This window comes from Kitasatospora sp. NPDC002965, assembly GCF_040611255.1.
GTDB lineage: Bacteria > Actinomycetota > Actinomycetes > Streptomycetales > Streptomycetaceae > Kitasatospora.
In genome coordinates this window covers 1-55,152 of sequence record NZ_JBEXNT010000047.1, presented here as the reverse complement: position 1 = coordinate 55,152, position 55,152 = coordinate 1, and the positions used below count along the sequence as shown (strand labels likewise).

At 74.8% G+C, this 55,152-nt stretch carries 51 protein-coding genes, 1 pseudogene and 1 riboswitch (1 of these 53 only partly in view); of the genes and pseudogenes, 30 read left to right on the top strand and 22 right to left on the bottom strand.

Going from position 1 to position 55,152, the window contains the following annotated elements; translation table 11 throughout:
- The 4 genes from ABZY91_RS19865 to ABZY91_RS19850 form a co-directional block, all read left to right on the top strand.
- Positions 1-316, top strand: the 3' end of a protein-coding gene (locus ABZY91_RS19865) for a histidine kinase (RefSeq protein WP_355403976.1). It extends 1,046 nt beyond the left edge of the window; 316 of the gene's 1,362 nt are visible here — the last part of the coding sequence; its start codon lies off the left edge, out of view; its stop codon occupies positions 314-316.
- On the top strand, positions 313-999 hold the full coding sequence (locus tag ABZY91_RS19860) for a response regulator transcription factor (RefSeq protein ID WP_355403974.1): 687 nt from the start codon (positions 313-315) through the stop codon (positions 997-999). Before ABZY91_RS19865 ends, ABZY91_RS19860 begins: the two co-directional genes overlap by 4 nt.
- Positions 1,000-1,120: 121 nt before the next feature.
- Entirely contained in the window at positions 1,121-1,807 is a 687-nt protein-coding gene (locus ABZY91_RS19855; protein ID WP_355403972.1) for a transcriptional regulator, read from the top strand.
- A gap of 328 nt (positions 1,808-2,135) precedes the next feature.
- Positions 2,136-2,909 carry a maleylpyruvate isomerase family mycothiol-dependent enzyme gene (locus ABZY91_RS19850; RefSeq protein WP_355403970.1) on the top strand — a complete coding sequence of 258 codons (774 nt, stop codon included), beginning with the start codon at positions 2,136-2,138 and terminating at the stop codon, positions 2,907-2,909.
- 252 nt (positions 2,910-3,161) lie between these two features.
- Here the strand turns inward: ABZY91_RS19850 and ABZY91_RS19845 are convergent, their stop codons facing one another.
- From ABZY91_RS19845 to ABZY91_RS19835, 3 genes are all read right to left on the bottom strand, one after another.
- Positions 3,162-3,779: a hypothetical protein gene (locus ABZY91_RS19845; protein WP_355403967.1), complete on the bottom strand. Its 618-nt coding sequence runs from the start codon at positions 3,777-3,779 to the stop codon at positions 3,162-3,164.
- A gap of 177 nt (positions 3,780-3,956) precedes the next feature.
- Positions 3,957-5,018, bottom strand: coding sequence for a sheath polysaccharide-degrading enzyme (locus ABZY91_RS19840; protein WP_355403965.1), 1,062 nt, complete (start codon positions 5,016-5,018; stop codon positions 3,957-3,959).
- A gap of 480 nt (positions 5,019-5,498) precedes the next feature.
- A complete protein-coding gene (locus ABZY91_RS19835; protein WP_355403963.1) occupies positions 5,499-6,350 on the bottom strand; it encodes a LysR substrate-binding domain-containing protein in 852 nt (283 codons plus the stop codon).
- 81 nt (positions 6,351-6,431) lie between these two features.
- Between ABZY91_RS19835 and ABZY91_RS19830 the strand changes: the two genes are divergently transcribed.
- From ABZY91_RS19830 to ABZY91_RS19820, 3 genes are all read left to right on the top strand, one after another.
- Positions 6,432-6,926: a cupin domain-containing protein gene (locus ABZY91_RS19830; RefSeq protein WP_355403961.1), complete on the top strand. Its 495-nt coding sequence runs from the start codon at positions 6,432-6,434 to the stop codon at positions 6,924-6,926.
- Between the two features lie 211 nt (positions 6,927-7,137).
- Positions 7,138-7,497 (top strand): DoxX family protein, encoded by a 360-nt coding sequence (locus ABZY91_RS19825; protein WP_355403959.1) that lies wholly within the window; start codon positions 7,138-7,140, stop codon positions 7,495-7,497.
- Between the two features lie 303 nt (positions 7,498-7,800).
- Positions 7,801-8,004, top strand: a complete 204-nt coding sequence (locus ABZY91_RS19820; protein WP_355403957.1) for a hypothetical protein — start codon at positions 7,801-7,803, stop codon at positions 8,002-8,004.
- A gap of 83 nt (positions 8,005-8,087) precedes the next feature.
- Here the strand turns inward: ABZY91_RS19820 and ABZY91_RS19815 are convergent, their stop codons facing one another.
- Together ABZY91_RS19815 and ABZY91_RS19810 are read right to left on the bottom strand one after the other, a co-directional pair.
- On the bottom strand, positions 8,088-9,305 hold the full coding sequence (locus ABZY91_RS19815) for an ROK family transcriptional regulator (protein WP_329952776.1): 1,218 nt from the start codon (positions 9,303-9,305) through the stop codon (positions 8,088-8,090).
- 174 nt (positions 9,306-9,479) lie between these two features.
- On the bottom strand, positions 9,480-10,385 hold the full coding sequence (locus ABZY91_RS19810) for an SDR family NAD(P)-dependent oxidoreductase (protein ID WP_355403955.1): 906 nt from the start codon (positions 10,383-10,385) through the stop codon (positions 9,480-9,482).
- Between the two features lie 83 nt (positions 10,386-10,468).
- Between ABZY91_RS19810 and ABZY91_RS19805 the strand changes: the two genes are divergently transcribed.
- Positions 10,469-10,930, top strand: coding sequence for a MarR family winged helix-turn-helix transcriptional regulator (locus ABZY91_RS19805; protein WP_329952778.1), 462 nt, complete (start codon positions 10,469-10,471; stop codon positions 10,928-10,930).
- A 132-nt stretch (positions 10,931-11,062) separates the two neighbouring features.
- On the top strand, positions 11,063-12,886 hold the full coding sequence (locus ABZY91_RS19800; protein ID WP_355403952.1) for a SpoIIE family protein phosphatase: 1,824 nt from the start codon (positions 11,063-11,065) through the stop codon (positions 12,884-12,886).
- A gap of 123 nt (positions 12,887-13,009) precedes the next feature.
- On the opposite strand, the gene ABZY91_RS19795 is transcribed toward ABZY91_RS19800, so the two are convergent.
- Together ABZY91_RS19795 and ABZY91_RS19790 are read right to left on the bottom strand one after the other, a co-directional pair.
- Positions 13,010-14,218, bottom strand: coding sequence for an aminotransferase class I/II-fold pyridoxal phosphate-dependent enzyme (locus ABZY91_RS19795; protein WP_355403950.1), 1,209 nt, complete (start codon positions 14,216-14,218; stop codon positions 13,010-13,012).
- Positions 14,219-14,411: 193 nt separating this feature from the next.
- The gene (locus ABZY91_RS19790) at positions 14,412-14,825 is read right to left on the bottom strand and encodes a hypothetical protein (protein ID WP_355403948.1); all 414 of its coding nucleotides are present in this window, start codon (positions 14,823-14,825) and stop codon (positions 14,412-14,414) included.
- A 327-nt stretch (positions 14,826-15,152) separates the two neighbouring features.
- On the opposite strand from ABZY91_RS19790, the gene ABZY91_RS19785 reads away from it, so the two are divergent.
- Together ABZY91_RS19785 and ABZY91_RS19780 are read left to right on the top strand one after the other, a co-directional pair.
- On the top strand, positions 15,153-16,466 hold the full coding sequence (locus tag ABZY91_RS19785) for a histidine kinase (protein ID WP_355403946.1): 1,314 nt from the start codon (positions 15,153-15,155) through the stop codon (positions 16,464-16,466).
- Positions 16,463-17,263, top strand: coding sequence for a response regulator transcription factor (locus ABZY91_RS19780; protein ID WP_355403944.1), 801 nt, complete (start codon positions 16,463-16,465; stop codon positions 17,261-17,263). Before ABZY91_RS19785 ends, ABZY91_RS19780 begins: the two co-directional genes overlap by 4 nt.
- A gap of 104 nt (positions 17,264-17,367) precedes the next feature.
- Here ABZY91_RS19780 and ABZY91_RS19775 read toward each other — a convergent pair whose 3' ends face one another.
- Complete coding sequence (locus ABZY91_RS19775; protein WP_329881097.1) at positions 17,368-17,952, bottom strand: NADPH-dependent FMN reductase; 585 nt, start codon at positions 17,950-17,952, stop codon at positions 17,368-17,370.
- Positions 17,953-18,297: 345 nt separating this feature from the next.
- Between ABZY91_RS19775 and ABZY91_RS19770 the strand changes: the two genes are divergently transcribed.
- Positions 18,298-18,975, top strand: a complete 678-nt coding sequence (locus ABZY91_RS19770; RefSeq protein WP_355403942.1) for a TetR/AcrR family transcriptional regulator — start codon at positions 18,298-18,300, stop codon at positions 18,973-18,975.
- Positions 18,976-19,012: 37 nt separating this feature from the next.
- Here ABZY91_RS19770 and lepB read toward each other — a convergent pair whose 3' ends face one another.
- Together lepB and ABZY91_RS19760 are read right to left on the bottom strand one after the other, a co-directional pair.
- Positions 19,013-20,002, bottom strand: coding sequence for a signal peptidase I (lepB, locus tag ABZY91_RS19765; protein ID WP_355403940.1), 990 nt, complete (start codon positions 20,000-20,002; stop codon positions 19,013-19,015).
- A 138-nt stretch (positions 20,003-20,140) separates the two neighbouring features.
- Complete coding sequence (locus ABZY91_RS19760; protein WP_355403938.1) at positions 20,141-21,238, bottom strand: helix-turn-helix transcriptional regulator; 1,098 nt, start codon at positions 21,236-21,238, stop codon at positions 20,141-20,143.
- A 104-nt stretch (positions 21,239-21,342) separates the two neighbouring features.
- Between ABZY91_RS19760 and ABZY91_RS19755 the strand changes: the two genes are divergently transcribed.
- Positions 21,343-21,714, top strand: a complete 372-nt coding sequence (locus ABZY91_RS19755; RefSeq protein WP_355403986.1) for a hypothetical protein — start codon at positions 21,343-21,345, stop codon at positions 21,712-21,714.
- A 7-nt stretch (positions 21,715-21,721) separates the two neighbouring features.
- Here the strand turns inward: ABZY91_RS19755 and ABZY91_RS19750 are convergent, their stop codons facing one another.
- Complete coding sequence (locus tag ABZY91_RS19750; protein WP_329952788.1) at positions 21,722-21,892, bottom strand: hypothetical protein; 171 nt, start codon at positions 21,890-21,892, stop codon at positions 21,722-21,724.
- Between the two features lie 325 nt (positions 21,893-22,217).
- Here ABZY91_RS19750 and ABZY91_RS19745 point away from each other — a divergent pair, with 325 nt between their 5' ends.
- Complete coding sequence (locus ABZY91_RS19745) at positions 22,218-23,606, top strand: MFS transporter (protein ID WP_355403936.1); 1,389 nt, start codon at positions 22,218-22,220, stop codon at positions 23,604-23,606.
- On the opposite strand, the gene ABZY91_RS19740 is transcribed toward ABZY91_RS19745, so the two are convergent.
- Both ABZY91_RS19740 and ABZY91_RS19735 read right to left on the bottom strand, forming a co-directional pair.
- Positions 23,573-24,742, bottom strand: coding sequence for a magnesium and cobalt transport protein CorA (locus ABZY91_RS19740; protein ID WP_329881105.1), 1,170 nt, complete (start codon positions 24,740-24,742; stop codon positions 23,573-23,575). The two genes, ABZY91_RS19745 and ABZY91_RS19740, sit on opposite strands and share 34 nt — an antisense overlap.
- Before the next feature lie 360 nt (positions 24,743-25,102).
- Positions 25,103-25,276: riboswitch (M-box (ykoK) riboswitch) on the bottom strand.
- 404 nt (positions 25,277-25,680) lie between these two features.
- Positions 25,681-26,613, bottom strand: coding sequence for an alpha-L-glutamate ligase (locus tag ABZY91_RS19735; protein ID WP_355403934.1), 933 nt, complete (start codon positions 26,611-26,613; stop codon positions 25,681-25,683).
- 208 nt (positions 26,614-26,821) lie between these two features.
- On the opposite strand from ABZY91_RS19735, the gene ABZY91_RS19730 reads away from it, so the two are divergent.
- A complete protein-coding gene (locus tag ABZY91_RS19730) occupies positions 26,822-28,483 on the top strand; it encodes an ABC-F family ATP-binding cassette domain-containing protein (protein ID WP_355403932.1) in 1,662 nt (553 codons plus the stop codon).
- Here ABZY91_RS19730 and ABZY91_RS19725 read toward each other — a convergent pair.
- Together ABZY91_RS19725 and ABZY91_RS19720 are read right to left on the bottom strand one after the other, a co-directional pair.
- Positions 28,470-29,285, bottom strand: coding sequence for a class I SAM-dependent methyltransferase (locus ABZY91_RS19725; protein WP_355403930.1), 816 nt, complete (start codon positions 29,283-29,285; stop codon positions 28,470-28,472). The two genes, ABZY91_RS19730 and ABZY91_RS19725, sit on opposite strands and share 14 nt — an antisense overlap.
- Before the next feature lie 728 nt (positions 29,286-30,013).
- Positions 30,014-30,661 carry a lysophospholipid acyltransferase family protein gene (locus ABZY91_RS19720; protein WP_355403928.1) on the bottom strand — a complete coding sequence of 216 codons (648 nt, stop codon included), beginning with the start codon at positions 30,659-30,661 and terminating at the stop codon, positions 30,014-30,016.
- A gap of 248 nt (positions 30,662-30,909) precedes the next feature.
- On the opposite strand from ABZY91_RS19720, the gene ABZY91_RS19715 reads away from it, so the two are divergent.
- The gene (locus tag ABZY91_RS19715; RefSeq protein WP_329952795.1) at positions 30,910-32,403 is read left to right on the top strand and encodes a phosphatase PAP2 family protein; all 1,494 of its coding nucleotides are present in this window, start codon (positions 30,910-30,912) and stop codon (positions 32,401-32,403) included.
- A 230-nt stretch (positions 32,404-32,633) separates the two neighbouring features.
- Complete coding sequence (locus ABZY91_RS19710) at positions 32,634-32,843, top strand: hypothetical protein (protein ID WP_355403926.1); 210 nt, start codon at positions 32,634-32,636, stop codon at positions 32,841-32,843.
- A gap of 165 nt (positions 32,844-33,008) precedes the next feature.
- Here ABZY91_RS19710 and ABZY91_RS19705 read toward each other — a convergent pair whose 3' ends face one another.
- Complete coding sequence (locus ABZY91_RS19705) at positions 33,009-34,196, bottom strand: DUF6745 domain-containing protein (RefSeq protein WP_355403924.1); 1,188 nt, start codon at positions 34,194-34,196, stop codon at positions 33,009-33,011.
- A 158-nt stretch (positions 34,197-34,354) separates the two neighbouring features.
- On the bottom strand, positions 34,355-34,681 hold the full coding sequence (locus ABZY91_RS19700) for a hypothetical protein (protein WP_329881116.1): 327 nt from the start codon (positions 34,679-34,681) through the stop codon (positions 34,355-34,357).
- A 214-nt stretch (positions 34,682-34,895) separates the two neighbouring features.
- On the opposite strand from ABZY91_RS19700, the gene ABZY91_RS19695 reads away from it, so the two are divergent.
- The 6 genes from ABZY91_RS19695 to ABZY91_RS19670 all read left to right on the top strand — a co-directional run bounded on the left by ABZY91_RS19695 (position 34,896) and on the right by ABZY91_RS19670 (position 41,466).
- Positions 34,896-35,849, top strand: a complete 954-nt coding sequence (locus ABZY91_RS19695) for an STM4015 family protein (RefSeq protein ID WP_355403922.1) — start codon at positions 34,896-34,898, stop codon at positions 35,847-35,849.
- A 60-nt stretch (positions 35,850-35,909) separates the two neighbouring features.
- Positions 35,910-36,839 carry an STM4015 family protein gene (locus ABZY91_RS19690; RefSeq protein ID WP_355403920.1) on the top strand — a complete coding sequence of 310 codons (930 nt, stop codon included), beginning with the start codon at positions 35,910-35,912 and terminating at the stop codon, positions 36,837-36,839.
- Positions 36,840-36,849: 10 nt separating this feature from the next.
- The gene (locus tag ABZY91_RS19685; protein WP_355403918.1) at positions 36,850-38,142 is read left to right on the top strand and encodes an STM4014 family protein; all 1,293 of its coding nucleotides are present in this window, start codon (positions 36,850-36,852) and stop codon (positions 38,140-38,142) included.
- Between the two features lie 89 nt (positions 38,143-38,231).
- Positions 38,232-39,125: an STM4013/SEN3800 family hydrolase gene (locus ABZY91_RS19680; protein WP_355403984.1), complete on the top strand. Its 894-nt coding sequence runs from the start codon at positions 38,232-38,234 to the stop codon at positions 39,123-39,125.
- Positions 39,122-40,516 carry an STM4012 family radical SAM protein gene (locus ABZY91_RS19675; protein WP_355403916.1) on the top strand — a complete coding sequence of 465 codons (1,395 nt, stop codon included), beginning with the start codon at positions 39,122-39,124 and terminating at the stop codon, positions 40,514-40,516. The genes ABZY91_RS19680 and ABZY91_RS19675 overlap by 4 nt, the downstream gene beginning before the upstream one ends.
- Before the next feature lie 11 nt (positions 40,517-40,527).
- Positions 40,528-41,466 (top strand): STM4011 family radical SAM protein, encoded by a 939-nt coding sequence (locus tag ABZY91_RS19670; protein WP_355403914.1) that lies wholly within the window; start codon positions 40,528-40,530, stop codon positions 41,464-41,466.
- Positions 41,467-41,489: 23 nt separating this feature from the next.
- Here ABZY91_RS19670 and ABZY91_RS19665 read toward each other — a convergent pair whose 3' ends face one another.
- Complete coding sequence (locus ABZY91_RS19665; protein WP_355403912.1) at positions 41,490-41,648, bottom strand: hypothetical protein; 159 nt, start codon at positions 41,646-41,648, stop codon at positions 41,490-41,492.
- Positions 41,649-41,728: 80 nt separating this feature from the next.
- The gene (locus ABZY91_RS19660) at positions 41,729-42,775 is read right to left on the bottom strand and encodes an alpha/beta hydrolase (protein WP_355403910.1); all 1,047 of its coding nucleotides are present in this window, start codon (positions 42,773-42,775) and stop codon (positions 41,729-41,731) included.
- Positions 42,776-43,080: 305 nt separating this feature from the next.
- Here ABZY91_RS19660 and ABZY91_RS19655 point away from each other — a divergent pair, with 305 nt between their 5' ends.
- Complete coding sequence (locus ABZY91_RS19655) at positions 43,081-43,863, top strand: hypothetical protein (RefSeq protein ID WP_355403908.1); 783 nt, start codon at positions 43,081-43,083, stop codon at positions 43,861-43,863.
- Between the two features lie 275 nt (positions 43,864-44,138).
- Positions 44,139-44,342 (top strand): hypothetical protein, encoded by a 204-nt coding sequence (locus tag ABZY91_RS19650; protein WP_355403906.1) that lies wholly within the window; start codon positions 44,139-44,141, stop codon positions 44,340-44,342.
- A gap of 160 nt (positions 44,343-44,502) precedes the next feature.
- Here the strand turns inward: ABZY91_RS19650 and ABZY91_RS19645 are convergent, their stop codons facing one another.
- Entirely contained in the window at positions 44,503-45,867 is a 1,365-nt protein-coding gene (locus ABZY91_RS19645; protein WP_355403904.1) for an LPXTG cell wall anchor domain-containing protein, read from the bottom strand.
- Positions 45,868-46,211: 344 nt separating this feature from the next.
- Here ABZY91_RS19645 and ligA point away from each other — a divergent pair, with 344 nt between their 5' ends.
- From ligA to ABZY91_RS19630, 3 genes are all read left to right on the top strand, one after another.
- Positions 46,212-48,284 (top strand): NAD-dependent DNA ligase LigA, encoded by a 2,073-nt coding sequence (gene ligA / locus ABZY91_RS19640; RefSeq protein ID WP_355403902.1) that lies wholly within the window; start codon positions 46,212-46,214, stop codon positions 48,282-48,284.
- Between the two features lie 422 nt (positions 48,285-48,706).
- A complete protein-coding gene (locus ABZY91_RS19635; RefSeq protein ID WP_355403982.1) occupies positions 48,707-49,921 on the top strand; it encodes a class I SAM-dependent methyltransferase in 1,215 nt (404 codons plus the stop codon).
- 167 nt (positions 49,922-50,088) lie between these two features.
- Positions 50,089-50,463 (top strand): VOC family protein, encoded by a 375-nt coding sequence (locus ABZY91_RS19630; RefSeq protein ID WP_355403900.1) that lies wholly within the window; start codon positions 50,089-50,091, stop codon positions 50,461-50,463.
- 126 nt (positions 50,464-50,589) lie between these two features.
- Here ABZY91_RS19630 and ABZY91_RS19625 read toward each other — a convergent pair whose 3' ends face one another.
- Positions 50,590-51,501 carry an SDR family oxidoreductase gene (locus ABZY91_RS19625; protein WP_329881128.1) on the bottom strand — a complete coding sequence of 304 codons (912 nt, stop codon included), beginning with the start codon at positions 51,499-51,501 and terminating at the stop codon, positions 50,590-50,592.
- On the bottom strand, positions 51,498-52,115 hold the full coding sequence (locus tag ABZY91_RS19620) for a TetR/AcrR family transcriptional regulator (RefSeq protein WP_355403897.1): 618 nt from the start codon (positions 52,113-52,115) through the stop codon (positions 51,498-51,500). The genes ABZY91_RS19625 and ABZY91_RS19620 overlap by 4 nt, the downstream gene beginning before the upstream one ends.
- Positions 52,116-52,504: 389 nt before the next feature.
- On the opposite strand from ABZY91_RS19620, the gene ABZY91_RS19615 reads away from it, so the two are divergent.
- Together ABZY91_RS19615 and ABZY91_RS19610 are read left to right on the top strand one after the other, a co-directional pair.
- Entirely contained in the window at positions 52,505-54,256 is a 1,752-nt protein-coding gene (locus tag ABZY91_RS19615; protein ID WP_355403895.1) for a molybdopterin-dependent oxidoreductase, read from the top strand.
- A gap of 140 nt (positions 54,257-54,396) precedes the next feature.
- Positions 54,397-55,053, top strand: a pseudogene (locus tag ABZY91_RS19610) (fasciclin domain-containing protein); the annotation flags it as partial.
- Positions 55,054-55,152: the final 99 nt, after the last annotated feature.

Sequence of the window (55,152 nt, the reverse complement as noted above, 5' to 3'; positions counted from 1 at the left end):
CGGCGAACGGCGCCCGCTCCCGCCGGAGGTCGACCTCGCCGCCTTCCGCATCATCCAGGAGTCGGTCACCAACGTGGTCCGCCACGCGGCCACCCCGTCCTGCCGGGTGTCCGTCGACTGCCGGAACGCGGACGAGGTGGCCGTCGAGATCACCGACGCCGGCCTCGGCCGCAGGAACACCACCGGCAGCGGCTACGGCCTCGCCGGTCTGCGCGAGCGGGTCGCCCTGCTGAACGGCGAGTTCCACGCCGCGCCCCGGACGGGTGGCGGCTTCCGGGTCGCGGCCCGGTTGCCCGTGCCGGGAGGGGTGCGATGACCGTCCGCGTGGTGCTGGCCGACGACCAGCCGCTGGTCCGGGCCGCGTTGGAGATGGTCATCTCGGAGACCACCGACCTGGAGGTCGTCGGCGAGGCCGGAACCGGCGCCGAGGCGGTCCGGTTGGCCGGGGAACTGCGCCCCGACGTCGTGGTGATGGACATCCGCATGCCCGGCATGGACGGCATCGAGGCCACCCGTCTGGTCACCGCCGGCCCGGAACCGGCGCGCGTCGTGGTGCTCACCACCTTCGACGAGGACGAGTACGTCTACGCCTCCCTGCGGGCGGGGGCGTCCGGATTCCTCGTCAAGGACATGGCGTTGGACGACATCCTCGCCGCCGTCCGGGTGGTCGCCGCCGGGGACGCCCTGATCGCGCCGAGCGTCACCCGGCGCCTGATCGCCGAGTTCGCCGGCCGGCCCGAACCCGCCCCGGCGCCGGCCTCCGCACCTGCGCCGGTGGCGGCGGCGCGACGGATCGGCGGCGTCACCGACCGGGAGCGGGAGATCCTCACCCTCGTCGGGCGCGGCCTGTCCAACGGCGAGATCGCCGGGGAGCTTGTCCTGTCGATGGCCACCGTCAAGACGTACGTGACACGGCTGCTCTCCAAGCTCGACGCACGTGACCGCGTCCACCTGGTGATCCTGGCGTACGAGGCGGGGCTGGTCACACTGCCCCGCTGAGCCGGCCGCTCCCCTTCGGGCTTCCTCCCCGCCCGCCTCCGCCGTGTCGACCGCACCTCCCGCGGCTCCCCAGGGTAGGAATGGCTCGCGGGGGCCGGAGCGGCGAGGCGGAGGACCACCGATGGCGACGGACGGGCAGATCGTACGGCAACTGCACGACCTCCGGACCGAGTTGGCTCCGGACGGTGAACCGCCCGCGCTGGTGGCGGCGTTCGCGACCGGCCGGGGCCGGCTGGGGGTGCTCGCCGAACTGGCCGCCCAGCAGCAGCGGATCATCACCTCCGACCGCCGCAGCCTGCTGCTGCTCGCCACCCGCTGCGCCGACGCGCCGCTCGGCGCCTGGTTCGCCGGACTGGCCGACGGCGAGAGCGCCGCGCTGGACACCCTGCCCGCCCTGGGTGCCGCCTGCGGGCTGTCCGCCGAGGCGGTGGCCCGCCCGCCGATGCCCGGCTGCCAGGCCTACCCGGCGTATCTCGCCTGGCTGGCACTGAACGGGCGGCCGGTCGCCGTCGCGGCTGCGCTCGTCGCCAACTTCGCGGCCTGGGGCCGGTACTGCGCAGCCCTCGCCGAGGCGCTCCGCCGCCACCACGGTTTCGAGGACGAGGCCTGCGCGTTCTTCGACTTCTTCGGCCGGCCGGCCACCGGGCTGGAACGGGCCGCCGCCGAGGCGATCGGAGCGGCAGGGCTGACGGCGCCGGAGACGGACGCCGCACGCGAGTACGGGCGGCTCCTGCAAGCGTACGAACAGCTCTTCTGGAACACGCTCGCCGAGCTGCCCGGCGGCTGGTTGGACGAGCGGAACGTTTGACAACGATTCCCTTCAGTCCCCCTCGGGCGTCTCCGTGTTCGGATCCGCCGACGTCTCCGCCGCGCCGGACCTGGCCCGGCTCAAGGCACGGATCCGCTCCACGGCCACGGCCACGGCCTGGCCTCGGCCTCGGCCTCGGAGGAGTAGATGCCGAGCGGCTGACGTCGTCGCCGTCCTGCTCGTCGAACGCAGTGGTCGAAGTCACCGTCGGCGAGCGGTGCGCGGCGTTTTCAGGACGGCTTCGGCCCCGGCGCTCCACCCGGCCGTCGACGCGTTCGTCCGACAAATTCGCTACCTGGCGGCCGGAGCGCCGTGATACACAACCGGGGTGCAAAACACTTTGGAGTTCCCCGAGGTCCTGCGGCTGATCGAAGACCGTTCGGCCGCGTTCCGCGCCGCGATCGCGTCCGCCCCCGACCTTGACGTCCAGGTCCCGGCCTGCCCGGACTGGACGCTGCGCGAACTGGCGCAGCACCTCGGCGACGGCCGCCGCCGCCAGGCCGCCATCGTCGCCGCGGGCCCGGGCGCCGCGCCCCCGGCGAAGACGGACCCGAAGGGCGCCCCGACCGCGCCCCGCGACCGCGAAGCCCTGGACGCCTGGCTCGCCGAGTCGACCGGGCTCATGCTCGACGCGATGCGCGAGGCCGGCCCGGACCGCGGCTGCTGGACCTGGTGGGGCCGCTCGCAGGCCCCGGAGACCAGCGGAGCCCTGGCCCGGCACCAGATCCAGGAGATCGCCGTCCACACCTACGACGTCCAGCTCACCCAGGGGGCCGCGCAGCCGCTGCCGACGGACGTCGCGGTCGAGGGCGTCGACGAGTTCCTGACGACCGTTTCGGCGACGACCGTCCCCTGGCCGTTCAAGCCGGCGACCATCGACCTGCACGCGACCGAGGGCCGCTCCTGGCGCCTGACCCTCAACGCCGACGGCGTCCACTGCGCCGACCTCGCCGCCGACGCGGAGCCGGGCGACCTGGCGATCCGGGGCGCAGCGAGCGAACTGGTCCTCTACTTCTACGCGCGCATCCCGCTCGACGGCCTGGAGATCACGGGCGACACCGAGCCGATGGACCAGCTCGCGGAGTGGGACCCGAACGCGTAGGACGCGCACTTGTGACGCCTCTGTCGGTCGTGCACGCGCTCCTGCGGGCGTCGCCGGAACGGAGTTGCGACCATCGTGCGGCTGCGGGCAGGCTGCGGGCCGCCGTGGAAGAAGGCCACGCCGCAGGTGCGCTGCAGGTCGTCGGGAGCCGGTCGGGCCGTCCCTGCTCGGCCCGGTTCCTGCGACGGTGGGCCGGACACCGCGCGGGCCGCACTCTGCGTTCGAGTGCGGCCCGCGCGGGGTGCCGTCCGGTCAGACCTGCCAGTGCGGCTTTCCGCTGACCATCCGGCAGGTGATCACCCGGCCACCGGCCTCGTGGGTGCTCTTGCCCAGGTCGTCGTTGCGGCAGAACTGGCCCGCCTTGTAGCAGTTGCCCGCGTTGGAGCGGATCTCGCAGTCCCCGGCCGCAGCCGCCTTGGTCTCGGGGGCCTTCGGCTCGGCGACCGGCGGCTCCGGGTCGGTGGGCGGCTGGGCCGTGGTCACCTTGGGCTGCGGCGCCGCCTTGGTGGGCGTCGGCTGCGCCTTGGGCGTCACCGGTGCGGCGGGCTGGACCGGCTTGGTGGGCTGGGTCTGCGGCGCGGGCGGCTGCGCGACCGCGGGGGGCGGCACCGCGACGTCCGTGGTCGGCGCGGCGGTCGGCGCCGGCGGGGTCGTCGGCTGGACCGGCGCGGCCGCGGGCGTGGTCGGCGGGACCACCGGTTCGGGCGCGGTCGCGGGGACGGTGGCAGCCGCGGTGGCGGACGTCGTGGCGGCCGAGGTGACGGTGTCCGCCGTCGTGGGGTCACAACCGGTCAGCGCGAGACCGACGGTGAAGACGAGTCCGGCGACGGCGGCCAGGCCGCGACGACCGCCGCGCATCCGTGAAGGCATGGACGTGAACGCTCCGTTCCACTTGAAAGAGGATCGTGAGTCAATCAGCTCTTCCACCGGACATGTCCATCGTTCAAGCACTTGTGAGCAGATCGAGATCTGGCGATCACGGAGAGTCGATCATCGGGCAGACTCGATCACATACAGCCCTACTTCTGTCACTCCCCGGCCCACCGATCAGGGCGTGACGGGGATGTTCGTCAAGCCGGCAGTCGCCCGCGTGACGGTGTTGGACGCGTACACCACGTTGGGGCGTCCGGAGCAGGCGGACACGGAGGTGATCCGGATCGCGTACGCGGCGACACCGCCGAGGTCCGAGGTGTTGCTGCGCCAGACGTTCCCGCAGCCGTTCGGGAAGGACGGCGTGGTGGCCGGATTGTGCGTCTCGTAACCGTTGGCGAAGGTCCCCGGCGAGGAGAACGTGCCCTTGTTGCCCTCGATCAGATAGCCGCTGCCCTTGACGTCGACCCACGAGTCGGCGGAGTTCTGGCCGCTGATGCCGCGTCCGTCGAACGTGTTGCCCCTGATCGTGCCGCCCGAGGTGCCCTCCTTCACGTCGACCCCCTCGGCCGTGACGTACGGCCCGATGCGGTTGCCCTCCACCAGCACCCGGTCCGAGCGGTCCGCGCCGTTGCTGTTGCCGTGGCAGCCCCAGTTGGAGTTCGCCGAACCGAGGTAGACGCCTTCGCCGTACTCGGGCTGGACCCGGCCGGTGTACTCGACGACCGCGTTGCGGAGCACCCCGTCGGCGGAGGAGCGGCGGAAGTGCACGCCCTCGTCGTCGACGTGGTGCACGTACAGGCCGTCGATCACCACGTGCGGCGAACCGTCCAGCACCACGCCCTTCTTGGAGTCCTTCACGGTGAAGCCGGTGAGGTTCCAGTACGACGCGCCGTACAGCCAGAGCCCGTAGCCGGAGTCCCAGCCGGAGGTGGGCGCCGGGCAGGAGGGAGCGGAGCCGGAGGGGCCGTCGTTGACCAGGACGGCGGTGCGCGGCCCGGTGAGCGTGACGGGCTTGTCGGCGGTGCCCGGCCGCTGGGCGACGAAGGCGCCCCGGTACTCACCGGGGGCGAGCCGGATCGTCTGCCCGGGCACGGCCTCCGCCAGCGCGGCCTTCAACTGGGCCGCGGTGGAGACGTCGACGGTCTGTGCGGCGGGGGCCACGAAGGCCGCCGCCGGAACGGCGGGCACGAGCAGGGTCGCCGCCGCGGCGGCGAGGAGAGCGAAGCGGGGGAACACGCGACCTCCGGTGGAGTCGTCGACGAAGGATCAAGTAAAGCTCCCTAACTTCCTTCCCCGCACTGCCCGCCCTCACGCCGCCCCCGCGCCCGCATCCCGCCGAGACACCCGGCCGAGCCCCTCGACCGACCCCGAACCAGAACTCGGCAAGTACGGTCTGGTGGCGGGCCCCGCGCACATGCGCACGCTCGGCAGGGCCGTGTCCGAGCTCTCCGAGAGGCACTACCGATGCACCCGAGTGTTGCCCGACTGTCCGGGATCCTGCCACCGCACGCCGGAGCCGGCGATCCCGTCGACCGGGACGAGGCGGCCCGCAGGTAGGGCACTCCCTTCCCGGCGGACCACCGGGACTTCGTCTCCGTCTACGGTGGTGGGTCGATCAACAACTCGCTCTCCGTCGGGCTGCCGCCGGAGGTTGTTCGCACGGCTGTCGGCACCCCCTGCCGGCTCCCCCGGCGAGGAACGAGGCACGGTCGGTGCTCAGTGGCGGAACGCTGCTGTGGCGATCTCGATGAATGATCGGATCAACGGGCTGGTTTCCCCTCTGTTGCACACCACCACCACCCGGCTCGGCGCCATGTCGATCAGCGGCACCACGGTCAACTCTGCGGGCAGGTCGTGTCCGAGCGGCGCCAGGCCGACAGTGCCGTTCCACAGCACAGCGTGCAGGCACTCCTGGACGGCGCGCACGACTGGTCCCTCACGCGGCCTGCCGCCGTTCCAGTACTCCTGCCAGACGTGGTCGGTGCCCTGCGGGAACTGGAACCAGCGGCGGTCGCGCAGCTCGGCCAGCCGCAGCCGGTCGCGGCGGGCCAGCGGGTCGTCGGCGCGCAGCACGACGCCGACCGGATCGGCCCGAAGCGTACGCACCGTCAGGGCGGTCTCGTCGAACGGCGCCCGGGTGAGGGCGACGTCGACCAGTCCGGCGCGCAGTCCGCACGTCGGGTCGGTCAGATCGGTGTCGCGGACGCGGATGTCCAGGCCGGGGTGGTTTCGGCGGTACGCCGCAGCCAGCCTGGCCACTCCCGGGTCCGTGCTGTCGCCCAGGATGCCGACGGTAATGGTCTCGGCGCCGGCTGCCGCGCTCACGCGTACCCGGACGCGGTCGGCGTGGTCGAGCAGGGCTCGCGCCTCGTCGAACAGCACCGCGCCCACCGGAGTGAGCGTGACACCGGTGGTCGAGCGGGCGAGGAGCAGAGCCCCGACCTCGGTCTCCAGTTGCTTGATCGCGCGGCTCAGCGGCGGCTGGCTCATGTGCAGCCGGGTGGCGGCCCGGCCGAAGTGAAGTTCCTCGGCGACCGCCACGAAGTAGCGCAAGGTCCGTAGCTCCACGCTGCAACGATACCCACCAGGTATCGGTGCCGCGGAACGGGTCTTGGACACCGGCGGGCTTCCGGCGGTGCACTCGTGAACATGACCGAAGAAGCGAAGGGCACCGAACCGCAGGCCGACCCCGCCATCTCGGTGGTGGGTCCCCTGGACGGCGAGACGATCGTTCTGGGTACCACCCGCATGCGCGTTCTGGAGGACGGCAGCCACACCGGCCACCGCCTCGCGATCGCCGAGTCCGTCCTCGCCCCGCACACGCAGGGCCCGCCGCAGCACCGCCACGGCCGACACGACGAGGGCTTCTACGTGCTGTCCGGCAACGTGCGGTTCACCGTCGGGGAGGAGGACTACGACGCCGCCGCGGGCACGCTCGTGATGGTTCCGCCCGGCACCCCGCACACCTTCGCCAACCTGACGGACCAACCCGCTGTCATGCTCAGCACCTTCACGCCTGACCTGTACGTGCAGTACTTCCGAGACCTTCAGGAGTCGCTCGCCGACGGCCGGCCGCTGACGCCGCAGGCCAACGTCGACGCGATGAGTCGCTACGCGACACAGCCCGCCACCGACCCCGCCTGAGCCCGACGGGACGGCCCCGCCCAGCCGCCCCCTCTGGCCGGCGGGGCCGTAGCGCGACCGCCTCTCGCGTCCAACCCCTCGGACGACGGACCGCCCGCTCCAGGGCTTCCCCGGCGATCGAAGCAATCGAAGCATTCGACGTGAACGACGAGAACGACGAGAACGCCGCAATCGACAGGCCCCCGCGAACCGGGGGCCATGAACGGGAACCATGAACATCGCCTACTGGATCGTCGCGGGACTGCTCGCGCTCTTCTACTTCTACGCGGGCACGCTGAAGGTGATCCGCAGCCGCGATCGACTCCGTCCGATGATGGCCTGGGTCGACCGCACGCCCTTGCCGGCCCTGCGGGCGCTGGGGACGATCGAGGTACTGGGCGCGACCGGTCTGGTCCTGCCACCGCTGACCGGCACCGCTCCCTGGCTGGCGCCGGCCGCGGCCGTCGGCTTCGTACTCCTGCAGACCGGTGCGATCGCCGTTCACCTGACGGGCGGAGACCGCCGGATCACACTCAACGTCGGACTCGTCGTCACCGCGGCCGTGACCGCCTGGTTGGCAGCTGGCCCGTGATCGTGGATCGGTCGCCCCCGACCTGCGGAGACGAGCCACCGCGCAAGGGCGAGCGACCGCGCGAAGACGAGCGCCGCGCGCCGGCCAGGTGGCTCCGCCGGAACCGCGCAGCGCGCCACCGCGTCCGTCGTGGGCATGAGCGAAAGCCCCGCAGGACGGACCGCCCGGGTGGACCCCAGGGCCGGGGGCTGCACCGGATGCCTTCTCGCCGGCCTCGGCGCGACGACCGGGGCCCTCGTGTGGGCACCGCGGGCCGCCCTCCGTATCGACGGCGGATTCGAGGGTCATGCCCGCGATCTGGGCGTGCTCCTCGTCGATCTGCCACTCATCGTGCTCGGCGGCGTCCTGGTTCCGCTCCTCGTCCGGGCGCTGGTCGCGAGGTGGGTGCCCCGTCCCTGGCTCGCGGCGCTCGCGGCCGTGGCCGTGCTCGCGCTCGCGGCGTGGGGACTCGCCGAGTGGTACGCCCCCCGCCACCGGCCGGACCCCGGCTACGGCCCCGGGATCTGACCACCCGAGGTTCCGGTGGCCAGGTCGCCGCCCGGGTGCGGCGATCCGGCCGACGGCGCGTCCGGCCGCCGCCCGACCGACGGTCAGTCGACCGGGGCGGAGCGGCGTTCGAAGACCTCGGGGCGGGCGATGTCCAGCGCCGTGGCGACGGCGCCCAGCAGGACGGCCTCGTCGCCGAGCAGGCTCGGGGCGAGCGCCGGACGCATCACCGTGAGCCCGCGGAGCGCGTGCTCCAGCGGTTCGAGCAGGAGGTCGGCGCTGGCGCCGACGCCGCCACCGAGGACGACCAGATCGGGGTCGAGGACCGCCGACAACACGGCTGTCGCGTAGGCGAGTTGCCCGGCGGCGCGGCGGACGGCGACAGCGGCGGCCGGGTCACCGCCCCGGGCCGCCTCGAACACCTGCCGCGCCGTGAGCGGCCCCGGCATGCCCAGGTCCAGTGCCGTGCGCACGATCGCGTCGGCGGCCGTCGCCTCCTCGATCGTGCCGCCCGGCTCGCCGTCCGGCCCCGGCGGCAGGGGGACGAGGCCGACCTCGCCGAGGGCACCGTGCGCTCCCGTGAGCGGTTCGCCGTCCTTGACCACCCCCACCCCGAGCCCGGTACCGACCAGCAGGTAGGCGAACATCCGGCTGCCGCTCCCGCGGCCCGCCCCCAGGGTGTACTCGCCGAGGGCGGCGAGGTTCGCGTCGTTGCCCACGGTGATCCCGGTCTCCAGACCGGCGGCTATCCGGTCGAACAGCCCGGGTCTGCCCCAGTCGGGCAGGCTGGTGGCGTACCGCACGCCGCGCTGCTCCTCGTCCCAGACGCCGGGTGTGCCGATCACCGCGTGGACGATCTCCCCCGCCGTCAGACCCGCCTCGGTCGTGGTCTCCCGGGCCGCCGCCACGACCGCGTCGGCCACCGCGTCGGCGGTGCGGCCCCTGTTGGGCACGTCGCGCCGGGCCACGATCGTGCCGGCGAGGTCGGCGACCGCCACCCGCAGCCGGGCCCGGCCGATGTCGACGCCGAGCACGTACCCGGCCGTCGGGTCCGGTTCGTACAGGACGGCGGTGCGACCGCGCTCGGGGACGTAGCGGCCCGCCTCCCGGGCGAGCCCGGCCGCTTCCAGCGTGGCGAGCGCGGTCGAGACGGTGGGCTTGGAGAGGCCGGTGTCACGGGCGAGCTGGGCCCGCGAGGACGGGCCGCCGGTGCGCAGCAGTTCCAGGAGCAGCCACTCGTTGTTGCTGCGCAGCCGCTGCCGGTTCCACGGCTGCGGCTGCGTCCCGGCCACCGGAACGGCGGTCGGTGGGTGGCTGTTCATCGGATCATCCTCCGGTCCGGACGCTGCGCGGAGCACCCGGTCGGCGCCCCGGCCTGGGCACCGCCCAGTATGACCGGTCGTCAACCCCCTCACCGGCGGGTTTTCCCTCCGGCGGGCCGGGCACCGGAGGGCCGGGGGGCCGTCCGTCCAGGAACCGTCCGCCCGGGTCGGGACTCAGCCGACCCAACTGCCGGTGAGCCGCTGGACGGCCGAGCCGTCGAGGTCGGCGAGCTTGGCGCCGACGAAGGCACGGGCCCGCTCGGAGGTCTGCACCCGGAAGGGCGGCCGTTCGGCGGTGAGCGCCTCGACGACGGTCGCGGCGGCCTCCGCCGAACTCTGGGCCTGGCCGAAGGCCGCGAGGGTGCGCTCGGCGTACGACTGCAGGGCGGGGGCGTACGGGCCGGCGGCGGTCAGCAGGGCGGGCAGGTCGATGGCCTGGCTGGCGACGAACTCGCTGGCCACCGCGCCGGGTTCGACCACGGTGACGTGGACGCCGACGGTCGCGGCGACCGGGGCGAGGGATTCCATGAAGCCCTCGACGGCGAACTTGGCGGCGCAGTACGCCTCGTTGAAGGGCTGGCCGACCACGCCGCCGACGCTGGTGACGGTGACCACCCGGCCGCCGCTCGCCCGCAGGTGCGGCAGGGCGGCGCGGGTGACCTCGACGACGCCGAAGAAGTTGACCTCCATCGCCGCCCGGACGGGGTCGAGGCCGTCCTGCTCGACGGTGCCGACGCGGCCGGCGCCCGCGTTGTTGACCACGGCGTCGAGTCGGCCGTACCGGGCGATCAGCGTGTCCAGGCACGCGGCGACGGATCCGGGCTCCGTGACGTCGAGCCGGGCGACCTCGACCCGGTCGGCGACCCCGGCGTCGTCGGCGGCGGCCGTCAGCGCGCCGGAGCGGCCGGTGTCCCGCATGGTCGCGACGACGCGGTAGCCGGCGCGGGCCGCCCCCACCGCGGCGGCGAGACCGATGCCGGAGGACGTGCCGGTGATCAGGACGGTGCGGTCGGCGGTCGCCGGAGCGGTCGTCGGGCCGGTCGCCGGAGTGGTCGCCGGGCCGGTCGTCGGAGTGGCCATCGAAACTCCCTGGAGTTTGTGTGCGTGCACACACACCATAGCAGGATGCGTGCACGCACACGCACACCGGTAGAGTGGCCGGCATGGCGCGCACCGACCTCACCCTGGGAGACCTCACCGCCCGCGACCACGCCTTCTACGGCCTGGTCTGGGCCGGCACCACCCTGAGCACCCTCGTCGACCAGGCCCTCACCCGGGCCCACGACCTGCCGCTCTCCTGGTTCGAGGTGATGCTCTGGCTGCACGCCCAGGACACCCCGGTCGCCGCCTCCGACCTCGGCGCCAAGACCCTGCTCAGCCGCAGCCAGGTCTCCCGGGTCGCCGACTCGCTCCAGGCCCGCGCTCTCGTCGAGCGCGTCCCCTCCCCCACCGACGCCCGCTCGGTGCGGATCGCCCTCACGCCGGAGGGCCGCTCGCTCTTCGCCGCCGCCGACGCCACCCGCCGCACCGCGCTCGCCGAGGCCTTCGACGACCGGCTGGACGACGCCGACATCGCCGCCCTGGAAGCCGTCTGGGCCAAGCTCAAGCAGCCGCCGACCGCCTGAGCCCGCGGCGGGCCCCGGAGCCGCCCGCGCCTCCGCGGCAGCGGTCGCGGCCTCCTACAACACCCACCCCCGATCGGTCAAGGATCGACCGACCCGTGGGCGTGCCGCGCCCGGGCGGGTGATCATGGGGGCATGCGGTTCCGGAACGGCGGCGGAGGAGAGGGCGCCACACCCGCAGGCGCGGACGCCACGGCGTTCGCGGCAGCGGCGGCGGCCTTCGCCGGGAGCGGCGGCGACCTCACCGAAGGTGACATGCCCGACCTGCTCCGTGACCTCCTGGCGGTGCTGCCGGCGGGCGTGGCGATCCTGGACGAGCACCTGCGCTGGCAGTACCTCAACGCGGCGTTCGCCACCGCCACCGGGCTGCGCCGGGCCGACCTGCTCGGCCGGCCGGTCGAGTCGACGTCGTTCGGGGGCGCGGCGGGCACGCTGCGCCGGATCGTCGCCGACGGCCGGGACCGCGAGCACACCACCGGCAGCCCGGAGGGCCCGGGCGCCCCCGTACCGCCGGGGCTCCGCGTGCGCTACCGGGCGTTGTCGGCCGCCGGGCACGTCACGGGCGTGGTCGTCGTCGTCCTGGACGACCCCGACCCCGTGCAGGAACTGCGGCGCGAGCTGGCGCAGACCCGCACCAGGCTGGCGCTGCTGGACGCCGCCGCCGAGCGGATCGGCACCACCCTCGACGTCGACACCACGTGCGCCGAGCTGGCCGCCTTCGCCGTGCCCCGACTCGCCGATCTGGTCACCGTCGACCTCCTGCCGACGGAGACCGCCGTCCACGGCCACGGCGTGTCCGGGCTGCGACTGCGCCGCGCCGCCGTCGGCTGCGCGGACCGGCTGCGCGGCGCGGTCGCCGGCCTCGCCCACCCGGGCGAGTCGGTCCGCCACCGGGACGGCTCGGCCGCCTCCCGCGCCCTCGCCTCCGGCGTAGCGGTCCTGGTCGGGCCGCGCTCCCCCGAGGAGCTGGCCGCCGCCGCACCCGACCCGGCGAGCCTCGCCGCGTACCGGGCCGCCGGGGTGACGTCGGTCCTCGCCGTCCCGCTGACCGCGCGCGGCCGGCTGGTCGGGCTGATGACCCTGGCCCGGGCCGGCACGGCCGGCACCGGTGACGCCACTGCGCCGACCGCACCCCCGACCGCCCCCGTCTTCACCACGGACGAGGCCGTCCTCGTCGGCGACCTCGCCGCCCGGGCCGCCACCGGCATCGACAACGCCCGCCGGTACAGCCACTCGCAGGGCATCGCGCTCGACCTCCAGCGCGCCCTGCTGAGCGAGCCCGGCCACCCGCACCAGAACCTGGAACTCGCCTCCCGCTACCTGCCGTCCGGCACCAGCTCGGTGGTCGGCGGCGACTGGTACGAGACGGTCCGGCTGCCGTTCGGCCGGACCCTGCTGGTGATGGGCGACGTGATGGGCCACGGCGTCGAGGCCGCCGTCGACATGAGCAACTACCGCTCCACGCTGCGCGACGTGGCGGGCACGGACCTGCCGCCGCACCGGATCCTGCGCCAGCTCGACACCGTCATCGCCGCCAACGAGTCCGCCCGCCCCGCCACCTGCCTGCTCGCGCTGGCCGACCCCGGCCGGCACCGCTGGACCTTCTCCAGTGCGGGCCACCTGCCGCCGGCCCTGATCGCTCCGGACCGGCCGACCGAACTGCTGCGGATCCCGACCGGTCCACCGCTCGGGACCGGCGTCGGCGGCTACGAACAGGTCGGCCGGGAGCTCCTGCCCGACGAGACCCTCCTGCTCTACACGGACGGCCTGGTGGAGCGGCGCGGCGAGGACATCGACGCCTCGCTCGCCCGGCTCGCCGCACTACGGCTCCCCACCGCCGGGGACCTGGACGACCTGCTGGACACGGTGCTGCACGCGCTCGGCCCCTACTCCCCCGGCGCCGGCCCGGCCGAGGACGACGTCGCCGTCCTGGCCGCGCGGCCCCGGGCCCGGCCGTGACCCCGCTCCAGGCGTGTGCCCGGCCGGATCCCGCGCCGCTTCACCCGCCGCCCCGTCCGCCGCCCCTCCCATCGCCCCTCCCATCGTCCCGACCACCGCGCCGGGCCCGGCCGGTGGCGGACCTCAGAGCTCGGCCAGCGCCTGCTCCAGGTCGGCCCAGAGGTCCTCGGGGTGCTCGATGCCGACGGCCACCCGGACGGTGCCCGGGCTGATCCCCGCGGCGGCCAGCTCGGCGTCGTCGAGCTGGCGGTGCGAGGTGCTCGCCGGGTGCATGACCAGCGTGTGCACCCCGCCGAGCGACGGCGCGAGCGCCGCCAGCCGGACCGACTCGGTGAAGGTGCGGGCGGCGTCCCGTCCACCGGCCAGGTCGAAGGCCAGCACCCCGCCGCCGAGCACGCCGCCCTGTCCGTCGGGCAGCAGCCGGCGGGCGACCTCGTGGTCGGGGTGGGCGGGCAGGCCCGGGTAGTGGACGGTGGTGACGGCCGGGTGCGCGGCGAGCCGGCCGGCCAGGTCGGACGCCGTCTCGCAGTGCCGGCGCACCCGCAGACCGAGGGTCTGCATCCCGCGCAGCGTCAGCCAGGCGGCGAACGGGTCGAGGGAGGAGCCCAGTTCGATCGCGTGCTGCCAGACCCGCCGGTGAAGCTCGGCGTCGGCGAAGACGGCGACACCGGCCAGTACGTCGGAGTGACCGCCCAGGTACTTGGTGGCCGAGTGCACCACGATGTCGGCGCCGTGCTCGATCGGCCGGCAGATCAGCGGGGTCGCGAAGGTGTTGTCCACCACGCTCAGCACGCCCGCCTCCCGGGCGACGCCGATCAGCGCGGGAAGGTCGGTGACCCGCGTGGTCGGGTTGGAGACGGTCTCCAGGTGCAGCAGCCGGGTGGTGGGCCGCAGGGCGGCTCGCACCTCCTCCGGGTCGTCGCCCCCGACGTGGGTGACCTCCACACCCCAGCGCTCCGCCAGGTCGGCGAGCGTGGCGAACGTGCCGCCGTACAGGCTCCGCTGGGCGATCACGTGGTCGCCGGAGCGGAGCAGCGCAAGCAGCACGGTGTTGATCACGCCCATCCCGGAGGCGGTGGCCAGCGCGCCGGCACCGCCTTCCAGGTCGGCCACCGCGTTCTCCAGCGAGCGGACCGTCGGGTTGCCGTAGCGGTTGTAGAGGAAGGCCTGGCCGGGGCCGGTGAACGCGTGCGCCAGCGCGTCGCTGTCGGGGAAGGCGAAGACGTGGCCCTGGTGCAGCGGCACCCCCAGCGGCCGGCTGCCGGTCACCTCCTCGACGGGCGGGTGGACGATCCGGCTCTCGGGGTGCAGCGCGTGGTGGAAGTCGCTCATGCCACCCATCCTCACCGGGCGGGCACGGGCCCGGCCAGGGCCAATTCGACCCCGGTGGCCCGAAACGGCGGCGGCGCGAAACGGTGGGGGCCGAAACGGCCGCGGTCCGAAACGGTCGCGGGCCGGCCGGTCGCGGGCCGGCCGGGGTCGTCCCCGGCCGGACCGCCGCCGGTGGCGCGGGCGCTACGGCCCGTCAGCGGCGGCGACCGAAGATGCGCTTGGCGGCGTAGACGATCGCGACGACGAGCAGGACGAAGAAGAGGATCACCAGGATGACCACGACCAGCAGGAACTTGCCCAGCTTGGCGAAGAAACCTTTCTTCTTCTCCTTCTCGGCCGCCACCGGGCCCGCCTGCGACACCCCGGCCGCGCGAACCGTCCGATCCCCCTGGTCCGCCCGATCCGTCCGCGCCGCCCGATCCGTCAGGGTCACGTGCGTCGACTGCGGCAGCCGGTCCGATCCGGCAGCCGGGTCCGTCACCGCCGCCACCGGCGCGGAGCTCCGGGGCGCGGCCTCCGCCGTGCCGGCGGCCAGGGCGGTCGGTCCGGCGGCGGCGACGAGCGCCACCAGGAATCCGGCGGTCCAACGGGCGATCCGGTGCGTCATCGTGCTCCTCGATCCAGGCGCGGGAGCGTCACGTCGTCGACCCACGGGCCGCCCCCTCGACAAACTTCTACAGGCGTGTAGAAATATAATCGACGCGGTTCGGACGGCCACCCCCGCCCCCGTCCCCTCCGACCCCGACCCCGACGCACGTGGCGGGCCGGCGATCCGGCGGTCGGTCAGGACACGATCCCGATCCCCGAGGTCGCGGTCGCGGTCGCACACCGCCGGACGGCGGGAGGTCGGGACGACAGGCCCCGGGAGGGTGGGAGAGAGCGCTCCCCCGATCGGGGGAGGTCCCCTGTGAGCTGCGCGGCCATACTGACGACCATGATCAAAGGACTCCGGCCGCTCCTGCGCGGCTCCACGTACTCGGGTGTGCTGTTCGCCTACTGCGGCGCGCTGGCGAGCCTCCCCCTGCTGCCCTTCGCGATCCTGCCGGCGCTGGCCTGGCCGTCCGCGCCCTTCGGCGTGCAGGCCGCTCTCTGCCTGCTGGTCTGGGCGGTCCTGGTCGGTGCCGTCGGGCTGCTCCGCACCACGCGGCGGGCGCTGATCGCGGGTGCCCGCCGGCTCCTGAAGGTGTCGTTGCCCGATCCCGTGGCCGCCCCCCGGCCCGCGAGCCCGGCCGGCGCCGCGCCGACGTCCGCCGCACAGCCCTCTCCCGCACCGGCCCCCGCCGCACCGTCGCGGGCCGACCGCTGGCGGACTCCGGCCTGGCTGCTGCTGCACGTCACGCTGGGGTGGACGGGCGGTTTGGCGAGCACCGTGCTGGTCGCCGCCGCCGTGGCCATGCCGGAGAACTGGACCGGCACCGACGCGAAGCTGACGCTGCTCGACCGGTCGATACGCGTGACGGGTGTCTGGAGCTGGGTGCTGGCGGCCGTCTGCCTGCTCCTGGCGGCGGTCGTGTGCGGGGCCGTGACGAGCGCTCTGCGGTGGTCGGCGCCGAGGCTGCTCGGCCCGTCGTCGGCCGAGCGACTCGCCCTGGCGGCCGAGCGCGAACTTCGACTCGCCGAACGCAACCGACTGGCCCACGAGTTGCACGACTCGATCGGGCACACCCTGACGGCCGCCACCGTCCAGGCGGCGGTGGCGGGCGAGGTACTGGCCGCGGACCCGGTGGCGGCGCGGGCCGCCATGCGCAGCATCGAGGAGTCGACCCGGGCCGCCCTGGAGGACCTGGACTACGTGCTGGGCGTGCTGCGCGAGGAGAAGGCGGGCACCGCGCCGACCCGGACCCTGGCCGACCTGCCCGAGCTCCTGGACCGGATCCGGCACGCCGGCGCCCTGGTGGAGCCGGAGCTGTCCGGCGAGCTGACGCAGGTGCAGGGGACGCTCTCCCGGGCGGCGTACCGGATCCTCCAGGAGGGTCTGACGAACGCGTTGCGGCACGGGACCGGCGGTCCGATCGAGGTCCGGGTGGCGGCCGCTCCGGACGGCCTGGAGCTCAGCGTCGTCAACCGGACCGCCGTGGGGACCGGGGCCGGCAGCGGCCGGAGCCCGGGATCCTTCCCCACCTCCGGGCACGGCCTGCCGGGACTGGCCGAGCGCGTTCGGCTGCTGCACGGTGAGATCGAGGCCGGCCCGGACGGTCCGCAGCACTGGCGGCTGGCGGTCCGGCTGCCGGTACGGTTGTCCGCATGATCGGCTCCGACGCGAGCGCGGCCGGCCCGACCGACCCCGCCCCACACCCGGCCGGGGCGGCCGACGCGGGACACGGCACCGCCTCCCTCTCCTCCACTACCGGAGCCACCGGAACCACCGGCCCGACCGACCCCGCCGTCACCGCCGTCACGCTCCTGATCGCGGACGACGACGAGGTGACCCGCAGCGGACTGCGCACGCTGCTGTCGGTACAACCGGGGATCTCGGTGATCGGGGAGGCAGCCGACGGCGTCGAGGCGGTCGAGCTGGCACAGCGGCTGCGGCCGGACGTCGTCCTGATGGACGTGCGGATGCCCCGCCGCAACGGGATCGACGCCACCCGGCAGCTGCTCGCCGAGTCGGCCGAACCCCCGAAGGTCGTGGTGATCACCACCTTCGAGAACGACGACTACGTCACCGCCGCGCTGAGTGCGGGCGCCAGCGGCTTCGTGCTCAAGCGGCTCCCGGTGCGGCAGATCGCCGAAGCGGTGCGGGTCGTGGCGGCGGGCGAGGCGATCCTCTTCCCGGCGGCGCTGCGCCGGATGGTCGCCGCCCGCCCGCTGGACTCCTCCGAGGCGTTGCCCAGGGCGGCGCTGACCGGCCGGGAGGAGGAGGTGCTGCGGTCGATGGCCACGGGCCTGTCCAACCCGGAGATCGCCGACTCGCTCACGGTGAGCCTGGAGACGGTCAAGACCCACGTCGGGAACGTGCTGAGCAAGCTCGGCGCCCAGAACCGCACCCACGCGGTGGTGATCGCGTACGAGTCCGGCCTGGTCGTCCCGCGCTTCGCCGGCTGAGACGTCCGGCCGCGGACCGCAGACCGACGACCGGCCGCCGTCACCGACACGGGACCGTCGGCGGGTGTCGGCGCCGGTCCCGTTGCCGTCGTCGGCGCCGGTGGTCAGCTCGCCGGGCGGGCGGCGCGGGCGTCGATCTTCTCCTGGAGCGCGGCGAGCAGGCCCTGGAGCAGTCCGACGGTGGTCTCGTCGGTCAGGTTGCCGTCCCCGTCGAAGCGCTCGTGCGCCCGGAAGACGATGACCTCGGGCTTCACGACGACGTCGGTCTCGGTCCAGACGAACACCTGACGGAGGGCCAGCTGGGCGCGGACGGTGCCGAAGTTGGTCGGGGCGGCCCCGAGGATGGCGGTCGGCTTGCGGTGCAGGGGCAGGCCCTCGGTGCGGGTCCAGTCGGTGCTCAGCCAGTCGATGGCGTTCTTGAGCACACCGGGGATGGAGTAGTTGAACTCCGGGGTGGCGATCAGCAGGCCGTCGGCCTCCTGGACCCGGCGGCGCAGGTCCTGGACGACGGCGGGCCGCAGCTCGGGGGTGTCGAGGTCCAGGTCGTACGGAGGGATGTCGCGCAGGCCCTCGTAGATCTCGATCTCCTGGCCGCCCGGGTTGAACTTCTGTGCGGCGCGCAGCAGTCGGGTGTTGTGCGAGTCGGCACGCAGCGAGCCGGAGATGGCGAAGATCCTGGAGGCGGTCATGGCGGGCTCCTTCGGTGGAGGTGGTCGTTTCGTGCTCGTCGTTGCCGACACCGAGAAAACTAAACCGATCAGTTCAGAGTGTCAACTGAACAGTTCAGTATTGACAGTGCACCGGGCGGTGTAGTTCATTCGGGGCGTGACGGCACACGGCCCTCCCGGCCCGCGTCGCCACCGGTACGACCGGCGCCCTCCTTTGCCGACCGAACGGTTCAGTTCATATACTGGGCGCCCGTTCCCGGTGCCCGGTTCCTCCTGATTCCGGCCTCGGTGCCCGGTACCGGACGCCACCGGTGGTCCGACGCCGCCACCCCGCCCCGCACCCCCACCACCGCGCGAAGGACAGCCATGGGAGCCGACCCCCAGGACGCGACCGACCAGTACGGCATCCCGATCATCCCGGACCCCTCCGACGCCGCCTCCCGCAAGCGTCGGGCGATCATCGACGCCGCGCTCGCCGAGTTCCTCGCCGAGGGCTACTCGGCGGCCTCGATGGACACCATCACCGGCCGGTCCGGCGTCTCGAAAGCCACCATCTACAAGCACTTCGGCAGCAAGGAACGCCTGTTCCTGGCCGTCGTCGGCGGCGTCCTGCCCAGGACGTACGCCGATCTGACGCCGGCCGGCCGCGCCGTCACCGACTCCCCGGACCTGCGCGGCGCGCTGGTCCGGCACGCCACCGAGCTGGCCCGGATCCTGCTGCGCCCCGAGATCATGTCGCTGCGCCGCCTGGTGATCGGCGAGATCGACCGGTTCCCGCAGCTCGGCCGGCTCTGGTACCAGGTCACCTACGACATGAACAACGGCCCCCTGGTCGAGGCGCTCACCGAGCTGACCGCCAGGGGCGAGCTGGACGTACCCGATCCCGGACTCGCCGTCCAGCAACTGGTGGCGACCACCGTCGGCATCCCGCAGCTGACGCACACCTTCGCCCCCGAGACCCCGGTCGACGACGCGGAGCTCGCCGTGGTGATCGAGGCGGGGATCGACCTCTTCCTCGCCCGCTACGGCGCCCGCCGCGCCTGACCGGGGCGAGCCGGACGGGCCGGCGGTGCGATGGGGGTCAGCGCCCCCTGCGGGCGGTGCGCCGGCGCGCCCACAGGGCGAGGGGAACGGCGACGGCCGTCACGGCGGCCTCCGGCGCCGGAGGCCCGCCGAGCGGGTCACCCGCCGACCCGCCGAACGTGCTGCCGGCGGCGAGGCCCTGCTGGTCGAAGGTGTCCGGCACGGGCAGGGTGTCCCAGCGCGTCAGGGGCCAGGCGATCACGAACGCCCGGCCGATCACGTTCTTCACCGGGACGAAGCCGCCGCTCGGCTCGTTGACGTGGAAACGCGAGTCGCGCGAGTCGTTCCGGTGGTCCCCCATCACCCACAGGTGGTCCTTGGGGACGGTGACGGTGCCGACGGGCGCGTCCCCGCAGGGTGTCGCCCCGGGAAAGAGGTAGGGCTCGTCCAGCGCCACGTCGTTGACCCTGACCGGACTGCCCTCCTTGCACTCGACGGTGTCGCCGCCGACCGCGATGACGCGCTTGATCAGGTCCTGCTCGTCGTCCGACGGCAGCAGGCCGACGGTGCTGAGCGCCGTACGGATGCCCTCGACGAAGCCGTTGCCCTCGGACCTGGGCGCCGGGCCCAGCCAGCCGCCCGGGTCCCTGAAGACCACCACCTCGCCGCGTTCCGGCTCGGCGCCGAACCACGGGGTGAGCTTGTCGACCAGGACGCGGTCACCCTTCTCCAGGGTGTGCTGCATCGAGCCCGAGGGGATGGAGAAGGCCTGGACGAAGAAGGTCTTGATGCCCAGGGAGAGCAGGATCGCGATGCCGATCAGGAGCGGCAGTTCCTGCCAGAGCGGACGTTTCCGCCGTTCCTTCCCCGCCCGGCGGCCGGCCCCGCCGGGGCCGCCGTCACCGCCCGGTTGCTCCGGCGTGCCCGGGCCGCCCGGGCCGTCGACGGCGGTCGCCGTTCCGGGCGTGGTGGAGGTGCCGTCTCCCCCGACGCCTCCGGCGCTTCCGCCGCCACCACCGGTTCCCGCCGGACCTGCGGTCTCGTCCATGCTCATTCCTGGCCCCCTCCGGACGGCCCGGCGGGCCCGGTGCGGAACCCCCCATGGTCAGCTAACGAACGGTGGTTCCCGTGACGGTCACCGGTCCGGCGCCTGCCGACCCGTCAGAACGTACACCCGCGCACGCCCCTACGGGGCCCCGCCTCCGAGCATGATCCGGGCGACGAGTTCGCGGCGGCTGGCCACGCCCGCCTTCGCGAACACCGACTTGAGATGGTCCTGCACCGTGTACGGCGTCATCGCGAGCAGCCGCGAGACGTCCCGGGTGTCGCACCCGCGCACCAGCAGCAGCGCGACCTCCTGCTCCCGCACCGTCAGCCCGTAGGCGGAGAGGTAGAGCGGCATGGCGTCGGCGGGTGTCGCCGGGGCCGCCACCACCGTCACCTCGCCGGCCGCGCCGCCCTTCAGCGCCGAACCGTGCAGCACGTACCACTGACCGTCCCGGTCCTGCACCCGTATCTTCGTCTGCGGCACCGGCAGCCCGCAGGCGGTCCGACGCGCCTGCTCGGCCGCGATCGCGAAGGCGGTCGGGACGCCGAGCGACGTCCGGCTCGGGTCCGCGAGCCGGAGCAGCAGGTCCTCGGCCGGTCCCGCCATCGCGAGGAGCCGGTTGGACGGGCCGAGCACGACCACGGCCGGACCGGGCTCCCCCTCTCCCGGGCCGGCGCCCGGACCGGCCTCGCCGACGGCCGGGAGATGACACGCGCGCAGCGCGTTGCCCAGGTGCCGCGCCGCGAGGTCGGCCAACTCCCTTTGCTGGCCGAGGTACGGCCCCCGGTCGGCGCCCCGCATGAACGCCGCGCAGCCCCACATCCCGCCGTGCGCGTCGAACACCGCGCGCAGCTCGTCGCCGAACCCGGCGGGGCTGATCAGCTCGCGGAACCGGATGCTCTCGCTCAGCTCCCCCCGCGTGGCCCGGCTGAGCGTCTCCGCCCGGACACCGCTGAGACGGATCTTGGGGAAGGTCGCGTAGTCGTCCTCCCACACCTCCAGCCGGACGGCGTCCTCGAAGGTCGCCAGGCTGAGGTCGTCGCTGAGCACGGACGTCACCAGGCCCGTCGCCGGGTCCGCCGAGTGCCAGCAGACGGCGTCGTACTCCAGGACGCCGCGCAGGAGTTCGTCCGCCCTGCGGAACAGCTCCTCGACCGCCAGACCCTCCCCGACCAGCTCCTTCAGCCCCTCGATCGCCTGCTGTGCCGCTGCTCCACGTGCCCCACGTGATCCCATGCGCCGGAAGCTAGCACGCATACCCACCACCCTCCCATGCGCCTGACGGAGGGTTCGGCATCCGCCTCTGGGAGGGGTCGGAGCAGCGTATTCTCATCCTCGTGATGGTCCGACTCACCCGGGACAGCGTCGCGATGGGCGACGACACCGATGCCCCGCACGCCGCCGAACTCGCCCTCCGGGAGGGCGCGACGGTGCACGAGGCCGGCGTCGCGCTGCTCGCGGCCCGCTACCCCGCGTCCGTCTCCGGCGGCCGTGCCACCTGGGTGCTGACCGTGGACGGAGGCGCGCCCCTGGCCGTTCTCGCCCAGCAGTGGGCCGAGCCGCGCGCGCTGCCCGGCGCCGACGGGCCGCTCGCACGCTTCGCCTCCGCCGACGGCGCGGTGCGGTTGCACCTCGTCTACCGCACCCAGCGCGATCCGGACGCCGAATGGTCCCGTCTGGCCGGCGGTGCCCCGCTGTTCGAACGCCCCTGAGGGATCGTCAGCAGTTCCGCCCCCAGATCACGACGCAGTGCTCTCTCGTGTATTCCCGGATCCCGTCGACCGGCCCCGTCAGCGCCAGCACCACCAGCGATGCGGCGAGTCCCGCCAGGACTCCGAACAGCACCGCCGCCCCGACCAGCCGCCACAGCAGCCGCCCCCGCCCGCCCACGGCCCGCCCCCTCGTTCCGAAAAGTCCCTCGCACCCATTCCCTTCGGACCGTCAGATCACTTGTGGTGCGACCGAGTTGTGACCCTGACGGGAGGGAACCGGCGCTGCGGAACTCCTTCTGCAGAGTGCCCGGAGCGGTCTACCCTCCTCCCATGGTCGCGTCGATCACCGCTGCCGGGCCGCTCGCCCCGGCCCCGGCACCCGCCCCGGCACCCACCGGCGGGGGCGTCCCCACGGCCGCCCGCGCATCCGCGCCCGTGTCCGTGGCCGCGCCCACGGCCGCACCCGTACCCGTGCCCGCATCCACCGGCCAGGACGATCCCGCATGACCGTTCCGCTGGACGAACACGCGGCCCGCCGGCGGTACCTGACGACCTGCCTGCTCTACTGGCTACCGCTCGGCCTGGCCACCGCCCCCCTGGTGCTGCTGCTCACCGCACGCGGCCTCCCGCTCGGCACCGTCGCAGGGCTGTTCGCCGCCCACTCGCTCACCACCGCCGCCCTGGAGCTGCCCACCGGCGGGCTCTCCGACGTCCTCGGCCGCCGACCCGTCCTGGCCGCCGCCGGTCTGGTCGGCGTCGCCGCCTTCACCCTGCTCGCCCTGGGCGACTCCCCCGCGCTGCTGTTCCCCGGCATGGTGCTGCTCGGTGCCTCGCGCGCGCTGGCGAGCGGCCCGGCCGAAGCCTGGTACGTCGACGCCGTGCACGCCCGGACCGGCGCCGACGGCGACCTCCGACCCGGGCTGGCCCGGGGCAGCGCCACCGGTTCCGTCGCCCTGGCCGTCGGCACCCTGGTCGGCGGGGCCGTGCCGTGGCTGCTCTCCGGCGACCTCGGCGACCGCCTCACCCTGGCGACCGGCGGCCTGGTCCTGCCGCTCGCGGTACCGGTCCTCCTGGGCGCCGTCGTCGCGGCCGTCTTCGCCGGCTACGTCCTGGCCGCCCTCGCCGAACCCCCACGGCCGCCGGCGACGCTGCGCACGGTGGTCGCCGACGTCCCCACCACCATCGCCACCGGCCTGCGGCTGGGCAGGCGGAACGCCGTGGTCCGGCGCGTGGTGCTCACCGCCGCCGCCACCGGGGCCGGCCTGGCGGTGGCCGAACTGCTCACCCCCGGGCGGGCCGCCGACCTCACCGGGACCGTGGAGTCCGGCGCGGTCCTGGTCGGCGGGCTGGCCTGCGCCGGCTTCCTCTGCTCCGCGCTCGGCGCCAGGATCGCCCCGGGCGCCGCCGAACGGTTCGGCGACGCCCGCGCCGTTCCGGTCGGCCTCGTGCTCTGCGCCACCGGCCTCCTGCTGCTCGCCGTCACCGCGAACACCGCGGGCCCGGCCGCCGCCGCGTCCGCCGCGATCGGGTACGGCCTGGCCTACCTGGGGCTGGGCACGGCCGGACCGAGCCAGGGCGCCCTGCTCCACCGGGCCGTCACGGCGGACGCCCGGGCCACCGCGCTCTCCGTCCAGTCGCTCGCCCTGCAACTGGTCGGCGCCCTGGCCGGCCTCGCCCTCGGGGTGCTCCCGGCCGGACCGCCCCGCTGGCTCCTCGGCGTCGCCGCCCTGACCCTGGCCGTCCTCCTCTGGGCCCGCCCACCGGCCGACGGCCGGACGAGCAGCGACGCGGCGGACAGCGGCACGGTGGACGGCACAGGGGCGGACGCGCGCGGGACGAAGAGCCTGCGCCGCGGCCGTCAGAGCCAGTTGCGGCGCTTGAAGACCAGGTAGAGGCTCGTGCAGACCAACGCCATCAGGGCGATCGCGAACGGATAGCCGAAGGCCCACTTGAGTTCGGGCATCGAGTCGAAGTTCATGCCGTAGACGGTGCCGATCAGCGTCGGGGCGAAGAGGATGGCCGCCCAGGAGGAGATCTTCTTGATCTCGTCGTTCTGCGCGTGCCCGGCCTCCGCGAGCTGCTTCATCTCCTCGTTCTGCCGCTGCGACACCAGGGTCGCGTTGACGGTGAGGATGTTCTGCAGCATCTGCCGGAAGCCGTCGACCCGCTCGGCGGCGTAGGTCGCGTGGTCGGCGACGTCCCGCAGGTAGCGCTGGAGCTCGTCGTCGGTGCCGTACTTGCCGAAGCCGGCCTCCAGGCTCTTCATGATCTCCAGCAGCGGTCGGGTGGCACGCTGGAACTCGATGACCTCGCGCGAGAGTTCGTAGATGCGCCGGGACACCTGCGGGTCCCCGCCGAACACCTCGGTCTCGATCTCGTCGATGTCGTGCTGGAGGCCCGCGATGACCGGCGCGTAGCCGTCGACGACCGCGTCCAGTACCGCGTACAGGACGGCCTCCGGGCCCAGCGCGAGCAGCTCCGGGTCGGCCTCCAGGCGCCGCCGCACCGCTGAGAGGTCGGGGGCCTGCGAGTGGCGGACGGTGAACACGAAGTCGGGGCCGACGAAGAGGTGGATCTCGCCGAAGTCCACCTCCTCCACGTCGTCGAGGTACCGGGCGGCCCTCAGCACGACGAACAGCGTGTCGCCGTAGCGCTCCAGCTTCGGCCGCTGGTGGGCGACGATGGCGTCCTCGACCGCCAGCTCGTGCAGGTTGAACCGCTCCGCGACCTCCAGCAGCTGCGCCTCGGCCGGGCGGTAGAGCCCGATCCAGGCCATCGTGCCGGGCTTGCCGGGCAGTTCGCGGTAGACGTCCGCCAGGTTGGCCGGCGTCGGCATCCGGCGGCCCTCGCGGTAGACGGCGGCGTCGACGACCGAACGCTCCAGGCTGACGTCCTCGGCCGGCTGGTCCGGGCGCGGGTCCATCGAGTGCTCGGGGGCGGGCTGGGTGTCGGTGGAGCGGGTCGGGACGACGGAACGGGAGAACGGACGCTTGCTTGCGCGCACGGCGCGCACACGCCAGTCGGACATGGCGGGGTACCTCCGCTGTTCGGGGGCCACCGCACCCGGCCGGGAGGCTCGGGGCGGGGCAGGCGGGAGACGCCCGGTTGCCCTCCACCACGCACGGCGCCCGGCCGCGCGGTGCCGCCTGCCGGGATCAGCGACGGGCGGTGCGACGACGGGAGCCGGAAGCGGTGCGGGAGGAGAAGTGCCGGGGGCCAGGAGATGGGGGGGACGTCCTGGGGCAGGGCCGACTTCGACCCGGGCTACTGCTCTCCACCGATCTCACCTCCTCGCCGTCGGGGCGCCCACGCAGGGTCACCGTGACCGGGCCACCAGGAGGATCCACACCGTCCGGCCGCACGCACACGTGCCCGCGACAGAAACGGGTGGGCACCCCTGATCTCGTCAGAGCTTTGGCACGCCACGGCGTAGCACCCGGGGGTGCAGCCACTTGGGGTCACCCCTTAGGCCGGGGAGACCTGTCCTGACCCTGGGCGTCTCTCGACGTCGTGGGGTCAGTGGCCTGTGTCCGTGGCGACGCCTCACCGAACGAGGTGCCTTCACAACTTCAATGAGTCTAGTACCCACCGGGGACTCCCTTCGACCAGGGGGCCCGCGCCCGATCCGGCGGAACACGCCCGAAGGGGCGCGCGACGGCGGCGAAAGCCCTTCCGCGCGACCCTCCGTTCATACCTTTCGAACCGTCAGCATCCTTGTTTTGCAGGAGTGTTGAGACGATCGGCGAACCTCGTGACGCCGAAGTCGATCCACGCTCGGTCGACTACGCTCGGTAGTGCGGCTCCCTTCGGCACGACCCCGGACGACCCCCGGACGACCGCCGAACGGGGCACGGCGGCGGTGATCGGCGACGGGCCGGCGGGGACGCCGACCGGACGGCAGCCGTGCGCGGCTGCTCGGTACGGCGGCTCGGTGGGACCGTTCGGCCGGGACTCAGCTGCGACCGTTCAGTGGGACGGTTCGAGGTGGGCGGCGACGTACGGGACCGCGACCGCCTCCAGCGCGCCCGGCGAACCGAACGCCGGGTGGACGTTGACCTCGAAGACCACACCGCCGCTCTGGGCCGCCAGGTCCACGGCGGCGAACGGCAGCCCCACCGCTCCGGTCGCCTCGACCGCCAGCTCCGCCAGTCCGGCGGGCAGGTCGTCGACCGGAAGCGGGGTGGAGACGGCACCCCGGGCGAGGTTGCACGGTGCGTCCGGGTCTGCCTGCACGTGCTCGACCGCGCGGATCGCCCGCCCGTTCAGCACCGTCACCCGGAACTGGTGACGCCGACCGTCGGCGGTGAAGTTGCCGGCGTCACTCGCGAGCAGCCAGTCGGTGCCGGCCTCGGCGTAGCACCGGGCGGCGTCGGCGAGCTGGGCCCGGGTGGTGACGTGGAACACGTCCTGGCCGCTCATCCCGACGGCCGGCCGCGCCCAGACGTCGCCGCCGAGCCGGTCGAAGACCTCGGCCGCCTCCTCGGGCGTGGGCCGGGAGAGGGTGAGGGTGGCCATCTGGCGGACGCCGTCCCGGGCGAACCGCTCCACCGCGAGGCGCTTGTCGGTGGCCACCCGCCAGCCGTCCACGGCGGTGCCCAGCGAGCGCACACCGTGCTCGCGCAGCGCGCGCTGGCAGTCGGCGAGCTCCGTCCGCCGGTGCGGCGGTATCTCGTAGAGGAGCACCGCCGTGGCGGCCACGGCCAGGCCCTCGCCGGGCACCTCAAGGCTGACCCCGCCGTCGACGCCGCGCACCAGGCCGGGACCGCCGGCCATGAAGTGCCGTGCGTCGAGCAGCACGGGTGCCCGGCCGGTGAGCCTGTGCACGGCGGAGGCCAGCGCCTCCCGACTGCCCTCGGACGAACTGTGATCGGTCATCAGAACGAGCTCGCTGCGCCCCATGGAGCCATGGAACATGTCGCGGACATGGTCAGGCAAGACCGTGTCCCGCACGCACGCCCCCCTCCGCCCCGGCCGGACGGAAATCCGGATGCGAAGCACCGGCCCCCCGCGCTACCGTCGGCCCCATGTCGACGCCCCGCATCTCCTAGCTGACGGACCCGCCTCCACGCCACCCGTGTGTCCGTCCGCTGTTCCGGAGCGTCATCCCATGATCACCACCCGTGGTGTCGACGTGCGCGTCGCCGCCCGTCTGCTGCTGTCCGACGTCACCCTCCACATCGCGCCCGGCGACCGTATCGGCCTCGTCGGCCGCAACGGCGCCGGCAAGACCACCCTGCTCTCCACCCTGGCGGGCCGGATCCGGCCCGCCGCCGGGACCGTCACCCGCACCGGCCCGGTCGGCTACCTGGCGCAGGACTCCAGGGCCGCCGACCCGGCCGTCACCGTCACGGACCGGATCCTGTCCGCACGCGGTCTGGACTCCGCCGTCCGCGCCCTGCGCGCCGCCGAGACCGCGCTGGCCGAGGCCGCCACCGCCGTGGTCGCGGCGACGGGCCGTTCGGCGAGCAACCCCGCGACGGGGACCGCCGCTCCCGAACGGGCCCAACGCCGGGCCATGGCCGCCTACACCACGGCCGAGGCCGAGTTCCAGGCTCGCGGCGGCTACGCGGCGGAGGCCGAGGCCGCCCGGGTCGCGGCAGGCCTGGGCCTGCCCGGCCGAGTCCTCGACGGCCCGCTCGGCGCACTCTCCGGCGGTCAGCGCCGCCGGGTCGAACTGGCCAGGATCCTCTTCGCCGGCCACGACACCCTGCTCCTCGACGAGCCCACCAACCACCTGGACGCCGACGCCGTCGCCTGGCTCCGGGACTTCCTGGCCGGCTACCCGGGCGGCGTGGTGCTGATCAGCCACGACGTGCCGCTGATCGCCGCCACCGTCAACCGGGTCTTCCACCTCGACCCGCGGCGTGCCGCCGTGGACGTCCACAACACCGGGTGGGCCGCCTACCTCGTCCAACGCGACGCCGACGAACGCCGCCGCGTCCGCGAACGCGCCAACGCCGAGCGGAAGGCCACCGCGCTGCACGCCCAGGCCGACCGGATGCGGGCCAACGTCGCGACCGCCGTCAGCGCCCGTTCCATGGCCCGCCGGGCCGACCGGATGCTCGCCGCCCTCGAACCGGCCCGGCGGGCCGAGCGCACGGCCCGGATCCGGCTGCCCGACCCGGCGCCCTGTGGCCGGATGCCGCTCGGCGCCGTCAGCCTCGCCAAGTCCTACGACGGACGGCGCGTGCTCGCCGGCCTCGACCTCGCCGTCGACCGGGGCACCCGGCTGGTCGTGCTCGGCCACAACGGCGCCGGCAAGACCACCCTGTTGCGGATCCTCGCCGGCCACGAGCACCCCGACGGCGGCCGGATCGTCCCCGGCCCGGGGCTGAGACTCGGCTACTTCGCCCAGGAACACGACACCCTCGACCCGGCCCGCAGCGTCCTGGAGAACCTCTCCCGGGCCGCGCCCGACCTCACCGACGGCGAACTGCGGCACGTGCTCGGCGCGTTCCTCTTCCGCGGCGACGAGGCCGACAAGCCCGCCGGAGTCCTCTCCGGCGGCGAGAAGACCAGGCTCGCCCTGGCCGGACTGGTCCACTCCGGCGCCAACGTCCTGCTGCTGGACGAGCCCACCAACAACCTCGACCCCGCCTCCCGCGCCGAGGTCCTGGCCGCGGTCGGCACGTACCCCGGCGCGATCGTGCTGGTCACCCACGACCCCGGGGCCGTCGAGGCACTGCGCCCGGACCGGGTCCTGCTGCTGCCGGACGGCGACGAGGACCTGTGGAACGACGGCTACCTCGACCTGGTCACGGCAGGCTGACCGGCCCGCCCCGGTCGTCCGGGGCACTCGGCCGGCCGGGGTCCCGGGGCTTCCGGGCCTCGATCAGGAACCGGGCGGAGTGGGCGACGAACGGCCCCTCCGCCCGGATCCGGGCGTCCAGCTCACGAAGCCGATCCCGGTACGCGCCGACCGTGAAGCCCGGAACCATCCAGACCACCTTGCGCAGGAAGTAGACCACCGCACCGATGTCGCGGAACTCCGTCCGCAGCCGCTCCGAGCGCAGGTCGACGACCTCCAGTCCGGCGGCCCGGGCGGCCCCGGCCTCGTCCTCCGGTCGCCGGGCCCGGCGTGCCTCGGGCTGCGGCCCGAGGAAGTACTCGACCAGTTCGAACACCGAGGCCGGCCCGACGTGCTGGGCCAGGTAGCTGCCGCCCGGACGCAGGACCCGGGCGATCTCCTCCCACCAGACCGTCACCGGGTGCCGGCAGGTCACCAGGTCGAAGGCGCCGTCGGCGAACGGCAGCGGCGGCTCGTCCGGATCGGCGACCAGGACGGCGCCCAGCGGGTGCAGCAGCCCGGTCGCGCGGGCCACGTTCGGCGGCCAGGACTCGGTGGCCACCATCGTGGCCGGGAAGCTCCCGGCCACTCCCGCCAGCACCTCACCGCCGCCGGTCTGCACGTCCAGGGCCGCCGACACCCGGGCCAGCCGTTCCCCCAGCAGCCGCTGGTACCCCCACGACGGGCGGTCCTCGGTCGCGCGGCCGTCCAGCCAGGAGAAGTCCCACCCGTCGACCGACACCGCCTCGGCCTCGGCCACCAGTTCCTCGAACGTCCGCTCCATGGGCCCATCCTGCCCCGCTCCGGTCCGCCCTGCTTCCCCCGGCCGCGTCCGACCCCGCCCCGGCCTCGGATCGTCGCCACCGGATCGTCGCCACCGGATCGTCACCGCCCGCGCGGCTCCCGACGGCGGAGTTCCGGACCACAGGGTTCCCGACCGGCCGCCTCCGGCTCAGGCGAGCTGGGCGGCGACCCGCTCGTTGCCGTAGAGGCCCGGAAGTGCAGTGAACGGTCCGGGCCACCGCCCGGTACCCCGGGTGTGGTGGACACCCCGAGCTCGGCGAGCCGGGCCTCCACGCGGTCGAGGTCCGCGGTGTGGAGGCCGGCAACGGCAGCCCGCCGGTCTGCCGCCCCGCCACCGCCCGCGCCTCGGGCGACTCCGCCGGCATCAGCCGGAGCCCCGCCCCGTCCGACAGCCCCGCGTGCGGCAGACGGTGGCCGTCGGCCTCGCCGTCGAAGAGCACCGTGAGGCCCAGCCCGTCGCGGTAGGTCGCGGTAGAAGGTCGGCGCCGCCTCCGTGTCGTCGACCACCACCGCCGTGCGGGCGATCGCCGAGAACAGTCCGTTCGTCTCCTTGCGCCCCCCGGCCGTGCCGTGACCGTAGGGCACCGGCACCGGCACTGACACTGACACTGACACTGACACTGCCGCTCCCGCGCCGGTCCCCGGCCGTCGACGGCCCGTCACCCGCCCGACGGGAACTGCCCGGAACCGATCCCGGGCCCCGCCGGCTCAGGCGGCCTCGGCCCGGCGCGCGGCAACGGTCCAGGCCGCCGTGACGGCACGGTGGGCCGCGGCCGTCGCCTCGACGGCGTCGCCGGCCAGCCGGACCGGCGCACCGAGGTGGACGTGGAGGGTCGGACGGCGGACCGGTGCGGTGGCCAGGCCCGCCAGTTGCTTGAACGAGCCGCCCGACGTGAGCCGCCGGGAGCCCGCCTGGCCGAGCGGGACCACCGGAGCGTCGGCGGCGCGGGCGAGCCGCGCCAGGCCGCTGCGGAAGGGCCCCGGCGGCTGCTCACCGGAGTCCCGGCGGCGGGGCAGCCCGCCCTCTCCGTAGATCAGGACGACCCGCCCGGCGGCGAGTGCCTCCGCGGCTGCGTCGAGGGCCTCGGAGGCCCGCGCGGTACCCCGGTGGACGGCGATGTGCCCCTCGCGGCGCAGCAGCTGCCCGAGCGCCGGGATCCGCCAGAGCCCGGCCGTCGCCAGCACGACCGGCCGGATGCCGAGACGGTGCAGGGCGGCGAACACGACGACCGGGTCGGCGAGCGAGGTGTGGTTGGCCGCGACGATGCTGCCGGGGGCGGGGAGTTCGGCGCCTTCGGCGGTGACGTGGAGACGGCCGAGGGCGGGGACGAGGAACGCTGCGGTGCGACTGATCATGGCGGTGGCGTGGTCCTTGTGACGGTTTCGCAGTGTTGTCGGCCAGTCTGCGGGACCCCGCTGCGGTGCGCCTGAGTACCCGTACTCAGCTTCGACCGGGACGGGTCCGACCGGCCGTCGCCGGTGGGGTGCCCGGCCGTCCGGGCGCGTTCCCCGAACGACTCCCCCCGGTCCGCCTCCGGTTGCGAGACGCTCCGGAGCAGGTCCCGACCTCGCATTCCGGGCCGACCCTGTCTAGGCTCACGTGGATGAGGCGACTGGACGTACTCGACCAAGCCCTGTTCACGCGGATCGCCACGGCCCGCTCGCGCGGCACCGGGCGGCGGACCGCGCCGTGGATGCGCGGACTGAGCCGGGCCGCCAACCACGGCGTGCTCTGGTTCGGCACCGCCGCGGTGCTGGGGGCCGTCGGCGGACGGGCCGGCCGGCGGGCGGCCCTGCGCGGGGTGGGCTCGCTGGCGCTCGCCTCCACGGTGGCCAACATCGCCGCCAAACAGCTGACCCGGCGTCCGCGCCCGCAGCTGGACCCGGTGCCGGCCGCCCGCCGCCTGCTGCGCCAGCCGATCACCACCTCGTTCCCCTCGGGCCACTCGGCCTCCGCCGCCGCCTTCGCCACCGCGGTCGCGATCGAGTCCCCGGCGGCCGCGGCCGTGGTGGTGCCGGTGGCGCTGGCCGTCGGGGCGTCCCGGGTCTACACCGGTGCGCACTACCCGGGCGACGTGCTGGCCGGGTTCGCGCTCGGCTCCGCGCTCGCCGCGCTCACCCTGCGATGGTGGCCCAGGTCGTCCGACGTACCGCCGCCCGCGGGCCCGCCCCGCCGCGCGGCCCCGGCGCTGCCCGAGGGAGCCGGGCTGTCGGTCGTGGTCAACAGCGGCTCCGGCAGCGGCGCCCTGACGCCCGCCGGACCGGAGGAGACCGCGGAGCTGCTGCGCACGCTCCTGACGCGGGCCGACGTCCGGGTCTGCGGACCCGACGACGACCTTCCCACGCTGCTGACCGAGGCGGCCGACCGCGCCGCAGCGGCCGGCGGGGCGCTCGGGGTCTGCGGCGGCGACGGCAGCGTGAACCTGGCCGCCGGGCTCGCGGTCGAGCGGAACCTCCCGCTCGCGGTGTTCCCCGGTGGCACGCTCAACCACTTCGCCCTGGACCTCGGCATCGACGGGCCGGAGGCGACCGCGGCGGCCGTGGCCGCCGGGACCGCCTGCGGGGTGGACCTGGGTATCGCCGCCGACGACACCGAGCGGCGGCACTTCCTCAACACCTTCAGTCTGGGCGTCTACCCCGAGCTGGTCAGGGTGCGGGAGTCGTTGGAGGGGCGGCTGGGCAAGTGGCCGGCGCTCGCGGTGGCGGTGGTCCGGGTGCTGGCCGCCGCCGAACCGGTCACCGTCCGGGCGGGCGGCCGCGACCGGCGGCTCTGGCTGCTGTTCGCGGGCAACGGCGCGTACGACCCGCCGGGCTTCGCCCCGACCCACCGGACCGGTCTCGCCGACGGCCTGCTGGACATCCGGATCGTGGACGGCGGTAGCCCGTTCGGCCGGACCAGGCTCGCCGCCGCCTTCCTCTCCGGGACCCTCTCCCGCTCCCGGGTCTACCACTCCGCCCGTCTCGGCGCCCTCGACCTCGACGCGCTGGGGAGCGCCGACCGGATCGCGGTCGACGGCGAGTCCGTCCCCGCGGCCGGTGCGCTGCGGCTGGCCAAGGCCCGCCAGGCGCTCACCGTGTACCGGCCTGCCCTGGACTGAGTCGGGGACCGTCGCAGCGGCCCCGCGGGAGCGCTCGCCGACCGTGCGGACGGCGGGCGGCCCCGCGCCCGGCCCGCGCCCGGCCCGCGTGCGGCGGCGCTGCGACCGCCGACAACGCCGGAAGGGCCTGGACGACACGCAGCTCACCCCATTCGAGTGACATTCCCTCCGGTGGCCCGACCCGGGTCCCTAGTGTTCACCACACAGTTGGTCTACGAAGGGATACCACCATGTACCGCACCGTCCGCACCTTCGCCGTTCTCCTCGCCGCCGTCGGCGCCGTTGCCGTCCCGACCCAGGCCTTCGCCGACGGCGGCGACACCGTGACCGTCACCACCATCACCGTCATCGGCACCGGCAACCAGCTCGCCGGCGGCGACATCTACAACACCGGCGGCGACGCCATCATCGGCGCCTTCAACGGCAACAACGTTTCCTGACTCCCCCCACTCTGACCTACGACACCGCCCGCGCCCCCCTCCGGCGCGGGCGGTGTCGCGTGCGCCGGGACCTCACGCGGCCGGCACCGGCTTCCGGAGCCGGTGGAGCGTCCGCAGGGCCTCGCGCCGGTACTCGGCCGACCTGGAGTCCCTCCTCCAGCCCGATCAGGTCTCGCGCTGCGGGTGGTACTCCTCCTCGGGCACCCCGAAGGTCCACGCCACCCCGGCCCGGGCGGTGCGGGTGCCGGGCGGGACCCGCAGCCAGTACGTCCGGAAGGTGCCGTCGGGCTCGGCGGTCGAGTTGACCACCTCCACCATCACCACCGGCTCGTCGTCGGGCAGCTGGATCCGCCAGAGCACCCCGGTCCCGTCACGGTGCAGCGGCTCGGCACCGGAGTCCGCGAGGTACCGCTCGTAGCCGTAGTGCTCCAGCAGGACACGGCGCAGTTCGGCGTTCTCCTCGGTGCGGATCCGCTCGACGGTGACGGAGCCGAGACCCGCCAGGAACTCGGCCGGGACGGGCATGCCGCGCCACGCGTGCAGGGCGAAGCCGTCGGCGTACGCGACGGCGGGTCCGTCGGCCCGGTCCAGGCGGCCGGCCTCGTCACGGTGCAGTTCGACCGGCCGCTCGCTGATCAGCACCACGTCCTCGTAGGGCCACCACCAGCCGACACCGAGCGCCACCTCGACCAGCGCGGCGATCGCCCCACCGGCGCCGTCCCGGTCCGCCGCACCGCTCGGATCGCCAGGATCGCCCGGACCGGCCGGAGCCGGTCCCAGGACCCCGGCCGCTTCGAAGGCGGCGAACCACGGTGCGTCGTGCTGGCCGCGGACGGCCTCCAGCAGGGCGAGCCGGACGGCCGTGCGGCGCTGCAGGGCCGCATCGACCACCTCGTCCGGCTCCTCCTCCGTGTCGGGTTCGGGGGCGAGCCGGTCGAGCACGGCGTTGCGGATCCGGTCGGCCAGCGCGTTCGTCACCGGGCCGAGCTCACCGCCGGTCAGCGCCCAGAGCGGTGCCCAGCCGCCCGCGCCGACCCGCTCGACCGCGCGGCCCCGGACCGCGTCCCACGGCCTGGTCCGGACCGTCTCGCGCACGGTGACCGCGCCGGAGCCGTGCAGCTCCAGCGCCGTCGCCGCAGCCGCCAGCGGCGAGCCGAACCACCGGATGTCGGCCGGTTCCGCCAGCCCCACGGCCCGGTACGCGGCCCGCACGGCCCGCTCGACCCCGTCCCGGTCGGCCGGGCCGGTGGCCGCCGCTCCCGCCCGCCAACGGGCCGTCACCTCGGCCGGTCCGGCCACCCCGCGGTCCACTGCCGTCCGCACCGTCTCCACCGCTTCCGCCGCCGCCGTCATCACACACTCCGATCCCGGGCCGGGCACCCGACCCGGGCACCCCACGTCCGTTCCGTTCCGTCGTTCCGTTGCGTTCAGCGCCCTGTACCGCCGTGCACCCCGGGCCCCGCCGAGGTCGCGGGCACCGTGGACCCGGCGGCCCGGTCGCCCGACCGCCGTCAGTCCGCGACGACGCGGACCGATCCCGGCACGTACTCGCGCTGGCGGACCACCCGGTACCAGCCCTTGGGCAGCGGTATCGCCGCGTGCTCCTCGTGCACGACCCGGCCGCCCTCGACGAGGTGCAGCCATGCCGCGCCGAACGGCCCCGCCTCGCGACGCAGCTCCCCCGGGCCGACCACGGCGTGGGCATGGCCCGTCACCTCGCCCAGCGCGAGGACCAGCCTGCCCCGCGCGTCCCGGGGCTGCGGGGCCAGCGAGCCCACCCGTGTCGGCACCGCCGACTCCTCCACCGGCACGATCAGCACGTCACCCTGGCGGTACATCAGTCCTCCTCGACCGGTCCGACGGACCATCGGAATCCCACGCCCCGGACCTTAGGACAGGGGACTGACAACGGCCGGTCCGGGCCGGGCGCGGGGCCCGCCGGCGGCCGGCGCCGCCGCCGTGACGCGCCCGGTTTCCGCCCCGGCCACCGGATTGTCCGACCCGGCTGGTAGACACTTGTTCGGCCCGCACCGACACCTCCAGGAGCAGCGCATGACGGTCAACAAGCACATCGAGGAGTTCCACGGCCTGCCGGTCTTCGACTTCGTCGCGGCCGTCGACGAGGGCGGCGAGCTGCCGGAGCCCGGCGCGGTGGCCTGGAAGGTCGCCGTCGAGTTCGACGCCTCCACGGGCTGGGTCGAGCGCTGGCAGCAGTTCCTGGACGCCGTCGACACGGGCCGGGTCGGCGCGGTGGTGGTGGGCGAGTGGTCGAAGGACGGACCGGAGAGCTTCGCCGAGCCGCTGGCCGCGATCCTGGGCGCCGCCGACCGGCTGCCGGCGCTGCGCGGCCTGTTCGTCGGGGACATCACGTACGAGGAGAACGAGATCTCCTGGATCGACATGGTCGACGTCACGCCGCTGCTGACGACGTTCCCGCTGCTCACCGAGCTGGTGGTGCGCGGCGCCTCCGGGGAGAGCGTCGACGGGGACGGGGTGTCGCTGAAGCCGGTGCGCCACGAGCACCTGCGGGCGCTGCGCTTCGAGTCGGGCGGGCTCCCGGTCGGGGTGCCGCGGGCGGTGGCGGCGAGCGAGCTGCCCGCGCTGGAGCGGCTGGCGTTCTGGCTCGGCGTGCCGAACTACGGCGGCGACACCGCCCTCGACGACCTCGCGCCGTTCCTCGACGGCACCCGGTTCCCGGCGCTGCGCCACCTCGGCCTCCAGAACAGCGAGATCCAGGACGAGATCGCCGCCGCCGTGGCCCACGCCCCCGTGGTGGCCCGGCTGGAGTCGCTCGACCTCTCCATGGGGGTGCTCACCGACCAGGGCGCCACCGCGCTCCTGGACGGCCAGCCGCTCACCCACCTCAAGACGCTCGACCTGCACCACCACTACCTCACCGACGCGATGCAGCAGCGGCTGCGCGAGGCGCTGCACGGGGTGTCGGTCGACCTCTCCGGGGGCGGCAAGCCCGACGACCAGTGGCGTTACGTGGCGGTCTCCGAGTAGCCCGGCCGCGGAAGGACCACCTCCCCACCACCCGTCAGTCGTCCAGCCCAGGGGGGCACCATGATCACCTCTACCAACGAGCAGTTCCACGGTCTGCCGGTCGTCGGGTTCCCCACCGACCGGAGCGGCCCGGACACCCTCCCGGAGCCCGGCGCCGTCGCGTGGCGGCTGTCGGTGGGGTACGCCGCGGAGGGCGGGTTCGACGCGCTCTGGGCGGACTTCCTGGCCACCGTCGACCCGGCCTCCGTGCGCGCACTAGTCATCGGTACGTGGTGGCCGCACGACCACGAACCGGCTGAGCAGATGCTCGCCACCCTGGTCGGTGACGCCACGCGGCTCAGCGCGCTGGAGGCACTCTTCATCGCCGACGTGACGTACGAGGACTGCGAGATCTCCTGGTTGGAGATGTCGGACATCACTCCGGTGGTGACGGCGTTCCCGCAGCTGACCGAGCTGGTGGTGCGCGGCGGCAACGGGCTGCGGCTCAGCCCCGTCCGGCACGACCGCCTGGTGGACCTCCGCTTCGAGGCCGGCGGCCTGTCGGCCGAGCTGGTCCGGGGGGTCGCGGCGAGCGAGCTGCCGGCCCTGGAGGGGCTGGAGCTCTGGCTCGGTGTCGACGACCACGGCGGCAGCTCCGACGTCGACGACCTGACGCCGTTCCTCGACGGCACCCGGCTGCCGGCGCTGCGCCACCTCCGGCTGCAGAACAGCATGTTCCAGGACGAGATCGCCGCCGCCGTCGCCCACGCCCCCGTGGTGGCCCGGTTGAGGACGCTCGGCCTCTCGATGGGGACGCTGACCGACGAGGGCGCGGCCGCGCTCCTGGACGGCCAGCCGCTCACCCACCTCAGGACGCTCGACCTGCACCACCACTACCTCACCGACGCGATGCAGGAACGGATTCGCGCTTCCCTGCCCGGCGTGGCGATCGACCTCTCCGAGCCGGAGGATCCGGACAGCGAGTGGCGCTACGTCGCGGTGGCCGAGTAGGCGGGCGGCGATGACGACCTCCCGCCCCGGGCCCCCGCCTCCGGCCGCGGCCCCCACCGCGCACACGGACACCGCCACGGGCGGCGGCATCGCCACGGGCACGGGCACGGGCATCGACGGCACGGCTACCCGCCCGGCGGGCACCACCGGCCCCGCCCGGGGCGGCCACCGGCTCCCTGCGTCCGGGCGACTGACCGTGCTCGGCAACCCGGGCCACCGCCGGGTGACGCTGTTCGCCGCCGCCGCACGTGCCGCCGGGCTGCCGGAACCCACCGTGCTGCCCTGGATCGACGTACTGCACGGTACCCACCGGCTGCCCGGGGGGAGCCTGGTGCGGATCGAGTCGCCCGGCGAGGACGAGGCCGTGGACGCGCTGCTGCGCGGGCCCGCCCTCGGCGACGGCTACGCGCCGACCAGGGTCGAGGGCGGAGCGGCCTGGTACGCGCGGGTGACCACCGCACTGCGCGCGCTGGAGCAGGCACCCGGTGTCCGGCTGCTCGGCGACCCCGGGGAGATCGCCGTGATGTTCGACAAGCGGCGCACGCACGCGCTGCTGTCGGCGGCCGGCGTACCGGTGCCCCGGGCGCTCGGCGGCGCCGCCGTCACCGGCTGGGAGGACCTGCGCGAGCGGCTGGCGGTCGCCGGGCTGCGGCGGGTCTTCCTCAAGCCCTCCCACGGCTCCTCCGCCTCGGGGGTGTTGGCGCTGGAGTTCGGCCCCCGCGGCCAGGTGCAGGCGACCACCTCGGTGGAGCTGGCCGGCGGGGAGCTCCACAACTCGCTGCAGGTCCGCCGCTACCGGGACGAGCCCGTGGTGGCCGAGCTGGTCGACCGGCTCGCCCCGGACGGACTGCACGTCGAGCAGTGGGTCCCGAAGGCCGCCCAGTCGGGCCGCTCCGCCGACCTCCGGGTCGTCGTGATCGCCGGACGGGCCACCCACGTGGTGGTCCGCACCAGCCCGCAGCCGATGACCAACCTGCACCTCGGCGGTTCCCGCGGCAGCCTGGCGCTGGCCCGGGAGGCCGCCGGCCCGGCGTGGCCCGCGCTCCTGGAGACGGCGGAGCGGGCGGCCCGGTGCTTCCCGAACTCCCCGATGGTCGGTGTCGACGTGCTTCCCGTCGCCGACTGGCGGCGGGCACTGGTCGGCGAGGTCAACGCCTTCGGTGACCTGCTGCCCAACCTCACCGGTCTGCCCGGCGGTCCGGCCGAGGGCCTGGACACCTACGCCGCCCAGCTCGCCGCCCTCCTCCTGCCCGGCCCCGGGCAGGATCCGACGCACCACCCAGGTACGGAACAGCCCCGATGAACCACCGGACCACCCGGCCCACCGCGCCCACGCCCACCACGCCCGAGCCCGTCGTCGTGCCCGGAGACGCTCCGGCGGGCGGCCCGGACATGAACGCCGTCGTGGGCAGCCACGACCTGCTCCTCGTCACCCTGGACACCCTGCGGTTCGACGTCGCCGAGGAGTTGGCCGCCGCGGGGCGGCTCCCGAACCTGGCCGCCCACCTCCCCGGGGGGCGCTGGGAGAAGCGGCACTCCCCCGGCAGCTTCACCTACGCCTCCCACCAGGCGATCCTGGCCGGGTTCCTACCGACCCCGGCCTCGCCGGACGGGCCGCACCCGCGCCTGTTCGCCGCCCGGTTCGCCGGCTCCGAGACCACCGCTCCGCTCACCTGGGTGTTCGACGCCGCGGACCTTCCGGGTGCGCTCGGCGCCGCCGGGTACCGGACGGTCTGCATCGGCGGGGTCGGCTTCTTCAACAAACAGGGACCGCTGGGTTCGGTACTGCCCGGCCTCTTCCAGGAGAGCCACTGGGCACCGGAGATGGGAGTCCCCTCGCCCACCTCCTTCGAGGCACAGGTCGCCCGCGCCGAGCAGGTGGCCGCCGAACAGCCCGCCGACCGGCCGCTCTTCCTCTTCCTCAACGTCTCGGCACTGCACCAGCCGAACTGGTTCCACCTGCCCGGCGCCACGCGCGAACACGGCGACAGCCGGGAGAGCCACGCCGCCGCCCTCACCTACGTGGACGCCCACATCGGCCGCCTCTTCGCGGCGATGAGCGCACGCCGCCCCTGCTTCGCGATCGTCTGCTCCGACCACGGCACGGCCTACGGCGAGGACGGCTACACCGGGCACCGGATCGGCCACGAGGTGGTCTGGACCGTCCCGTACGCGCACTTCACGCTCCCCGCGCACACCGAGGCAACCGACGCCCGCGTCGGCGCCACCGACGCCGCCACCACGGCCGCCACCACCGACGACGATGCCGCCGAGGAGACCGTATGACCACCGCCCCCGCCCGGCCCGCCGGACCGTCGCACGGGGCCTCCCCCGCGACTCCTTCGAGCCCCGTGGCACCCGAATCGCCGTACCGGTCCTACGTCTACGCCTACCCGCACAAGACCGCGTACCGCACGCTGTCGGACCGCCCCGCGCTGCGTGACCTGTGGGCCGGCGAGCCCCAGCACGCGCTCTCCCTCTACCTCCACATCCCGTTCTGCGAGGTGCGCTGCGGCTTCTGCAACCTCTTCACCCGGATCGGCGGCCCGGACGGCCTGACCACCGCCTACCTGGACGCCCTCGACCGCCAGGCCGACGCCGTCCGCGCGGCGCTCGACGACGGGGCCCGGTTCGCGCTGGCCGCGTTCGGCGGCGGCACCCCCACCTACCTCGACGCGGCGGAGCTGGAACGGCTCTGCGACATCGCCGAGCACCGGATGGGCGCCGACCTGCGGGCGATCCCGCTCTCGGTGGAGGCCTCACCCGCGACCGCCACCGCCGACCGCCTGGAGGTGCTCGCCGCCCGGGGCGCCACCCGGCTCAGCCTGGGCGTGCAGTCCTTCGTCGACGCCGAGGCCCGCTCGGCGGTCCGCCCGCAGAAGCGCGCCGACGTCGAAGCCGCGCTCGGACGGATCCGCGCCGCCGGATTCCCCGTCCTCAACATCGACCTCATCTACGGCATCGACGGTCAGACCGAGGCCAGCTGGCTCCACTCGCTGGACGCCGCACTCGTCTGGCAGCCTGAGGAGCTGTACCTCTACCCGCTCTACGTCCGCCCGCTGACCGGTCTGGCCCGACGCGCGGAGCCGGAGAGCACGGCCCAGTGGGACGCCCGGCGGCTCGCGCTCTACCGGGCCGGCCGCGACCACCTGCTCGCCCACGGCTACCAGCAGGTGTCGATGCGGATGTTCCGCCGCGCCGCCTCCCCGCAGGCCGGCAGCGGCGAGTACGCCTGCCAGACCGACGGCATGGTCGGCCTCGGCTGCGGGGCCCGCTCCTACACCTCCCGGCTGCACTACTCCTTCGACTACGCGGTCGACGCCACCGAGGTCCGCCGCATCATCGACGACTACGTCGCCACCGAGGAGTTCCGGCACGCCGTGGTCGGCCGGGCGATGACCCCGGACGAGGCACGGCGGAGGCACCTCGTCCAGTCGCTGCTCCAGGCCGACGGCCTCCCGGTGGCCGAGTACCGGGCCCGGTTCGGCAGCACCCCCGCCGAGGACTTCCCGGTCGAGCTGGCCGACTTCGAGGCCCGCGGCTGGCTCTCCACCGGCGTGGACGCCCCCGGCCGGCTGGCGCTCTCCCCCGAGGGGCTGGCGCACTCGGACGCGGTCGGTCCGATGCTCTTCTCGCCCGAGGTCCGCACGCTGATGGCCGCGTACGAGGCGAAATGACCTTCCTCGGCATGCCCTCCGCCCGCCCGACAACCAGACCGACAACCGGCCCCAAGCCCGAGCCGGCGGCCGGGAGTTCAGCAGGGCCGGCGACCGGGCTCGACCTCACCCTCCTCTACCGCGGCCCGCTCTCCTCCTGCGACTACGACTGCCCCTACTGCCCGTTCGCCAAGCGGCGCGACACCCCCGGACAACTGCGCTCCGACCGCGCCGCGTTGGAACGCTTCAGCACCTGGGCCACCGGCCGGGCCGGCACCGGCGACACCCTCTCCGTACTGTTCACCCCCTGGGGCGAGGGGCTGGTCCGGCCCTGGTACCGGCGGGCGCTGGTCGAGCTGAGCCGGTTGCCGCACGTCCGACGGGTCGCGATCCAGACCAACCTCAGCTGCCGCACCGGCTGGCTGGCCGAGGCCGACCTCACCACCCTGGCGCTCTGGGTCACCTACCACCCCGGGCAGACGGACCACGACCGCTTCCTCGGCAAGTGCCGTGAACTGGACGCGCTGGGCGTGCGCTACAGCGTCGGCGTGGTCGGGCAGCCCGAGCACCTGGAGGCGGCCCGGCGGCTGCGCGCCGAGCTGTCGCCGGCCGTCTACCTGTGGATCAACGCCGCCGAGGGCCTGACCTACACCGACGCCGAGGCCGCCCGCTGGGCCGCCGTCGATCCGCACTTCGGCTACAGCCGGCACGCCCACCCCAGCGCCGGCCGCCCCTGCCGCACCGGCGAGTCCGTCCTCTCGGTGGACGGCGACGGCACCGTCCGCCGCTGCCACTTCGTCCGTGAGGAGCTCGGCAACCTCTACGACGACTCCTACCGGGCCCGGCTCGGCCCCCGCGCCTGCCCGCTCCCGGTCTGCGACTGCCACATCGGATACGTGCACCTGGAGACCCTGCCGCTGTACGACGTGTTCGCGGGCGGCGTCCTGGAACGCGTGCCGCACGGCTGGTGACCGCGGCCCGCCCGCCGGCCTCGTCAACGGGTCGGCAGGGGGAGTTCGCCGGATACCCCGGGTCGCCGGGGCTCGCCGGACAGCACCGCGTCCTCCCCGGCGGAACGCTCCAGGGCGGCCCCGTGCCGGACCGCCGGGTCGGAGCCCTCCGCGCCTCGGGGCGCCGGGTCCTGCACCGTCACATCCACTCCTCCGGCGGAGGAGGCCGGTGGTGCCCGTCGGGGCCTCCGGGGGCGGACCGCCCGGCCGCCGTCCACCCTGCTCAGCCGCCGGATCCGCCGCCCGGACGGGGCTGCGCCAGGATGCGCCGGAGCCAGCGGGCGCGGGCGTTCCGGGCGTCCTGGCTGAGCGCCGCCTGCGGAGCGAGGGTGTCGAAGCCGTGGAACGCACCGGGCCAGACGTGGAGTTCGGCCTGCCCGCCGGCCCGCCAGATGGCATCGGCGTAGGCGACGCCCTCGTCCCTGAAGGTCTCGGCCGACCCGACCTCGAGGTAGGCCGGGGGCAGCCCGGAGAGATCGGTGGCGCGGGCGGGAGCCGCGTAGGGCGGCACGTCGGCGGCGCCGCACCGGTCGCCCAGCAGCGCCTGCCACCCGGTCGCGTTGGAGGTTCGGTCCCAGGTGTCGATGCCGGCCATCTGGTGGCCGGAGAAGGTGTCGTTGCGGTCGTCCAGCATCGGGCACAGCAGCAGTTGCCCGATCGGTACGGGCCCGCCCCGGTCGCGTGCGAGGAGGGCGAGCGCGGCGGCCAGCCCGCCGCCGGCGCTCTTGCCCCCGACGACCACGCGGTCCGCGTCGAGGCCCAGTTCGGCCGCGTGCTCGACCGTCCAGGCGAATCCGGCGTAGCAGTCCTCCACCGGCCCGGGGTACGGCGTCCGCGGGGCCAGCCGGTACTCGACCGAGACGACGGCCAGCTCCGGCGGGAGGGCCCCTTCACCGAGCAGCGGAGGAAGCACGGACCGGGCGTTGCCCATGACCATCCCGCCGCCGTGCATGTAGTACAGGAACGGCAGCGGCCCGGCGACCCCGGTGGGCCGCACACGCACGAGCGTGATGTCAGGGCCGCCCGGCGCGCCCGGCACACGCAGCTCGTCCACCTCGAAGCGGCCGCCGGCGCCGAGCTCCCGGTCCGTCGGCGCGGGCCGCGCCGCCACGTCCGCCTCCTGCCGGGCCGTCAGGTTCTCCGGGGTCAACGGATCCCTCGCCCCGGCTCCCAAAGCCGCCAGGGCCACGCCCAGTTCGGGATCGAAAGGGGGAGCGCCGCCGGCCTCGGGAGCAGGGCCGGAACGGGACGGCACACCACCGGCGGTCATGACGCGGCGCCCCGTCGAACGAGGGCGGTGCGTCCAGGAAGCGCTCGCGCGTGGTCCATACGGTCCAGTCAACCACCCACCGGGCCGCGCCCACAGTGCGTCGGTCGACGACAACGCCCTTCTCTCGGCGCGAGGCGACCGTCCGCGCGCCGGTCCCCGGCGAGCCCCTGCCGTGCCGGACGTCACCCAAAGCCGCCCGTCCGCCCGCCGGTTGGCCCGTTCGGCTCCTCGGCCCGATTGTCGGACCCGTGCGGTTCAATTCCTCCGACGCACCGTTACCCCGCCTTGCCCCTGGAGCCCCGACCATGACGCAGGACACCACCCGCCCCGCCGCCCCCAACGACTGGGAGGCAGTACTCGCCCACTCCTTCGGGCAGGTCCTCGGACGACCGCTCTCCGCGTACGACCCCGCCGCCCGCTACGGCGCCTACTTCAGCGGCAACTTCATCCTGGAGAGCGAGCTGGACCGGGATCCGGTCTGGGTGGGCGGGGCCGCGCTGGCGGGGAAGGAACCCGTCGTCACGGCGCACCTGCTGCTCACCCCGCCCGGCGACCTCGACGCCACGGATCTGGTCTTCGACGCGAGCCGCTCCTACTTCCTGGTCGAGCCGGCGAAGTTTCCCGACGCCTTCGCCGACGACCTCGTCGCGTTGTCGCCGTCCTGGACCGGCGCGGTCCTGGGAGCCGACCTGGGTCGGCTGGCGGACCGTCACGGGCTCGACCTCGCCTCGGCCGGCCTGCCAGGCGGGGCGTGGAGGCTGTGGGAGGGCCGGATAGCCTCCGCCGACACCCTCCTCGACGCGCTGCGCGCCGCCACGGGCCTCCTGGGCGTCACCGGCCCGGGCGACGTGCCCGCCGGTCTCGGCGACTCGGCCGACGAGGTGGACGGCGAGGCCCACGACCGGATCGCGGCCGTCGAGGACGACCGCCTGCGCGACTACCTGGCGGCCTTCTGCGACCCGGAGTCGCACGACCTCGCCCTCTGCCTCTACGAGATGGAGGAGGAGCAGGACGGCGGGCCGTTGGTGGCCCGCTGGGACGGCTCGGTCGACCAGTACGAGGTCGTCGTCCGGCGGATCGACGCCTGAGGGCGGACGGCAGGCCGCGAGCGGCGGACCCCGGACCTCGCACGGCAAGCCGGTCGACGGGGCCGGAGGCGCGTACGGGGCCGCCGGCGCCCCCGTCGAGCGCCGGACCGACCGGATCCGGTTCGCGACGGTGGGCGTCGTCCACGCCGCCGCCCGCGCCCGTGCCCGTGCGCCGCCGGACGGCGTGGCGGGAACTCGCGCCGAGCAGAAGTCGGTTCGGGCTGAACTCCGGGCCGCCCGAACGGCCGTCGACCCGTTTCGCCTCCCGGGTCCGCGTGCCGTCCGTACCGCCCCGGACCGTCACGCCCGAACGCCGCCCGGTCGACGACGCGGACTCCTCCTACCCCGGCGAGGAACCCTTCCGGTCCGGAGACGGTGACTGCTTCTTCGGCCCGGAGGAGTTCGTCGAAGACCGGGCCGCCCTGGTGTCCGCGCCCGGCCGAACCGGCACACCGGGCGCCAACTCGGCTATTGAGTAGTCTGGTTGACGGACCGAGCCGGTGAATCCGACGGCACGCCCGACCGATCGGCAGCGGAGCCGCCCGCGCCCAGCGCCGGGCGGCCCCGGTGACCGAGCGCGCCGTCAGCGGGCCCGGCCACCGGGGAGCCGTGTTCCGGCGCTCCCCGCGTCATCGGGGTTCAGGCGCGTCGGCGGCGGGCCAGCCAGAGGGCGCCGCCGCCGATCACGGACAGGCCGCCGGCCGTGCCCAGGAGAGCCGCGGACCCGTCGGAACCGGTGCTGGCGAGCTCACCTCCGACCGGGGCGGCTGCCGCCACCGGGGCCACCGCCACCGGGACCGCCGGGGCCGGGGCGACAGCACGGACCGGGGCCGGGGAACTCGTGGCGGACGGGACGGCCGCCGCAGGAGTGGCGCTGCTGGTCGCCGGAGCCGGAGCGGTCGGCACGGGCGTGGTCGGCACGGGCGTGGTCGGCACGGGCGTGGCCGTCGCAGTGGCGGTGGCCGTGGCGGTGGCGGTCGGCTCGGGTGAGGCGGTCGCCTTCGGGGCGGTGATCTCCACGACGGCGCCCCGGACGCACATGGTCGTCCCCTGGAACGGCTGGGCCGCAGGCTCGTTGACGAAGGTGCAGGGGGTCAGCGGGGTCGCACCGACCGGGGTGGTCGCGTCGTAGGACACCCGGACGCGGGTGGTCGTCGTGGCACCCGCGCCGATACCGGAGTCACGGCCCTCCAGGTAGACACCCGGCTTCCCGTCGGGGTCGCTCCCGCGGACCGGCGCCAGGGTGTTCCAGGAACCGTCGGCCCGGCGGACCTGGACGGTGGCGTGCGGGTCGGTGAACAGGACGCGGCCGAGGTTGGCGTACGCGGAGGGGGTGGGGTTGGCCAGGACGGCGTCGAACTCGATCGGCTCGCCGCCCGCGACGGCCGTGGCCGGCACCGGGCCCAGCGAGGCGGAGATCGAGTCGACGCCGATCGTCCGGGTCTCCTGGGCCAGCGCGACCCAGGACCCGTCGAGGGCGGCCACCGCGGAACGCAGGTCCATCGACCGGAACCCGCCGTTGCTGTACCCGTTGTGGGGCCGGCCCATGGGGGCCCCGATGCGCAGCCGGACGGTGGCGGTGGCCCCGGGCGCGACGGTCAGGTCGCCGGGGAGCGTGCCCTGGTAGCCGACCCGCCCGCCCGTGGTGCCGGTCTCCAGCGGGACGGGCTTCCAGGTGCCGTCGGCCGGGTCCCGGTAGTCGATGGTGATGGCGTCCGGGGTCGGCGTGCCCGCCTCGCTGGTGGTGCTCAGGGACAGGCCGTACGAGGTGGTCTCGGTGCCCGTGTTGGTGACGGTCTCGGTGAACTCGACCGGCTGGCCGGCGAAGCCGACCGAGGCCGGGGGCTGAACGGTGAGGACGGCCGACGGCGGCGCGTCGGCGAACGCCGCGGGCGCCGACAGCAGGACCGGCCCGGCGGCCAGCACGGTTCCCAGGACGACGGCGGTGGCGGTGCGCACGACGGAGCGGCGCAGGCGGTGCGGGATACGGACGGCGGAGAGCATGGCAGGGTCCTCTGGTTTCCGGCTGCGGGCAGGCGTCAGCAGCGATCGGCGGTGCGGGTGGTGTTCCACGGGTGCGCGGCTGCGCCGGCCGGCCCCGGGTGACGGTGCTTCGGGTGCGGGCCCGCGCTCGGCCCGAACCCTCACCGAGGCGGCTTCCCGCCTCTCATCCGTACAGACGTGTGGCGCCGCCCCGGGTTGCAGGTCGGTTGCGAGGAATTTTCCGGGCCTCCTCGGACGCCCCCTCGGCCACCGTCCCGGGCCACGGCGCCGGCCCGCCCCGACGGCGCGGACGGCCGTCCGCGGCGCCGACCGGAGATGTCAGTGGCACAGGTCAGGATGGCCACATGACAGACGCAGTGCTCTCCCCCGCCGACTACGCCACCGCCGTCCGGACGGCCCTCCAGGCCTCCGCCGCGTACTACACGGACGGCTCGACACCGCTCGGCGACGACGAGTACGACGCACTGCTCCGCGCCGTCGCCGCGTTCGAGGACGCACACCCCGACCAGGCCCTGCCGGAGTCCCCCACCGGGAAGGTCGCCGGCGGCGCGGTCGGCGGCGACGTCCCGCACAGCGAGCCGATGCTGTCCCTCGACAACGTCTTCACCGCGGAGGAACTCGCGGACTGGGCGGCCGGGCTGGAGCGCCGCCTCGACCACCCCGTCGACGGCTGGTGCGTGGAGCCCAAGCTGGACGGGCTCGCGGTCGCCGCCCGCTACCGCGCCGGCCGCCTGCACCGGATCCTCACCCGTGGCGACGGCCTCGCCGGGGAGGACATCTCCCATGCCGCCGGCGCGATCCTCGGTCTGCCCGCCGAACTCGCGGCCCCCGTCGACGTCGAACTGCGCGGTGAGGTCCTGCTCACCGCCGAGCAGTTCGAGCACGCCAACACGGTCCGGACCGCACACGGCGCGACGCCGTTCGCCAACCCCCGCAACGGCGCCGCGGGCACCCTGCGGGCCAAGGACCGCCCCTACCGCGTCGAGCTGACCTTCTTCGCCTACGACGCCCTCGGCCCCGGCCTCGGCGAGGAGCTCACCCACAGCGCCCTCCTGGAGCGACTGGCGGCCCTCGGCGCCAACACCGCGGCCTCCACCGCCGTCGGCCCCGCCCGCTGTGCCACGATCGAGGAGGTCCAGCGGCGCGTCGAGGAGATCGCCGCCCTGCGCGCCGCCCTGCCGTTCGGCATCGACGGCATCGTGATCAAGGCCGACTCCCCCGCCGACCGGGCCCTGGCCGGTTCCGGCTCGCGCGCCCCGCGCTGGGCGATCGCCCGCAAACTCCCCGCCCAGCACACCGTCACACGTCTGCTGGAGGTCGAGTGGAACGTCGGCCGCACCGGCATCATCGCCCCGCGCGCCGTTCTCGAACCCGTCGTCATCGACGGCGTCACCGTCACCTACGCGACCCTCCACAACCCCGCCGACATCACCCGCCGCGACCTGATGATCGGCGACCGCGTCTTCGTCTACCGCGCGGGCGACGTCATTCCCCGCGTCGAGGCGCCGCTCGTGGACGAGCGCACGGGAGACGAGAAGCCGATCGTCTTCCCGGAGAGCTGCCCGCGCTGCGGCGACGCGATCGACACCACCGAGCAGCGCTGGCGCTGCGCACGCGGCCGCAACTGCCAGGCGGTCGCCTCGATCCGCTACGCCGCAGGCCGTGACCAGCTGGACATCGAGGGTCTCGGCGGCACCCGCGCCGTCCAGCTCGTCGAAGCCGGGCTCGTCACCGACGTGGCGGACCTGTTCGCCCTGACCCGCGAGCAGTTCCTCGGCCTGGAACGCATGGGCGACACCAGCACCGACAACCTCCTCGCCGCCATCGAGACCGCCCGGGCCCGCCCGCTCAACCGCGTCTTCTGCGCCCTGGGAGTGAGAGGCACCGGACGCACCATGTCCCGGCGCATCGCCGCCCACTTCGGGTCGATGGCCGCCATCCGCAGTGCGGACGCCGAGACCCTGGCCACCGTCGACGGCATCGGCCCGGAGAAGGCCCGGGTGATCGTCGCCGAGCTCGTCGAACTCGCGCCCGTCCTGGACAAGCTGATCGCGCAGAACGTCGGCACCGCGACGACCGAGCCGGTGCGGGCCGCCGCGGCCACGGCGGAGACGGAGGGGACGGAGGGAACCGAGGGGACGCAGGGGACGCAGGGCGAAGGACCGCTGGCGGGCGAGGCCGTCGTCGTGACGGGAAGCATGACCGGGCCCCTCGCCGCGCTGTCCCGGAACGAGATGAACGAGTTGATCGAACGGGCGGGAGGCAAGGCGTCCTCGTCCGTGTCCAAGCGCACCACGCTGCTGGTCGCCGGAGGGAAGGCCGGCTCCAAGCTGGCCAAGGCCGAGGAGCTCGGCATCCGCGTCCTTTCGCCCGAGGACTTCGCCGCCCTGGTCGCCGACTTCCTCACCGCCGGATGACGGGCGTGGCCGACCGTGACGGGTGAACGGGCGCGGGGAGGTGGAGCACCGTGTCTCTCCTCCCCGCGCCCCCTCCACCCGGCCGCCCGAGAACCGGCCGGCGGACGGAGAGAGCCTGCGTGTCCGGTACGGCGGGTGGCAATTCGTTTGCGGAGCAGCCCGACGACGTGACACCCTCGTCGCGTTCCGCCCACCCACGGCGGGATCCTCCCGTTTCCGGAAAGGGCTGCTCATGACAGGCTGCGCGGTGCCCGGCATGGTGCTCGGCGACTCCACGGTCCGCACTTCGACCGGGGAGCCGCGCCCGTCCTGACCTGCTGTCCGCTCCCCCTCCTCGTCGAAGTGCTCTTCGTGCCCATCCGCACGTTCGACCACGAGGAGTACCGGTGTCCGAGCTCGACCGGACCGACACCCCCGGCGTCATCACCGGCGCCGCCCTACCCGCCCTTCCCGCCCGTTGGCATTCCGAGAACGGTGCGCCGCCGCCCGGCGGAGTGATCGTCGCCGACGACCGGCTGCGGGCCGACGCCGCCCACGCGTGGGCGGTGCGCGGTACCGCCGTGCTCTGGCAGGGCGACTACCACGGGGCCCGCCAGCTGTGTTCCGCCCTGGCTCGCCGGGCCGGCGCCGACCCGCACCGCCCGCAGGTGCCCGGCGGTACGGCGCCGACCACCGCGGCCGAGGCCTTCCGGCTCCACCGGGAGGAACGCGCCCGGACCGCCCGGGTGGCCGGCTCGCTCCTGGTGCTGCTGGAAGCCGATCACTCACTCCGTCTGCGACGCGCGCCGGATGTGCGCAGGGCCTGCCACGAGGCCTACGGCCCGCCGGACGGACCCAGGGTCGTCGCGCTGCGCGAGCTGCTCGGCGTCATCGGCGCGCAGCAGTGGCGCGAGCGGGGCGTGGACGTGCCCGCGCTCGGCGCACGCATCCACCCGCACTACGGCGTGTTCTCCCCCGTCCGCGGCGAGTACGTCGACCTGGTCGCCCGTGCTCCGCTGCCCTCCGCCGTCCGTGCTGCGGGCCCCGGCCACGGCACGGCGTTCGACCTCGGTACCGGCAGCGGGGTCCTGGCGGCCGTCCTGGCCCGGCGCGGGATCGGCCGGGTGCTCGCCACCGACGTCAACCCGCGCGCCCTCGCCTGCGCGTCCGACAACGCGCACCGGCTCGGGCTCGCCGACCGCGTCCGGCCGGTCGGCACCGGCCTCTACCCACCCGGCGGTGAACGGGCCGGTCTGGTGGTCTGCAACCCGCCCTGGCTGCCCGCCCGGCAGAGCTCTCCCCTCGACCAGGGTGTCTACGATCCCGACGGGCGCATGCTGTCCGGATTCCTCGACGGCCTGGCGGACCGGCTCGTGCCCGGCGGGGAGGGCTGGCTGATCCTCTCCGACCTCGCCGAGCACCTGGGCCTGCGCTCCCGTGACGAGTTGAACGCGGCGTTCGCCAAGGCCGGTCTGCGTGCCCTCGGCCGTCTCGACACCCGCCCCCGCCACCGCCGGGCCGTCGAGGCCGCCCGCGCCGCCCCCGCCGCCGGGCCCGCCGGGACCGCCCGGGGCTCCGGCGGCACCCGGGTGGGCGACCCGCTCCGGGCCGCCCGCGCCGCCGAGGTGACCTCCCTCTGGCGTCTCGGCGCATCGTGACCGGCGGTCGTCGACCGCTCGCGCCCCGGGGTCACAGCCGGGCGGAGGTCGGGGCGGAGGCAGGGGCCGGACGTCCACGGTGCCGGGGCGGCCGGGACCCTCGCCGCACGACCGGGTGGCCGTGCCGGGTCGGAGAACTAGCCTGGTGGTAGTAGGAGGCGATGGACATGCTTGGAAACGCACCGCTGATCCCCATCATCCCGGCGGCCGACCTGGACCGGGCGAAGCACTACTACACCGAAACCCTCGGCGTGAAGCTCAGCGAGGAAGGCTCGCACGACGTCACATTCGAGTGCGGCGGCACGGAGTTCGGCCTCTACGAGACCCCGACCGCCGGGCAGGCCGCGCACACCCTGGCCAGTTTCAAGGTCGCGGACCTCGATGCCGAGATGTCGACGCTGCGCAGCCGCGGCGTCACGTTCGAGGAGTACGACCTGCCGGGGCTGAAGACGGTCGACGGCGTGGTGGAGGACGACGGCATGCGCGCCGCCTGGTTCAAGGACAGCGAAGGGAACATCCTCTGCGTGAACGAACGGACGTGAAGCGGGCCGACGCAGGGCGCGCCGACGCAGGGCGGGCCGAGGTGAACGGGCGGGACGCCGCCCGGTGAAGCGGGCCGGGGGCGGGGCGCCGGATGTCCGGCGCCCTGCCGCCGCCTGCGCCCGGCGCTACAGCGGCTCGCCGAGCGGGCCGTGCTCCGCCTCCAGGGCGTCGGCCCAGTGGGCGGCGAAGTCCGGCGTGGTCCCGTCGGCGTCGGTGAACCCGTACTCCCGGTAGAGGCCCCAAGTGGCCAGGGCACGGCCGGTCCTGGCCATCACGTGCGGGTCGGCGGCCAGCGCGACGACGGCCCGGCCCAGGTAGGCGGGGGTCTCGGAGTGCGCGAAGTCCGGGTCGGCGGCGGCCCCGTCGCGCCAGTTCTCCTCGCGGACGCCGAAGTGCTCCAGCATCGCCTCCGAGCGGAGGAAGCCGGGGGTGAGGGCGACCGCTGCGACCCCGTGCGGCTTCAGCTCGGCCGCCTGGGCGACGGCGAGCCGGATCACCGACGACTTGGCGAGGTCGTAGAAGAACGAGCCGCGGTAGCGGGCGGTGTTGCCGTCGGTGACCTCCACGACCAGGCCGCTGCCGCGCGCCACCATCAGCGGGAGCGCGTACCGGCTGGTGATGACGTGGGTCTCCACGGCCTGCCGGACCAGCCGCAGGCCGGTGTCCAGGTCCTGCTCCCACAGCGGGTGCTGCCAGTCGGTCAGTGGATCGCCGCCCCAGACGGAGTTGACGAGCAGGTCGAGCCGACCGTCCTGCTCGGCGGCGATCCGGTCGACCAGGGCCCGGACCTCCTCGGGGCGGCTGTGGTCGGTGCGGACCGGGATCCCGGTGCCGCCGGCCTCGGTGACCCGGCGGGCGGTCTCCTCGATGGTCTCCGGGCGGTCCAGCTCGGACCGTCCGGCAGAGCTGGACCGCCCGGTGACGTAGACCGTGGCCCCGGCCGCTCCCAGTTCGACGGCGATCCCCCGCCCGCCTCCCCGGGTGCCTCCGGCGACCAGGGCGACCTTCCCCGCGAGCGGCTGCGTGTCGTGCGTCATGATCCCTCCGTCTCGGTGCCGCCCCACGACGGCGTGCGGGGCGACAGCAGGGTGTCGATCTCCCGTTCGATCCGCTGCGGCAGCGTGCCTTCGCGGTCCAGGGCCCAGGCCAGTCCGGCGCCGGCGGCGACCGCCTGGACGGATCCGGCCAGCGCCGCCGGGTCGGTCCCCGCGCGCAGTTCGCCCGCGGCGACGGCCTCGGCCAGGAGCCTCTCCAGCGCCTCGCGCTGCTTCCGGTGGACGGCCAGGGCGTGCTCGCGGAGCGTCGGGTCGGTGAGGTCCGCGCAGAGGAACGCCAGGTGGTTGGCGTAGCCGTCCGGCGTCTCCATGGCGGCCGTCGAGTCCACGGCCAGCGCCGTCAGCGCGGCCAGCGGTGAGGTGTGCTCGGCCGACAGTTCGCCGTAGCGCGCCTCCGCCTCCCGGACGGAGTGCTCGGCCAGCGCGACCAGCAGGCCGCGCTTGGAGCCGAACCGTTGGACGAGGGTGGCCGGCACCAGCCCGACCTCGCCCGCGACGGCCGCCAGGGTCAGCCCGGCGGGGCCGACCCGGCCCATCACCTCCACCGCCGCACGCAGGATCACCGCGTCGTCGACGCCTCTCGGTCGACCGGCCACCGGCCACCTCCTCCATTAGTAAATGAACGTTCGTTTATTATGCCCGGACGGCGCCCCCGACGGAAGCGGAAGCCGCCCGGCACTCAGCGCCAAGAAGCTGCAGGAGCCTCAGGAGGCCCCTGGGGCCGCAGAGTTCCCGGAGGTCGCAGAGTTCCCGGGGGTCGCTCCAGAGGTCCTGATTCACCCGATCGGGTGAGTGTGCCGATCTCACCCATCCGCCACGGCGGCTGGGCCGAATGCGCGGTGTGAGCAACAGGACGAGCACCCGAGGGATCCGGCCGCCGGGCCGCGACCGCGACGCGAGCGGCGAGGCGCGCGACGCGGTGCACGGCGGAGCGCCCGGCGGAGCGGAGGGAAGCACGCGCGGCCCCGGCCGGACAGCGGTTCCGATGCTGTGCGGCCTCGCCGCCGCAGCCGCCGCCGTCGGGGTCGGCGAGGCCGTGGCCGCGTTCGGCCGGCCGGCGGCGGCGCCCGTGCTCGCGATCGGCTCCACCGCCATCGACCTCGCCCCCACGGCGGTCAAGGAGTGGGCGGTGCGGTCCTTCGGCACCGCCGACAAGACGGTGCTGCTGTCCGGGATCCTCGCCGTGCTCGCCGTGCTCGCCGCCGCACTCGGACCGGTCGCGGCCCGACGCCGCGCCCTCGGCATCCTCCTTCCGGTCGGCTTCGGCGCCCTGGGGGTCTGGGCGGCACTCGCCCGGCCGGACGCCGGACCCGCCGACGCGCTGCCGTCGTCGGCCGCCGCGCTGGCCGGGGCCGCCGTACTCCTCGCGCTCCTGCGTCGCAGGCCCGCCCCGCCGGTCCGGTCCGTCCCGCAAGCGCGGGCCGGCGACGGACCGGGCCGGGCAGGCGACGGCGGAGACGCAGCGGACGGCGGACGGACCGACGGACGGACCGACGGACACGGCGGCGAACGGGGCGGAGAAGGGACCGGCACGGCGCGTGAGGCGTCCGGCGCCGAGCAGGACTCCGAACCGGACCCCGATCAGGACACGGACCGGAAGAGGGCGGACGGCCACGGCCCCGACCGGGCGCGCGACATCGCCACGGCCGCCGGAGCCGACCCCGCACCACCCGCCCGCCGGACCGTCCTCGCCGCCGGCGCCGTGATCGCCGTCTCCGCAGGCCTCGCAACCGGGGGCCGGACGCTGTCCGACCGCCGCAACGACGTCACCACCGCCCGCCGCGCGGTCCGGCTCCCGGCACCGGCCCGCCCCGCGCCGCCGCTCCCGGCCGGCGCCGACCTCCGGCTCCCCGGAATGCCGGGCTTCCGGACCGGGACCGCCGACTTCTACCGCGTCGACACGGCGCTCGCACTGCCCCGGATCGACCCGCGCGACTGGGCCCTGCGCATCCACGGCCTCGTCGACCGACCGCTTCTCCTCGACTTCGACGACCTGCTCGCGCTGCCCCTGGACGAGTTCGACCACACGCTGTCCTGCGTCTCCAACGAGGTGGGCGGCCCGTACGTCGGCACCACCCGCTGGCTCGGCGCCTCCCTGCCCGGCCTCCTCCGCCGGGCCGGTGTGCGCGCCGGGGCGGACCAGCTGCTGGGCACCTCGAAGGACGGCATGACCATCGGCACCCCGCTGGACCCGGTGCTGGACGGCCGCACGGCGCTGCTGGCGGTCGCGATGAACGGCGAGCCGCTGCCCGTCGAGCACGGCTTCCCCTGCCGGACGGTGGTGCCGGGCTTCTACGGCTACGCCTCGGCCACCAAGTGGCTGGTCGACCTGGAGGTCACCACCTTCGCCGCCCACGACCCGTACTGGGTGCGGCGCGGCTGGGACCGCACCGGCGAGGTGCGCACGGCCTCGCGGATCGACGTTCCCGCCGCGTTCGCCCGCGTCCCGGCCGGGGACGTCACGGTCGCCGGCACCGCCTGGGCCACCCACCGGGGCGTCGCCGCCGTGGAGGTCCGCGTCGACGGCGGCCCGTGGCGGCAGGCGTCACTCGCCGTCGACGCCGGTCCCGACGTGTGGCGGCAGTGGAGCCTGCGCTGGACGGGCGCCACGCCCGGCACGCACCGCCTGGAGGTGCGCGCCACCGACGCCGCCGGCGCCGTCCAGGACGAGGCCCGCCGACCGCCCTACCCGTCGGGGGCGACCGGCTGGCACAGCACGGTCGTCACCGTCGTCTGAACCACTCCCCGGCCGCCCGAACGGCGGCCCCACCCGACCCCCACCGTCCCACCACCGGTCCCCTGCGGGACCCGGTCCCCTGCGGGACCACCTCGACGTCGCCGGCAACCGGCCGGCACACCTCACAGAAAGTCCGTCCGATGAACCCGATCCTGAGCCGCAAGCCCGTCACCGCCCTGCTCGCCGCCGGCCTCCTCGCCGCGGCCCTCTCCGCCTGCGGCAGCGACGACGGCACCAAGGCGTCCGACACGGCCAAGTCCGCCGCGCCCGCGACGACCGCCACCGGCTCCACGTCCGCCGCCACCAGCCCCGACCCGGGGACGGGATCCCCGGCCGTCCAGGCGGCGGCCGGCCGGCCGTTCGGTGCCGCGTGTTCCGCCGTGCCGAAGGACGGCGCCGGCTCCTTCGACGGGATGGCACAGGACCCGGTCGCGACCGCCGCCTCCAACAACCCGCTGCTGTCCACGCTCGTCACGGCGGTGAAGCAGGCCGGTCTGGTCGACACGCTCAACTCGGCGAAGAACATCACCGTGTTCGCGCCGACCAACGACGCCTTCGCCAAGCTCCCGAAGAAGGACCTCGACGCCGTCCTCGCCGACAAGGAGAAGCTCACCAAGGTCCTCACGTACCACGTGGTCCCGCAGCGGCTCGCCCCCACCGCGCTGACCGGCGGCCACAAGACCCTGGAGACCCACGACGTCACGGTGACCGGCGCCGTCCCGGAGTTCACCGTCAACGGCGCGGCCAAGGTCCTCTGCGGTGACGTGCAGACCGCCAACGCGACGGTCTACATCGTGGCGACGGCGGGTGCGCGGCGCCGTCACCTCCAGCTCCACCGCCCCCGGCCGCGGCACCAGCGCCGGCGGCAGCAGCGCCACCCCCAGGCCGGCAGCCAC

What these genes read in the sequence shown, in the direction of transcription:
- ABZY91_RS19860 (WP_355403974.1), top strand. Translation starts at nt 313, where the DNA reads ATGACCGTCCGCGTGGTGCTGGCCGACGACCAGCCGCTGGTCCGGGCC.
- ABZY91_RS19855 (WP_355403972.1), top strand. Translation starts at nt 1,121, where the DNA reads ATGGCGACGGACGGGCAGATCGTACGGCAACTGCACGACCTCCGGACC.
- ABZY91_RS19845 (WP_355403967.1), bottom strand. Translation starts at nt 3,779, where the DNA reads ATGCCTTCACGGATGCGCGGCGGTCGTCGCGGCCTGGCCGCCGTCGCC.
- ABZY91_RS19830 (WP_355403961.1), top strand. Translation starts at nt 6,432, where the DNA reads ATGACCGAAGAAGCGAAGGGCACCGAACCGCAGGCCGACCCCGCCATC.
- ABZY91_RS19825 (WP_355403959.1), top strand. Translation starts at nt 7,138, where the DNA reads ATGAACATCGCCTACTGGATCGTCGCGGGACTGCTCGCGCTCTTCTAC.
- ABZY91_RS19815 (WP_329952776.1), bottom strand. Translation starts at nt 9,305, where the DNA reads ATGAACAGCCACCCACCGACCGCCGTTCCGGTGGCCGGGACGCAGCCG.
- ABZY91_RS19810 (WP_355403955.1), bottom strand. Translation starts at nt 10,385, where the DNA reads ATGGCCACTCCGACGACCGGCCCGGCGACCACTCCGGCGACCGGCCCG.
- ABZY91_RS19805 (WP_329952778.1), top strand. Translation starts at nt 10,469, where the DNA reads ATGGCGCGCACCGACCTCACCCTGGGAGACCTCACCGCCCGCGACCAC.
- ABZY91_RS19800 (WP_355403952.1), top strand. Translation starts at nt 11,063, where the DNA reads ATGCGGTTCCGGAACGGCGGCGGAGGAGAGGGCGCCACACCCGCAGGC.
- ABZY91_RS19795 (WP_355403950.1), bottom strand. Translation starts at nt 14,218, where the DNA reads ATGAGCGACTTCCACCACGCGCTGCACCCCGAGAGCCGGATCGTCCAC.
- ABZY91_RS19790 (WP_355403948.1), bottom strand. Translation starts at nt 14,825, where the DNA reads ATGACGCACCGGATCGCCCGTTGGACCGCCGGATTCCTGGTGGCGCTC.
- ABZY91_RS19785 (WP_355403946.1), top strand. Translation starts at nt 15,153, where the DNA reads ATGATCAAAGGACTCCGGCCGCTCCTGCGCGGCTCCACGTACTCGGGT.
- ABZY91_RS19780 (WP_355403944.1), top strand. Translation starts at nt 16,463, where the DNA reads ATGATCGGCTCCGACGCGAGCGCGGCCGGCCCGACCGACCCCGCCCCA.
- ABZY91_RS19775 (WP_329881097.1), bottom strand. Translation starts at nt 17,952, where the DNA reads ATGACCGCCTCCAGGATCTTCGCCATCTCCGGCTCGCTGCGTGCCGAC.
- ABZY91_RS19770 (WP_355403942.1), top strand. Translation starts at nt 18,298, where the DNA reads ATGGGAGCCGACCCCCAGGACGCGACCGACCAGTACGGCATCCCGATC.
- lepB (WP_355403940.1), bottom strand. Translation starts at nt 20,002, where the DNA reads ATGGACGAGACCGCAGGTCCGGCGGGAACCGGTGGTGGCGGCGGAAGC.
- ABZY91_RS19760 (WP_355403938.1), bottom strand. Translation starts at nt 21,238, where the DNA reads ATGGGATCACGTGGGGCACGTGGAGCAGCGGCACAGCAGGCGATCGAG.
- ABZY91_RS19755 (WP_355403986.1), top strand. Translation starts at nt 21,343, where the DNA reads ATGGTCCGACTCACCCGGGACAGCGTCGCGATGGGCGACGACACCGAT.
- ABZY91_RS19745 (WP_355403936.1), top strand. Translation starts at nt 22,218, where the DNA reads ATGACCGTTCCGCTGGACGAACACGCGGCCCGCCGGCGGTACCTGACG.
- ABZY91_RS19740 (WP_329881105.1), bottom strand. Translation starts at nt 24,742, where the DNA reads ATGTCCGACTGGCGTGTGCGCGCCGTGCGCGCAAGCAAGCGTCCGTTC.
- ABZY91_RS19735 (WP_355403934.1), bottom strand. Translation starts at nt 26,613, where the DNA reads ATGGGGCGCAGCGAGCTCGTTCTGATGACCGATCACAGTTCGTCCGAG.
- ABZY91_RS19730 (WP_355403932.1), top strand. Translation starts at nt 26,822, where the DNA reads ATGATCACCACCCGTGGTGTCGACGTGCGCGTCGCCGCCCGTCTGCTG.
- ABZY91_RS19725 (WP_355403930.1), bottom strand. Translation starts at nt 29,285, where the DNA reads ATGGAGCGGACGTTCGAGGAACTGGTGGCCGAGGCCGAGGCGGTGTCG.
- ABZY91_RS19720 (WP_355403928.1), bottom strand. Translation starts at nt 30,661, where the DNA reads ATGATCAGTCGCACCGCAGCGTTCCTCGTCCCCGCCCTCGGCCGTCTC.
- ABZY91_RS19715 (WP_329952795.1), top strand. Translation starts at nt 30,910, where the DNA reads ATGAGGCGACTGGACGTACTCGACCAAGCCCTGTTCACGCGGATCGCC.
- ABZY91_RS19710 (WP_355403926.1), top strand. Translation starts at nt 32,634, where the DNA reads ATGTACCGCACCGTCCGCACCTTCGCCGTTCTCCTCGCCGCCGTCGGC.
- ABZY91_RS19705 (WP_355403924.1), bottom strand. Translation starts at nt 34,196, where the DNA reads ATGACGGCGGCGGCGGAAGCGGTGGAGACGGTGCGGACGGCAGTGGAC.
- ABZY91_RS19700 (WP_329881116.1), bottom strand. Translation starts at nt 34,681, where the DNA reads ATGTACCGCCAGGGTGACGTGCTGATCGTGCCGGTGGAGGAGTCGGCG.
- ABZY91_RS19695 (WP_355403922.1), top strand. Translation starts at nt 34,896, where the DNA reads ATGACGGTCAACAAGCACATCGAGGAGTTCCACGGCCTGCCGGTCTTC.
- ABZY91_RS19690 (WP_355403920.1), top strand. Translation starts at nt 35,910, where the DNA reads ATGATCACCTCTACCAACGAGCAGTTCCACGGTCTGCCGGTCGTCGGG.
- ABZY91_RS19685 (WP_355403918.1), top strand. Translation starts at nt 36,850, where the DNA reads ATGACGACCTCCCGCCCCGGGCCCCCGCCTCCGGCCGCGGCCCCCACC.
- ABZY91_RS19680 (WP_355403984.1), top strand. Translation starts at nt 38,232, where the DNA reads ATGAACGCCGTCGTGGGCAGCCACGACCTGCTCCTCGTCACCCTGGAC.
- ABZY91_RS19675 (WP_355403916.1), top strand. Translation starts at nt 39,122, where the DNA reads ATGACCACCGCCCCCGCCCGGCCCGCCGGACCGTCGCACGGGGCCTCC.
- ABZY91_RS19670 (WP_355403914.1), top strand. Translation starts at nt 40,528, where the DNA reads ATGCCCTCCGCCCGCCCGACAACCAGACCGACAACCGGCCCCAAGCCC.
- ABZY91_RS19660 (WP_355403910.1), bottom strand. Translation starts at nt 42,775, where the DNA reads ATGACCGCCGGTGGTGTGCCGTCCCGTTCCGGCCCTGCTCCCGAGGCC.
- ABZY91_RS19655 (WP_355403908.1), top strand. Translation starts at nt 43,081, where the DNA reads ATGACGCAGGACACCACCCGCCCCGCCGCCCCCAACGACTGGGAGGCA.
- ABZY91_RS19645 (WP_355403904.1), bottom strand. Translation starts at nt 45,867, where the DNA reads ATGCTCTCCGCCGTCCGTATCCCGCACCGCCTGCGCCGCTCCGTCGTG.
- ligA (WP_355403902.1), top strand. Translation starts at nt 46,212, where the DNA reads ATGACAGACGCAGTGCTCTCCCCCGCCGACTACGCCACCGCCGTCCGG.
- ABZY91_RS19630 (WP_355403900.1), top strand. Translation starts at nt 50,089, where the DNA reads ATGCTTGGAAACGCACCGCTGATCCCCATCATCCCGGCGGCCGACCTG.
- ABZY91_RS19625 (WP_329881128.1), bottom strand. Translation starts at nt 51,501, where the DNA reads ATGACGCACGACACGCAGCCGCTCGCGGGGAAGGTCGCCCTGGTCGCC.
- ABZY91_RS19615 (WP_355403895.1), top strand. Translation starts at nt 52,505, where the DNA reads ATGCTGTGCGGCCTCGCCGCCGCAGCCGCCGCCGTCGGGGTCGGCGAG.